The sequence below is a fragment of the Streptomyces sp. NPDC050161 genome (assembly GCF_044460025.1).
Lineage (GTDB): Bacteria > Actinomycetota > Actinomycetes > Streptomycetales > Streptomycetaceae > Streptomyces.
This window is the reverse complement of sequence record NZ_JBITJM010000014.1, coordinates 142,094-195,916: the sequence shown is the minus strand read 5'-3', so window position 1 is coordinate 195,916 and position 53,823 is coordinate 142,094. Positions and strand designations below refer to the sequence as shown.

Annotated in this window: 56 protein-coding genes and 1 pseudogene (1 of these 57 running past the window's edge); 25 read left to right on the top strand and 32 right to left on the bottom strand. The window is 72.7% G+C overall.

Translation table 11 applies throughout. From position 1 onward, the window contains the following. A protein-coding gene (locus ACIBK8_RS23395) for a branched-chain amino acid transporter permease (RefSeq protein WP_399043735.1) crosses the window boundary here: on the bottom strand, positions 1-260 show its 5' portion. The gene continues 67 nt to the left of window position 1, outside the view; 260 of the gene's 327 nt are visible here — the first part of the coding sequence; the start codon lies at positions 258-260; the stop codon falls past the left edge of the window. Then, the gene (locus ACIBK8_RS23390) at positions 253-1,002 is read right to left on the bottom strand and encodes an AzlC family ABC transporter permease (protein ID WP_399043734.1); all 750 of its coding nucleotides are present in this window, start codon (positions 1,000-1,002) and stop codon (positions 253-255) included. The genes ACIBK8_RS23395 and ACIBK8_RS23390 overlap by 8 nt, the downstream gene beginning before the upstream one ends. 74 nt (positions 1,003-1,076) lie before the next feature. On the opposite strand from ACIBK8_RS23390, the gene ACIBK8_RS23385 reads away from it, so the two are divergent. Beyond that, positions 1,077-1,523 carry an Lrp/AsnC family transcriptional regulator gene (locus tag ACIBK8_RS23385; RefSeq protein WP_393680400.1) on the top strand — a complete coding sequence of 149 codons (447 nt, stop codon included), beginning with the start codon at positions 1,077-1,079 and terminating at the stop codon, positions 1,521-1,523. A gap of 4 nt (positions 1,524-1,527) precedes the next feature. Here ACIBK8_RS23385 and ACIBK8_RS23380 read toward each other — a convergent pair whose 3' ends face one another. The 3 genes and pseudogenes from ACIBK8_RS23380 to ACIBK8_RS23370 form a co-directional block, all read right to left on the bottom strand. Continuing rightward, positions 1,528-2,379 carry an aldo/keto reductase gene (locus ACIBK8_RS23380; protein ID WP_399043733.1) on the bottom strand — a complete coding sequence of 284 codons (852 nt, stop codon included), beginning with the start codon at positions 2,377-2,379 and terminating at the stop codon, positions 1,528-1,530. A gap of 30 nt (positions 2,380-2,409) precedes the next feature. After that, the gene (locus ACIBK8_RS23375) at positions 2,410-3,444 is read right to left on the bottom strand and encodes a zinc-binding dehydrogenase (RefSeq protein ID WP_399043732.1); all 1,035 of its coding nucleotides are present in this window, start codon (positions 3,442-3,444) and stop codon (positions 2,410-2,412) included. Positions 3,445-3,493: 49 nt separating this feature from the next. After that, positions 3,494-3,907, bottom strand: a pseudogene (locus tag ACIBK8_RS23370) (aldo/keto reductase); the annotation flags it as partial. Positions 3,908-4,224: 317 nt separating this feature from the next. Between ACIBK8_RS23370 and ACIBK8_RS23365 the strand changes: the two are divergent. Next, positions 4,225-5,148: a helix-turn-helix transcriptional regulator gene (locus ACIBK8_RS23365; protein WP_399043731.1), complete on the top strand. Its 924-nt coding sequence runs from the start codon at positions 4,225-4,227 to the stop codon at positions 5,146-5,148. 25 nt (positions 5,149-5,173) lie between these two features. Here the strand turns inward: ACIBK8_RS23365 and ACIBK8_RS23360 are convergent, their stop codons facing one another. Further along, entirely contained in the window at positions 5,174-5,839 is a 666-nt protein-coding gene (locus ACIBK8_RS23360) for a DNA alkylation repair protein (protein WP_399043730.1), read from the bottom strand. Positions 5,840-5,904: 65 nt separating this feature from the next. Further along, entirely contained in the window at positions 5,905-6,633 is a 729-nt protein-coding gene (locus tag ACIBK8_RS23355) for an ArsR/SmtB family transcription factor (RefSeq protein ID WP_399043729.1), read from the bottom strand. A gap of 56 nt (positions 6,634-6,689) precedes the next feature. On the opposite strand from ACIBK8_RS23355, the gene ACIBK8_RS23350 reads away from it, so the two are divergent. Together ACIBK8_RS23350 and ACIBK8_RS23345 are read left to right on the top strand one after the other, a co-directional pair. Further along, a complete protein-coding gene (locus tag ACIBK8_RS23350; protein WP_399043728.1) occupies positions 6,690-7,385 on the top strand; it encodes a flavin reductase family protein in 696 nt (231 codons plus the stop codon). Between the two features lie 62 nt (positions 7,386-7,447). Then, complete coding sequence (locus ACIBK8_RS23345; RefSeq protein ID WP_399043727.1) at positions 7,448-7,813, top strand: VOC family protein; 366 nt, start codon at positions 7,448-7,450, stop codon at positions 7,811-7,813. Here the strand turns inward: ACIBK8_RS23345 and ACIBK8_RS23340 are convergent, their stop codons facing one another. Beyond that, positions 7,814-8,482 (bottom strand): class I SAM-dependent methyltransferase, encoded by a 669-nt coding sequence (locus ACIBK8_RS23340; protein ID WP_399043726.1) that lies wholly within the window; start codon positions 8,480-8,482, stop codon positions 7,814-7,816. A gap of 235 nt (positions 8,483-8,717) precedes the next feature. Here ACIBK8_RS23340 and ACIBK8_RS23335 point away from each other — a divergent pair, with 235 nt between their 5' ends. The 4 genes from ACIBK8_RS23335 to ACIBK8_RS23320 all read left to right on the top strand — a co-directional run bounded on the left by ACIBK8_RS23335 (position 8,718) and on the right by ACIBK8_RS23320 (position 14,590). Beyond that, positions 8,718-9,251: a hypothetical protein gene (locus ACIBK8_RS23335; RefSeq protein ID WP_399043725.1), complete on the top strand. Its 534-nt coding sequence runs from the start codon at positions 8,718-8,720 to the stop codon at positions 9,249-9,251. Positions 9,252-9,371: 120 nt separating this feature from the next. Continuing rightward, on the top strand, positions 9,372-10,241 hold the full coding sequence (locus ACIBK8_RS23330; RefSeq protein ID WP_399043724.1) for a serine/threonine protein kinase: 870 nt from the start codon (positions 9,372-9,374) through the stop codon (positions 10,239-10,241). A 4-nt stretch (positions 10,242-10,245) separates the two neighbouring features. Then, the gene (locus ACIBK8_RS23325) at positions 10,246-12,405 is read left to right on the top strand and encodes a protein kinase (protein WP_399043723.1); all 2,160 of its coding nucleotides are present in this window, start codon (positions 10,246-10,248) and stop codon (positions 12,403-12,405) included. Between the two features lie 64 nt (positions 12,406-12,469). Beyond that, positions 12,470-14,590 (top strand): serine/threonine-protein kinase, encoded by a 2,121-nt coding sequence (locus ACIBK8_RS23320; RefSeq protein ID WP_399043722.1) that lies wholly within the window; start codon positions 12,470-12,472, stop codon positions 14,588-14,590. A gap of 114 nt (positions 14,591-14,704) precedes the next feature. Here the strand turns inward: ACIBK8_RS23320 and ACIBK8_RS23315 are convergent, their stop codons facing one another. Next, positions 14,705-15,148 (bottom strand): MarR family winged helix-turn-helix transcriptional regulator, encoded by a 444-nt coding sequence (locus tag ACIBK8_RS23315; protein ID WP_399043721.1) that lies wholly within the window; start codon positions 15,146-15,148, stop codon positions 14,705-14,707. A 119-nt stretch (positions 15,149-15,267) separates the two neighbouring features. On the opposite strand from ACIBK8_RS23315, the gene ACIBK8_RS23310 reads away from it, so the two are divergent. Beyond that, the gene (locus ACIBK8_RS23310) at positions 15,268-15,825 is read left to right on the top strand and encodes a quercetin 2,3-dioxygenase (protein ID WP_399043720.1); all 558 of its coding nucleotides are present in this window, start codon (positions 15,268-15,270) and stop codon (positions 15,823-15,825) included. 30 nt (positions 15,826-15,855) lie between these two features. Here ACIBK8_RS23310 and ACIBK8_RS23305 read toward each other — a convergent pair whose 3' ends face one another. Further along, a complete protein-coding gene (locus ACIBK8_RS23305; RefSeq protein WP_399043719.1) occupies positions 15,856-16,506 on the bottom strand; it encodes a response regulator in 651 nt (216 codons plus the stop codon). Then, entirely contained in the window at positions 16,503-17,651 is a 1,149-nt protein-coding gene (locus tag ACIBK8_RS23300) for a sensor histidine kinase (RefSeq protein WP_399043765.1), read from the bottom strand. Before ACIBK8_RS23300 ends, ACIBK8_RS23305 begins: the two co-directional genes overlap by 4 nt. Positions 17,652-17,789: 138 nt before the next feature. Here ACIBK8_RS23300 and ACIBK8_RS23295 point away from each other — a divergent pair, with 138 nt between their 5' ends. Beyond that, entirely contained in the window at positions 17,790-18,524 is a 735-nt protein-coding gene (locus tag ACIBK8_RS23295) for a class I SAM-dependent methyltransferase (RefSeq protein ID WP_399043718.1), read from the top strand. 60 nt (positions 18,525-18,584) lie between these two features. Here the strand turns inward: ACIBK8_RS23295 and ACIBK8_RS23290 are convergent, their stop codons facing one another. Next, positions 18,585-19,421 carry an alpha/beta fold hydrolase gene (locus ACIBK8_RS23290; protein WP_399043717.1) on the bottom strand — a complete coding sequence of 279 codons (837 nt, stop codon included), beginning with the start codon at positions 19,419-19,421 and terminating at the stop codon, positions 18,585-18,587. 159 nt (positions 19,422-19,580) lie between these two features. Further along, positions 19,581-20,828: an MFS transporter gene (locus ACIBK8_RS23285; RefSeq protein WP_399043716.1), complete on the bottom strand. Its 1,248-nt coding sequence runs from the start codon at positions 20,826-20,828 to the stop codon at positions 19,581-19,583. 123 nt (positions 20,829-20,951) lie between these two features. Between ACIBK8_RS23285 and ACIBK8_RS23280 the strand changes: the two genes are divergently transcribed. Further along, a complete protein-coding gene (locus ACIBK8_RS23280; RefSeq protein ID WP_399043715.1) occupies positions 20,952-21,884 on the top strand; it encodes a LysR family transcriptional regulator in 933 nt (310 codons plus the stop codon). A 49-nt stretch (positions 21,885-21,933) separates the two neighbouring features. On the opposite strand, the gene ACIBK8_RS23275 is transcribed toward ACIBK8_RS23280, so the two are convergent. Next, positions 21,934-22,281 (bottom strand): ArsR/SmtB family transcription factor, encoded by a 348-nt coding sequence (locus ACIBK8_RS23275; RefSeq protein ID WP_399043714.1) that lies wholly within the window; start codon positions 22,279-22,281, stop codon positions 21,934-21,936. A gap of 127 nt (positions 22,282-22,408) precedes the next feature. Here ACIBK8_RS23275 and ACIBK8_RS23270 point away from each other — a divergent pair, with 127 nt between their 5' ends. The 3 genes from ACIBK8_RS23270 (at position 22,409) to ACIBK8_RS23260 (ending at position 23,591) form a co-directional block, all read left to right on the top strand. Then, the gene (locus tag ACIBK8_RS23270) at positions 22,409-22,795 is read left to right on the top strand and encodes a nuclear transport factor 2 family protein (RefSeq protein ID WP_399043713.1); all 387 of its coding nucleotides are present in this window, start codon (positions 22,409-22,411) and stop codon (positions 22,793-22,795) included. A 119-nt stretch (positions 22,796-22,914) separates the two neighbouring features. Continuing rightward, positions 22,915-23,106, top strand: a complete 192-nt coding sequence (locus tag ACIBK8_RS23265) for a hypothetical protein (RefSeq protein WP_399043712.1) — start codon at positions 22,915-22,917, stop codon at positions 23,104-23,106. Positions 23,107-23,222: 116 nt separating this feature from the next. Next, entirely contained in the window at positions 23,223-23,591 is a 369-nt protein-coding gene (locus tag ACIBK8_RS23260) for a type II toxin-antitoxin system HicB family antitoxin (protein WP_399043711.1), read from the top strand. Between the two features lie 174 nt (positions 23,592-23,765). Here ACIBK8_RS23260 and ACIBK8_RS23255 read toward each other — a convergent pair whose 3' ends face one another. Beyond that, positions 23,766-24,377, bottom strand: coding sequence for a TetR/AcrR family transcriptional regulator (locus ACIBK8_RS23255; protein ID WP_399043710.1), 612 nt, complete (start codon positions 24,375-24,377; stop codon positions 23,766-23,768). 81 nt (positions 24,378-24,458) lie between these two features. On the opposite strand from ACIBK8_RS23255, the gene ACIBK8_RS23250 reads away from it, so the two are divergent. Beyond that, complete coding sequence (locus ACIBK8_RS23250; RefSeq protein ID WP_399043709.1) at positions 24,459-24,857, top strand: DUF4345 domain-containing protein; 399 nt, start codon at positions 24,459-24,461, stop codon at positions 24,855-24,857. Positions 24,858-24,965: 108 nt separating this feature from the next. On the opposite strand, the gene ACIBK8_RS23245 is transcribed toward ACIBK8_RS23250, so the two are convergent. Then, a complete protein-coding gene (locus ACIBK8_RS23245; protein ID WP_399043708.1) occupies positions 24,966-25,955 on the bottom strand; it encodes a GlxA family transcriptional regulator in 990 nt (329 codons plus the stop codon). Between the two features lie 69 nt (positions 25,956-26,024). On the opposite strand from ACIBK8_RS23245, the gene ACIBK8_RS23240 reads away from it, so the two are divergent. The 3 genes from ACIBK8_RS23240 to ACIBK8_RS23230 all read left to right on the top strand — a co-directional run bounded on the left by ACIBK8_RS23240 (position 26,025) and on the right by ACIBK8_RS23230 (position 28,988). Further along, on the top strand, positions 26,025-26,966 hold the full coding sequence (locus ACIBK8_RS23240) for an NADP-dependent oxidoreductase (protein WP_399043707.1): 942 nt from the start codon (positions 26,025-26,027) through the stop codon (positions 26,964-26,966). A gap of 230 nt (positions 26,967-27,196) precedes the next feature. Then, positions 27,197-28,072: a helix-turn-helix domain-containing protein gene (locus ACIBK8_RS23235; protein ID WP_399043706.1), complete on the top strand. Its 876-nt coding sequence runs from the start codon at positions 27,197-27,199 to the stop codon at positions 28,070-28,072. A gap of 151 nt (positions 28,073-28,223) precedes the next feature. Then, positions 28,224-28,988 carry an SDR family oxidoreductase gene (locus ACIBK8_RS23230; protein ID WP_399043705.1) on the top strand — a complete coding sequence of 255 codons (765 nt, stop codon included), beginning with the start codon at positions 28,224-28,226 and terminating at the stop codon, positions 28,986-28,988. Positions 28,989-29,088: 100 nt separating this feature from the next. Here the strand turns inward: ACIBK8_RS23230 and ACIBK8_RS23225 are convergent, their stop codons facing one another. Both ACIBK8_RS23225 and ACIBK8_RS23220 read right to left on the bottom strand, forming a co-directional pair. Then, the gene (locus ACIBK8_RS23225; protein ID WP_399043704.1) at positions 29,089-29,862 is read right to left on the bottom strand and encodes a methyltransferase domain-containing protein; all 774 of its coding nucleotides are present in this window, start codon (positions 29,860-29,862) and stop codon (positions 29,089-29,091) included. Between the two features lie 38 nt (positions 29,863-29,900). After that, the gene (locus ACIBK8_RS23220) at positions 29,901-31,118 is read right to left on the bottom strand and encodes an MFS transporter (protein ID WP_399043703.1); all 1,218 of its coding nucleotides are present in this window, start codon (positions 31,116-31,118) and stop codon (positions 29,901-29,903) included. 54 nt (positions 31,119-31,172) lie between these two features. Between ACIBK8_RS23220 and ACIBK8_RS23215 the strand changes: the two genes are divergently transcribed. Beyond that, positions 31,173-31,919 carry an AraC family transcriptional regulator gene (locus tag ACIBK8_RS23215; protein WP_399043702.1) on the top strand — a complete coding sequence of 249 codons (747 nt, stop codon included), beginning with the start codon at positions 31,173-31,175 and terminating at the stop codon, positions 31,917-31,919. Positions 31,920-31,955: 36 nt separating this feature from the next. Here the strand turns inward: ACIBK8_RS23215 and ACIBK8_RS23210 are convergent, their stop codons facing one another. Both ACIBK8_RS23210 and ACIBK8_RS23205 read right to left on the bottom strand, forming a co-directional pair. After that, on the bottom strand, positions 31,956-32,576 hold the full coding sequence (locus ACIBK8_RS23210) for a TetR/AcrR family transcriptional regulator (RefSeq protein WP_399043701.1): 621 nt from the start codon (positions 32,574-32,576) through the stop codon (positions 31,956-31,958). A 53-nt stretch (positions 32,577-32,629) separates the two neighbouring features. Next, the gene (locus ACIBK8_RS23205) at positions 32,630-33,850 is read right to left on the bottom strand and encodes a cytochrome P450 (protein ID WP_399043700.1); all 1,221 of its coding nucleotides are present in this window, start codon (positions 33,848-33,850) and stop codon (positions 32,630-32,632) included. A 212-nt stretch (positions 33,851-34,062) separates the two neighbouring features. On the opposite strand from ACIBK8_RS23205, the gene ACIBK8_RS23200 reads away from it, so the two are divergent. Further along, positions 34,063-34,830 (top strand): SDR family oxidoreductase, encoded by a 768-nt coding sequence (locus ACIBK8_RS23200; RefSeq protein WP_399043699.1) that lies wholly within the window; start codon positions 34,063-34,065, stop codon positions 34,828-34,830. Between the two features lie 62 nt (positions 34,831-34,892). After that, complete coding sequence (locus ACIBK8_RS23195) at positions 34,893-35,858, top strand: aminoglycoside phosphotransferase family protein (RefSeq protein ID WP_399043698.1); 966 nt, start codon at positions 34,893-34,895, stop codon at positions 35,856-35,858. Here ACIBK8_RS23195 and ACIBK8_RS23190 read toward each other — a convergent pair. The 3 genes from ACIBK8_RS23190 to ACIBK8_RS23180 form a co-directional block, all read right to left on the bottom strand. Beyond that, the gene (locus tag ACIBK8_RS23190; protein ID WP_399043697.1) at positions 35,839-36,768 is read right to left on the bottom strand and encodes a S66 peptidase family protein; all 930 of its coding nucleotides are present in this window, start codon (positions 36,766-36,768) and stop codon (positions 35,839-35,841) included. The genes ACIBK8_RS23195 and ACIBK8_RS23190 overlap by 20 nt on opposite strands. Positions 36,769-36,999: 231 nt before the next feature. Next, positions 37,000-37,428, bottom strand: coding sequence for a hypothetical protein (locus ACIBK8_RS23185; RefSeq protein ID WP_399043696.1), 429 nt, complete (start codon positions 37,426-37,428; stop codon positions 37,000-37,002). Positions 37,429-37,566: 138 nt separating this feature from the next. Further along, positions 37,567-38,970 carry a DUF3616 domain-containing protein gene (locus ACIBK8_RS23180; protein ID WP_399043695.1) on the bottom strand — a complete coding sequence of 468 codons (1,404 nt, stop codon included), beginning with the start codon at positions 38,968-38,970 and terminating at the stop codon, positions 37,567-37,569. Positions 38,971-39,585: 615 nt separating this feature from the next. Here ACIBK8_RS23180 and ACIBK8_RS23175 point away from each other — a divergent pair. Further along, a complete protein-coding gene (locus tag ACIBK8_RS23175; protein WP_399043694.1) occupies positions 39,586-41,247 on the top strand; it encodes an ABC-F family ATP-binding cassette domain-containing protein in 1,662 nt (553 codons plus the stop codon). Between the two features lie 12 nt (positions 41,248-41,259). On the opposite strand, the gene ACIBK8_RS23170 is transcribed toward ACIBK8_RS23175, so the two are convergent. Both ACIBK8_RS23170 and ACIBK8_RS23165 read right to left on the bottom strand, forming a co-directional pair. Further along, positions 41,260-42,381 (bottom strand): NADH:flavin oxidoreductase, encoded by a 1,122-nt coding sequence (locus ACIBK8_RS23170; protein ID WP_399043693.1) that lies wholly within the window; start codon positions 42,379-42,381, stop codon positions 41,260-41,262. Between the two features lie 175 nt (positions 42,382-42,556). Continuing rightward, positions 42,557-43,273 carry a GNAT family N-acetyltransferase gene (locus ACIBK8_RS23165; RefSeq protein WP_399043692.1) on the bottom strand — a complete coding sequence of 239 codons (717 nt, stop codon included), beginning with the start codon at positions 43,271-43,273 and terminating at the stop codon, positions 42,557-42,559. Between the two features lie 236 nt (positions 43,274-43,509). Here ACIBK8_RS23165 and ACIBK8_RS23160 point away from each other — a divergent pair, with 236 nt between their 5' ends. Beyond that, positions 43,510-44,436: an ornithine cyclodeaminase family protein gene (locus ACIBK8_RS23160; RefSeq protein WP_399043691.1), complete on the top strand. Its 927-nt coding sequence runs from the start codon at positions 43,510-43,512 to the stop codon at positions 44,434-44,436. 51 nt (positions 44,437-44,487) lie between these two features. Here ACIBK8_RS23160 and ACIBK8_RS23155 read toward each other — a convergent pair whose 3' ends face one another. Beyond that, positions 44,488-45,978 carry a UbiD family decarboxylase gene (locus ACIBK8_RS23155; RefSeq protein WP_399043690.1) on the bottom strand — a complete coding sequence of 497 codons (1,491 nt, stop codon included), beginning with the start codon at positions 45,976-45,978 and terminating at the stop codon, positions 44,488-44,490. A gap of 226 nt (positions 45,979-46,204) precedes the next feature. On the opposite strand from ACIBK8_RS23155, the gene ACIBK8_RS23150 reads away from it, so the two are divergent. Next, the gene (locus ACIBK8_RS23150) at positions 46,205-47,134 is read left to right on the top strand and encodes a helix-turn-helix domain-containing protein (protein WP_399043689.1); all 930 of its coding nucleotides are present in this window, start codon (positions 46,205-46,207) and stop codon (positions 47,132-47,134) included. Here ACIBK8_RS23150 and ACIBK8_RS23145 read toward each other — a convergent pair. From ACIBK8_RS23145 to ACIBK8_RS23120, 6 genes are all read right to left on the bottom strand, one after another. Continuing rightward, complete coding sequence (locus ACIBK8_RS23145; protein ID WP_399043688.1) at positions 47,131-48,132, bottom strand: proline racemase family protein; 1,002 nt, start codon at positions 48,130-48,132, stop codon at positions 47,131-47,133. The genes ACIBK8_RS23150 and ACIBK8_RS23145 overlap by 4 nt on opposite strands. Next, positions 48,132-49,064: a dihydrodipicolinate synthase family protein gene (locus ACIBK8_RS23140; RefSeq protein ID WP_399043687.1), complete on the bottom strand. Its 933-nt coding sequence runs from the start codon at positions 49,062-49,064 to the stop codon at positions 48,132-48,134. Before ACIBK8_RS23140 ends, ACIBK8_RS23145 begins: the two co-directional genes overlap by 1 nt. After that, a complete protein-coding gene (locus ACIBK8_RS23135; RefSeq protein WP_399043686.1) occupies positions 49,061-50,569 on the bottom strand; it encodes an FAD-dependent oxidoreductase in 1,509 nt (502 codons plus the stop codon). The genes ACIBK8_RS23140 and ACIBK8_RS23135 overlap by 4 nt, the downstream gene beginning before the upstream one ends. Next, entirely contained in the window at positions 50,566-50,919 is a 354-nt protein-coding gene (locus tag ACIBK8_RS23130; protein ID WP_399043685.1) for a (2Fe-2S)-binding protein, read from the bottom strand. The genes ACIBK8_RS23135 and ACIBK8_RS23130 overlap by 4 nt, the downstream gene beginning before the upstream one ends. Positions 50,920-50,928: 9 nt before the next feature. Further along, the gene (locus tag ACIBK8_RS23125; RefSeq protein ID WP_399043684.1) at positions 50,929-52,125 is read right to left on the bottom strand and encodes an NAD(P)/FAD-dependent oxidoreductase; all 1,197 of its coding nucleotides are present in this window, start codon (positions 52,123-52,125) and stop codon (positions 50,929-50,931) included. Positions 52,126-52,228: 103 nt separating this feature from the next. Further along, positions 52,229-52,837, bottom strand: coding sequence for a helix-turn-helix domain-containing protein (locus tag ACIBK8_RS23120; protein ID WP_399043683.1), 609 nt, complete (start codon positions 52,835-52,837; stop codon positions 52,229-52,231). Between the two features lie 190 nt (positions 52,838-53,027). Here ACIBK8_RS23120 and ACIBK8_RS23115 point away from each other — a divergent pair, with 190 nt between their 5' ends. Beyond that, complete coding sequence (locus ACIBK8_RS23115) at positions 53,028-53,654, top strand: GntR family transcriptional regulator (RefSeq protein ID WP_399043682.1); 627 nt, start codon at positions 53,028-53,030, stop codon at positions 53,652-53,654. Positions 53,655-53,823: the final 169 nt, after the last annotated feature.

Genomic DNA, 53,823 nt, shown 5'->3' with positions numbered 1-53,823 from the left:
ACGGCGTTGCGTCGCCACAGGTGCAGGGCGAGGGTGGCGGCCAGGGCGAGGGCCGCGGGCAGGGCGGCGGACGGGGCGACGTCGCGGAGGGTGTAGACGGTGAGGATGACCATCGCACCGATCGGCATGCGCTCGCTGAGATAGTGAACGGCGGCGCTGGCCCGCAGCGGAGCCAGGGCGGCGAAGGGCAGCACCCGCAGCGCCCAGGTGATGGCCGTGCTCAGGGCCACGGCGGCTATGAGGTAGGGGACGTCAGGCACGGACCGGCTCCTTCTTCGTCAGGGCGTGGCGGATCAGGAGGCAGGCGGTGAACAGGCCCAGGGCGCCCAGCAGCATCTGCCCGGGGACCACGAACCGGGCGGCCAGCGCACACACCAGGGCCAGCACCGGGGTGGGGATGTCACGGCGGGCCCGGTACGCGTCGACGGCCAGGACGGCGAACAGAGCGGTCAGCGCGAAGTCCAGGCCCGCAAGGCGTGCGGGCACCAGCGCTCCGAACAGGGCCCCGGCGGTACCGCCTGCGACCCAGTAGACCTGGCACAGAGCTTGAAGCCACACGATCCGCCGGCCGCTCCAGGACCGCGCGGCCTCCCCCGTGGTGAGCGCGTACGCCTCATCCGTCAGCGCGAATGTGCTGTAGCCCTTCCCCCAGCCGCTCTTGACCCGGTGCAGCGGGAAGGACAGCGCGTAGAAGACGTGCCGGAAGTTGACCAGGAACGCGGTCAGCGCCACCTGTGCCAGCGGCGTGGCGGCGGCGACCAGGCCGACGAGCAGGAACTCCAGCGACCCGGCGTAGACGAAGGCGGTGAACACGGGCGCCCACCACCAGGCGAGGCCCGCATGCACCACCAGCACGCCCAGCGCGATCCCCAGCGGGAACAGGGCGAGGCCCACCGAGCTGGAGTCCTTCAGCGCCGCCCGGAAATCCGACGCGGGTCGGACGGGCGGCGGTGAAGCCGGTGCGAGGGCGGGGCCTTGGGTGTCGGCCGGTGAAGCAACCATGCAGCAATCGTAGGACTCTTTGCGCGTAATATGGTTTCCAATTATTCCGCTTGACTCGCAGAGTGAGCAATAAAATGAAACTCGATGACGTGGATCGCGAAATTTTGTTCCGCCTGCGTCAGGACGGGCGCCTGACGAACGTCGAACTGGCCAGGCAGGTCGGCCTGACCCCGCCGCCCTGCCTGCGCCGCGTCAAACGCCTTGAGGAGGCCGGAATCATCAACGGCTACCGAGCACGCATCGACCCCGCCGCCGCCGGCCGCGGCTTCGAGGTCATGGTCGCCGTGGAGATCAGCGTCAACGACCTGCAGACCGTCGAGGAACTGGAGAGCGCGATCGCCTCCTACGACGAGGTGCTGGAGTTCCACCGGCTCTTCGGCCGGCCCGACTACCTCATCCGCGTCGCCGTCGAGGACCAGGCCGTCTTCGAGACCTTCCTGACCGCCAAGCTCATGGGGCTGCGGGCGGTGGCCCGGGTCGACTCCCATCTGATCATGAAGAAGATCAAGACCGACGACTGAGGGCTCAGGCGTCCAGGCGTCGCCGGGCGAGCCAGGTGACGATCTCCGGGTCGTGGTGGTCGAAGAACAGCGACGACCCGGTGTCGAGTGCGGCGATCTGCGCCATCTGCTCGTCGGTGAGCGCAAAGTCGAAGATGTCGATGTTCTCCGCCATGCGCTCGGGCCGGACCGACTTGGGGATCGCGACGACATCGCGCTGGGTCAGCCAGCGCAGCACCACCTGCGCGACGGACTTGCCGTGCTGCCGTCCGATCGCGCCCAGCAGGGGGTGGGTGAACAGGTCGTTCCTGCCTTCGGCGAAGCCGCCCCAGGACTGGATCTGCACCCCGTGCTCGCGCATCAGGTCCTGGTGGTCGGCGCGCTGGAAGAACGGGTGCGTCTCGATCTGGTTGACCGCGGGCACCACCTCGTTGTTGACGATCAGGTCGATCAGCCGGTCGGGGGAGAAGTTGGCGACGCCGATCGCCCTCGCACGGCCCTCGCGGTGGAGGGTCTCCATGGCGCGCCACTGGCCGTAGACGTCGCCGTAGGGCTGATGCATCAGGTACAGGTCGAGGTGGTCGAGGCCGAGCTTGTGCAGCGACGTCTCGAAGGCGCGCGTGGTGTTCGCCTCGGCGGGGGCGTCCTGGACCCACAGTTTGGTGGTGACGAACAGGTCATCGCGCGGGATGCCGCTGCTCTTGACGGCTCGCCCGACGGCCTCTTCGTTGCCGTAGGCGGCGGCGGTGTCCAGGAGGCGGTAGCCGGCGGCGAGTGCATCGGATACGGCCCGTTCGGTGTCGTCGGCGGGGATCTGGTAGACGCCGAAGCCGAGGATCGGCATCTCGACACCGTTGTTCAATGTCACGTGCTGCATGGGGTGGTTCCTTTGCCAGTTGGGGCGGGTTCAGAAGGTGATCAGGGCCTTGAGGACGTGGCGGTCGGCCATGGCCCGGTAGGCGTCGGGGGTCTCGTCGAGCGTGAAGTGCCGGTCGAAGACGCGGCCGGGGGTGATGGTGCCGTCCAGGACGTCCGGCAGCAGCTCGTCGATGTAGGCGCGGGACGGGCCGGCGCCGCCGGTGAGGGTGATGTTCCGCATGAACAGCGAGGGGCCGAGGGGGCCGTCCTCGTACTGCGGGACGCCCAGGCGGCTGACGGTTCCGCCGTCGACGACCGTGGCGAGGGAGGTCTCGAACGCTTCGCGGGTGCCGACGGCCTCGATGACCTTGTCGACGCCGTCGCCGCCGGTCAGCTCGCGCACCCGCGCGACGCCCTCCTCGCCGCGTTCGGCGACGACGTCGGTGGCACCGAAGTCGCGGCCGATGCCGGTGCGGGCGGGGTGGCGGCCCATGAGGACGACGCGTTCGGCGCCCAGGCGCCTGGCGGCGATCACCGCGCACAGGCCGACCGCGCCGTCCCCGACGACCAGCACCGCGTCACCGCGGCCGACGCCGGCCGTGACGGCGCCGTGGTGGCCCGTGGTCATCACGTCCGACAGGGTCAGCAAGGAGGGCAGCAGCGTGGGGTCGACGGCTTCGGGCAGCTTGACCAGGGTGCCGCCGGCGTGCGGGACGCGCACCGCCTCGCCCTGGCCGCCGTCGACCCCGTCGAATCCGTACCGGCCGCCGTGCCGACAGGAGAAGTGCAGGCCCTTGGCGCAGTAGTCGCAGGTGTTGTCGCAGTACGTGAACGGGGCGACGACCAGATCACCGGCCCGCAGGCCGGTCACGTCGGTGCCGGTCTCCTCGATGACGCCGAGGAATTCGTGCCCCATCGGCCGCCCGGTGCCGGCGGCGGGCAGCGACTTGTAGGGCCACAGGTCGCTGCCGCACACGCACGCGTGGACGGTGCGTACGACGGCGTCGGTGGGCTGCTGGATCTTCGGGTCGGGACGGTCCTCGATGCGGACGTCTCCGGCTCCGTACATCACTGCTGCGCGCATGGAACAGGTACTCCTGACGGGTGGGGAGGGAAAGGGGGCGGGGGCCGGGTCAGCGTTCGAGCAGCTGCCGGCCGGCCTCGGTGTGGGTCTCGCCGGCGGCCGGCGGAAGGGCGTTGAGCTGCGCGAGCTGCTCCGCGGTCAGCTCGACGGCATCGGCGGCGGTGTTCTCCTCGACCCGGTGCACGCGTTGGGTGCCGGGGATCGGGGCGATGTCGTCGCCCTGCGCGAGCAACCAGGCCAGCGCGACCTGCGCCGGTGTGGCACCTGCCTGGGCGGCGACGGTTTGGACCTCGTCGGCGAGGAGCAGGTTGTGCTGGAAGTTTTCCCCGGTGAAGCGCGGGTTGCCGTGCCGGAAGTCGCCTTCCTTGAAGCCGTCGGTGGAGCGGATGCGGCCGGTGAGGAAGCCGTGCCCGAGCGGGGCGAACGGCACCAGGCCGATGTTCAGCTCCCGCAGGACGGACATGCCCATCGCACCGAGGCCGATCCGGGAAATCTCCAGGTCACGCAGGTTGATGTAACGCATCTGCTCTCTCCGGTTCCTTTCCTGGCGGCGATTCCGCCGGGGTCCGCCGCCCTGGCAGCGCCTGTTCGGGCAGGTGACGGACCGCGGCGTCGGCCGATGCACGGCCGGTTCACCTCCGTGTCCGTGGAAGCGTTCAGCGCCTCGTTCCGCCACCCTCGCGCGGTTCCGGCCGGTGTGGCAGGGCGGGCTCTTCGGGGGTAATGACAGGGCCCCCCACCGCCCTGCGCTCCAGGTCAGTGCGGTGTGACACTGAAGCCATGGCATCTGAGGGCACTCCCACCGGCAGCGGCACGCGCAGCGAAGGCGTGGAGCTGGGCCGCTTCCTGCGGGCACGCCGTACGCAGACCGGTCCGGAACAGGTCGGTCTCACGGTCGGCCCCGGACTGCGCCGCACCCCCGGGCTGCGCCGCGAGGAGCTGGCGACCCTGGCCGGGATCAGCATCGACTACTACGTACGCCTGGAACGCGGCAAGGAGACCCGCCCCAGCCCCTCCGTCCTCGACGCGCTCGCCCGTGCGCTGCACCTGGACGACCAGGAACACCAGCATCTGCGCGAACTGGCCGCCCGCGCCGCCCGGTACGCTCCCGAGCCGCCGCCCGCGCCGAGCCGCACGGTGCGCCCGCACCTGAAGCTGCTGCTGGAGTCGATGCGTCCGAACCCCGCCTACGTCATCAGCCGCAGCATGGACATGCTGGCCTGGAACCCCGGCGGTCTCGCCCTGTACGCGGGCCTGGACGACTGGCCGGCCAAGCAGCGCAACCTCGCCCGCTACCTTTTCCTCCACCCGGCCGCCCGGGACCTGTTCCCCGACTGGGACCGCCAGATCACCGGCTGCGTCGCCCGGCTGCGCGCCGTCGCCGGCACGGCGCCCGACGCCCCCGACCTGACCCACCTCGTGGGCGAACTCCTCCTGAAAAGCCCCGACTTCGCCGGTCTGTGGGAACGCTACGACGTCACCGGCCGCAAGCCCGCGCAGAAGACCTTCCGCCACCCCCAGGTCGGCACGATCACCCTCACCTCCCAGGCCATGCATCTGGAAGGCACCCCCGGCCGGCGCATCGGCGTCTACACCGCCGAGCCGGGCACACCCGACCACGACGCCCTGCTCCTGCTCGACATGACCGCCCCTCAGACCACCCGGCGCACGTCGCACACGGGAACCCCTCCCCCGGGGCCCTGACGCACAGCGGAGCCGACGCGGTCGCTCACCGCTGCCGACGCACCATCTCGGTGATCCAGGTGGGCGCGAACGGAGATGTGCAGCCCGGGGACGTCGGGTAGTCCTTGAGCACCTCCAGGCGCTCACCGATGGCGAGGGCACGCGTACGGTGCTCGGCGTGCTCGATCCCGATCTGGGCCAGGCAGTGGTTCATCGCCCATTGCAGGCGGGCCGGGGCGTCCTTCAGCTGCGCCTCGATGACGTCGAGCAGTCCCGCGAGGTCGAGGCCGTCGGGCTGCTTCGCCACGCGTTCGGTGGTCAGCGCCCAGCCGGCGCTCGCGACCACCGGGTCCTGGTCGGCGGACCAGGCCAGGCGCAGCTCTTCGGCGTGCGGGTTCTTCTTCACCACGTAGTTCACGAGCCAGTCGTGCACCTTGGGTGTGCGGGCCTGGCGCACCATGGTGTCCAGCTCGTCACGCGCGAACGCCTTCGGGCGGCAGATCAGGAGCGCCAGCAGTCTCGCCGCGGTGTCGTCCGTCTCCCAGAGCCGGCACGCGAGTTCCTGCTGCGTCTTCAGCCGCTTCGCGAGCGCGCGCAGCTTGCCGAGGTTCACACCGTGATCGTCACCGTGCTTCTCGTTCACCTTGCGTGCCTTCGGGTCCTCCAGCGCGGCCAGCTCGGCCATCACCTCGGCCACCGTCGTCCCGGCCATCCCAGCCTCCTGTCCTTCACGTGCGGATTCAGCCTACGACGGACGTCGGCACCGCTCAGCACCGCTCATCTCTGCGCGAGGAGGTCATCGGGCAGGCCGAGATGGCGGCGGAGCGCCTGTCGGCCGACGGCTGTGACGGTCACGGCGCGCGTGGTGCCGATGGGCGTGATCCAGCCCGCGTCGGACGCGTGACGGCACAGGGCGGCGCCGACGGCACCGGCCAGGTGCGGGCGGCGTTCGGTCCAGTCCAGGCAGGACCGTACCGACGGGCGGCGGGTGCCCGCCGGGACGGTGATGCCGAGTTCCGCGAGCCAGGTCTTCCCTGCGCCAGTGAGCCCGAGTCCGTGCTCCAGGTCGAGGAGTCCTCGCCGGGTCATCGCGTCGGTGATGGCGACCCCGACGGTGCCGGCGAGGTGGTCGTAGCAGGTGCGGGCGTGGGCGAGGGCCTGCCGGCGGCCGGACGCGGACAGGGAACGGGGCGGCGCGGGGCGGCCGGGTGCCAGCGCGGCGAGCTTCTCGACCAGCTCGGCCACGTGCGGACCGGCCAGCCGTACGTAGCGGTGGCGGCCCTGGCGTTCCTCGGCGAGCAGGCCACCGCGCACGAGTGCGTGCAGGTGCTCGGTCGCGGTCGAGGGCGCCACCCCCATATGACGCGCCAATTCGGTCGCCGTCCATGCCCGGCCGTCGAGCAGGGCCAGGCAGAAGCCCGCCCGTGTGCCGTCGGCCAGCAGCCTCGCCACGGAGGCCAGATCGGGGGCGTCCCCGGGTGCGCGCCGCGTGTCCATGCGGTCCATTGTCCCCCGTGACACTTCGGCCCCTGCCGAAACGACCGGATCCTAGGCTCCCCGCCATGCACACAGCACCTCCTCACACCTCGCCATCGGCGGCAGCCGCCACCCATCTGGAGATCGAGCCGAGCATCCTGTACTTCGGGACGCCGGTGGCCCTCCTGTCGACGGAGAATCAGGACGGCTCGTTCAACCTCGCCCCGATCTCCTCCGCCTGGGCACTCGGGCGGACGGTGGTGATCGGACTGGGCCGCGACGGGCAGACCGCGCACAACCTCGGCAGCCGGCCCGACCTGGTGATCAGCCTGCCGGCGCCCGCGCAGTGGCCAGCGGTGGAGCGGCTGGCGCCGCTGACCGGCCGGAATCCGGTGCCGGCGGCCAAGGCAGCGGGCTTCCGCTTCGAGCCGGACAAGTTCGCCGCGGCCGGCCTGACCTGCGCACCGTCCCAGCTGGTCCGGCCGCCTCGGGTCGCCGAGTGCCCGCTCCAGCTGGAGGCCCGCGCGGAGCGGGTGCGGCCGGACGTCTCCGGGGACTTCGTCATCGTCGAGGCAGCCGTACACAAGGTCCACGCCGACTCACGCATCGTCGTGCCGGGCACCGACCACATCGACCCCGCCGCCTGGAGCCCCCTCGTCTACAACTTCCGTCACTACTTCGGACTCGGCCCGGAACTCGGCCATTCCTACCGCACCCAGACCCCCCGCAACCCCGAGGAGCCCGCCACGGAGGGCGCACTCGTCGGCACGGCGCCCAGCTGAATTCGGGCGGTCGTGCTGCGACCCGGAAGCCATGGCTCGCCGTTGTCCGGCAGACTCGGGGCATGTTGAGCGTCGGATCCGTTGTGCTGGGTGTGTCGGATGTGCCGAGAGCGGCCTCGTTCTGGAGGCGAGCCCTGGGCTATGTCCCGCGCGAGGAGTCGGAGGACGACTGGGTGGTGCTGATGCCGGCCCAGGGAGCCGGGGTGCAGCTGTCCCTGGGCCTGAGCGATACGCCACCGCAGGAATTCCCCAGGGTCCACCTGGACCTGTACGCCGGGGATGCGGCCGATCAGGCCGCCGAGGTCGAACGGCTCGTGTCCCTGGGCGCCCAGCGGGTCGACTGGACCTATCCGGACGACGCCGACTTCGTCGTTCTCGCCGACACCGAGGGCAACCGCTTCTGCGTCATCAACACCGGCGATCAGTGATCACGAGTCGCCGCCCCTGCCCTGGGCCTTGCGGGCGAGCAGGTGGATCTCCTGGAACTGCCGTCGGTCGGTGGGCTGCGGCTCACGCACCATCCGGGCCACCTCGGCCAGCCCGGACTCGCGCAGCATCGCGGCGAGGTGATCGGGCCACCACCGATAGGCCGGGGCGACGGCGTGATCGAAGACCTGCGCCGGGTGCGACGGATCATCGCCGGCCGAAAAGCCGATCAGAAGGTGGCCGCCAGGTGCCAGCACGCGGTGGAACTCCGCCAGGATGGCGGGGAGTTCCTGCGGCGGAGTGTGGATGATGGACCAACGGGAGAGTATGCCGCCCAGCGCGCCGTCAGCGATGTTCAACGCGGTCATCGAGCCCACGTCGAACCGCAGGCCCGGATAAGCCTGCCGAGCCAACTTGATCATCGCGGGCGCAGCGTCCACGCCACACGCCGCCAGCCCCAACTCGTCCAGGTATGCGGTGATATGGCCAGGCCCGCACCCGAGGTCCGCGACCTGTCCGTCCCCGTTCGCGCGGACGGCTTCGGCGAAGGCGCCCAGAATCGCGCGGTCCAGGGGGCTGTCGCGCAGCGAGTCGCGGAACAGCTGTGCATAGGTGGAGGCAGCGGCGTCGTACGCCTCGCGGGTGGCGCTGAGGGCATCGTGTTCGATCATGCCCGCGACATTAACCCCTGGCTCTGAGGCGAGCCGCGAGAAGCCTGACCGTCCCTCCCGTCCGTTCGCCCTGGTCATCGCCGGTTCGGAGGAGCCGGAACCCATGGTGATAGAACGGATTTTTCAGCAAAGCTGTTCTTGTTTCAGGAGACGATCCGTGTCAGCACACCAGCCACTCCCCCATGCCCGCCGAGGCGCCCCGACGGCAGGGCGCCGGACCACCGCGGTGTGTGCCGTGGCCCTGCCGGCGGCACTGCTGGCTCTCCAGCTCGGGCTCGGCCCCGCGGCGCAGGCGCACGAGCCCGCCGGTGCAGGGCCGCGCACGGCGAGCAGCCCGGCGGCGCCCCGCGCGGCGACGGTAACGGAGGGGCAGGTCAAGGAAGTTGCGCCGGGCGGCGTGATCACCTACCCGAGTGTCACCAGTTGCCTGACCGTGACCGTGCGCTTGCGGGACGGCGGGCTCGTCGGTGCGCACGCCAGCCTGTTCCAGGTGCCGGGTGAGCTGCGGTCCGATGCGATTCTCGCCGCGCTCGGCAAGCTCGTCGGCGACCGTCCGGTGACGTCGGTCCAGGTCAAGGGAGCCGTCGGCGCCTGGCATCCGAGCTACTTCACGAAGGCGATCGAGAGCTACGGCGAGGGCGAGCAGGTGCCGGTTCCCGAAGGGCGCGATCTCGACGGGATCGCGCAGGCGGTGTCCCAGGGGCTCGGCCTGCCCCGCGGCGTCGTCACCGTCGAGGACACACCGGACGGTGACCAGACCGCCCACTGATCACGCCGTCGGCCACCGCACGGGCCGGCCGCCCGGCCCGTGCCATGGCACCACCTCCCCGCCGCCGTCCGAAGACCCGCAGGTAGGCTCATGCGCCGGTATCGGCTGAGGGGGACGGCCATGGAGGAACTGCGGCAGGAAGATCCGGCGCGGATCGGGGAGTTCGTCACGCTCGCCCGGCTGGATGCGGGGGCCGGGGCGCAGGCGGCGCCCGAGCGGCGTTACGTGGCGCGCAGTGCGGACGGGGCGCGCACGGTGCTGGTGAGTCTGCCCGCGGCGGGGGCCGATCCCGGGCGCTGGGCGGCCGAGGCACAGGCGGCCGGCCAGCTGGTGCAGCCGGGGCTGTGGCAGGTGGCGCAGCTCGGTGGCACGGCGGCCTTTCCTTGGCATGCCTCGCCGTACCGTCCGGTGCTGCCGCTGCCGGCGGCGCTGGCCGCGCACGGCGGTCCGCTGCCCGAGGAAACGGTGCGCGCGATGGGCGCGGCGCTGGCCGAGGCGCTGGCGTCGGCGCACGTCCTGAGTGTCGTGCACGGCGGCATCTGCCCCGCGTCGGTCTGGCTGACCGCGTACGGGCCGCTGCTGGCCTGCTTCGGGGCGGTGCGTGCCGCGGCACCCCAGGGTGCGCCGCGGGCCGGTCTGCCCGGACTCGACGCGGGGTGCCTGGCACCCGAGGAGGCGGCGGGCGGGCCCGTCGGCGCGGCGGGCGACGTGCATGCGCTGGGCGCGGTGCTGGCCTACGCGGCGACGGGGCACACCGTTCCGGAGCGGGAGGAGATCCCCGCCGGGCTGCGGGCGACGGTTTCGGCGTGCCTGTCCCGCGATCCGGCCGCGCGGCCCGAACCGGCGCGGGTGCGGGCGGAGTTGGCACCCGGCGCCCCGTACGGCACGGCGGGGGCGGAGCCGGTCACGCTGCCGTCCCGGGTGGTCGGGGTGCTGTCCGAGCAGGCGGCGGCCGTGCTCGCCATGGAACTTCCCGCAGAGGTGCGTTGAGGCGATGCTGTCCGCTCTTTTTCACGACGATCCGCAGACCGTGGGCCCTTACCGGTTGCTGGCCCGGCTGGGCGGCGGCGGCATGGGCACCGTCTACCTGGCGCGCACCGCGGGCGGGCGCACGGTGGCGGTCAAGGTGCTGCACGCACATCTGGCGTCGGATACGGCGCTGCGGTCCCGGTTCCAGCTGGAGACGGATGCGGCACGGGTCATCGGCGGACGGTTCGGTGCCGCCGTCCACGACGCCGACGCGCAGGCCGTCCGGCCCTGGCTGGCGACGGAGTACGTGATCGGTCCGCCGCTGGATGACGCGGTACGGGCCGGGGGCCCGCTGGGCGGGGCTGCCGTCCGTGCGCTGGGGGCGGCTCTGGCCGACGGGCTCGGTCAGCTGCACCGTTCGGAGGTGGTGCACCGCGACCTCAAGCCGTCCAACGTGATGGTGACGGCGACGGGCCCGAAGATCATCGATTTCGGGATCGCGTGGGCGGTCGGCGAGGAGCGGCTCACGCACGTCGGCAGCGCGGTGGGCACCCCCGCCTTCATGTCGCCCGAGCAGGCGGCGGGCGCCGAACACGCGGCGGCGGGCGATGTGTTCGCGCTCGGCGGGCTGCTCGTCTTCGCCGCGTCGGGACACGGGCCGTTCGGCGGCGGGCAGGCGGCCGATCTGCTCTACCGCGTCCGCTACACCGAACCTGACCTCGGCGGGGTGCCGCCGGAGCTGGCCGGTGTGCTGGGCCGCTGCCTGGCGAAGCGTCCGGCGGACCGGCCGACGACGGACGAGCTGGCGGCCACGCTCGCCGCGGGCGGCGGGCGGCAGCCGTTCGCCGATGTGCTGCCGGACGCGGTGCTGCGGGAGGTCGCGCGGCGCGGCGATGACGTGTGGCGGCAGCCGCCGCCCCGGCAGACGCCGCCACCGCCCGAAGTGCCGCCGGACACCGTGGTGGTGGGGCCCGGGGTGTCGCGGCGCCGGATGCTGGCGCTGGTCGGCGGCGGGGTGGCCGCAGGGGCGGTCCTGGGCGGCGGCGGGGTGTGGGCCTGGCTCGGCGGGGACGACCGCGCGGGCGGCGGGGGCGGTGCGGAGGCGAAGCCGGTGAAGGCGCCGTCCCGGTTGTGGACGTTCCCCTCGCGCCGCCCGGACGACGGCGGGGACGTGCTGCTGACGTCGCACGGGCTGGCCATGCCCGCGGGCATCGTGCTGGCCGGCGTCAACCCCGAGAGCGGCGAGGGGACCTGGCAGGCGAACCTCAGCGACGCCTGGCGGTGGGCCACCGACGGCACGAAGGTCTACGCGCTGCGCGAGCACGACGAGGGCGCGGCGCTCGCGGTGTGCGCGATCGACCCCACCGACGGCCGGTTCGGCAAGCCGCTGGCCGAACTGAAGGACTTCGCGGGCGACGAGGCCCGCAATCAGCTGCTGTGTGTGGTCGAGGACAGCGCCTATCTGGTGGCCCGTACGTCGTCGGGCAGCCGCTGGTACCTGCTCGCCGTCGACCTGCGCCGGGGCCGGGAGCGGTGGCGCAGCCCGGTGGATGCGGCCCGCGACACCTACCGGCCGCCGATGCTGTGCGGCGCGGTCAGCGGTCAGCGGCTGGTGGTGTGCCGGGCCGATTCGGGCATCCACTTCCTCGAACTGGCGGTGCACGCCGTCGCCGACGGGAAGAAGCGGTGGGCGCAGTCCGAGCCGTTCACCGGGGCCCCGCCGGGCCGGCTCGTCATCGACGGGCGCCATCTCTATCTCGGTGACGAGGCGCTGACCGCCTGCAGGCTGTCGGACGGCGGCATCGGATGGCTCTTCGGCACCGACCGCAACGCGGGTGACAGCGCGGGCAAGAGCCGGCTGTACGGGGCTCCGGCGCTGCGGGACGGGGTGGTCTACTGCACCGAGGGCGACCGCGGGGTGGTCGCCGTCGACGCCGTCACCGGCAGCATCAACTGGCTGGAGAAGGGCCTCACGGGGCGGCGCCTGAACCGTGAGGTGCCGCCGGTGATCGGCAAGAAGTACCTCTACAGCCTCGACGACAAGGGGCTGCGGGCGGTGGACCTGCGCACCCGCCGCGCGGTGTGGACGTTCCCGACCGACGCGACCGTGCTCAGCGCCGACCCCGGGCGGGGGCGGGTGTACGTCCGCGAGCAGCGGGCGACGTTCGCCCTCCCGCTCGTCTGACACCCCCCGCACCGCACTCCCCCACCGCACCGCCCGACGCCGCCCGTTGAGGAAAGGACACCGTGTGAAACCGCTCGGCCCGCAGGATCCGCTCCGCCTCGGCCCGTACCGCGTGGCCGGGGTGCTCGGCGAAGGCGGCATGGGCAAGGTGTACTTCGGGCGGGACGCGGCGGGGCAGGCGGCGGCGGTCAAGGTGCTGCTGCCCGAACTGGCGCACGACGGGCACCTGGTGGACCGTTTCGTCCGGGAGGCGCAGACCGCGCGGGCGGTGACCAGCCCCGGTGTGGCCCGGGTGCTCGGCGCGCAACTGGAGCCGGGGCGGCCGTGGATCGCGTCGGAGTTCCTGGCCGGGCCGACGCTGGACGACGCGGTGCAGCGGCACGGCCCGCTGGGCGAGGCGCTGCTGCGGGAGACGGCCAGGTCCTTGGCGGTGACGCTCGGCGACATCCACGCCGCCGGGCTGATCCACCGTGACCTCAAACCGTCCAACGTCGTACTGACCCGGGGCGGCCCCCACATCATCGACTTCGGCATCGCCAGGCCCGAACACGGTCTGACGCTCACCCGGACCGGCCAGATCCCGGTCACGCCCGGCTACGGGGCACCGGAGCAGGTGCTGGGGCAGCGCGTGGGCCCGGCGGCTGACGTCTTCTCGCTCGGCGCGGTCCTGGCCTTCGCCGCGGGCGGCCGGCCGGTGTACTCGGGTGCGGAGGTCGCGGCGGTGCTCTACGAGGTGGTGCACGGCGCTCCCGATCTGACGCTGGTACCGGGGCCGTTGCGGTATCTGGTCGAGCCGTGCTTCGCGAAGGAGCCGGGTGCGCGCCCGCTGCCCGGCCAGGTCGCCGAGGCCGCCCGCGCACCGCACCGTGCCGAACGGCTGTGGAAGTCGGGGCCGTTGGCCGACGAGATCCGTGAGCGGGAGGCCGCCGCCCGCCGCCTGGCCGGGGAGGCCGGACGGGCCGCTCCCCCGCCGCGCCGCGCGCCGGACGCGACGCCTGACACCGCCCGTCCCGCCGCCCGTCCCTCGCGGCGGCGCCTGCTGCGGGCCATGGCGGGCGGCGGCGCCCTGGTGGCCGCCGGTGCGGGCGGCGCGGCGTGGTGGCTGTCGGAAGGCGGCGGGGCGTCCGTGCCGACCGACCCGTTCGACGTGCCGCCGGCCGCCCGCGTACGGCCGGCGGAACCCGGCAGCGACACCGGGACGCCGGACCCGCTGTGGGGCCCGCTCGACGGCGTGGCCGACGCCGGGTCGCCGCCGCCGCTGCCCGTACGGGACGTGGTGGTCTTCGCCGCGGCCGGCGGGGGTGTCGCCGCGCGCGGGGCCGGCGACGGCAAGGAGCGCTGGCGGGCCGACGACGCGCACGCCGACGCCGGCTATCTCTCGATCGCCGGCCGGCTGGTGGCCACCGCGGACGCGGACGGGGTGCTGCGCACCTACGTCGCCTCGACGGGCGCGGCGCGGTGGACCGCCGACGTCGGGGCGAGCGCGCTGCTGGCCGCCGACGCCGACCACGTTTACGTGCTGACGTCCGACGGCGCGCTGCGCTGTGTGGCGACGGCCGACGCCCGGGTGCGGTGGACGCACCGGCCGCCGTCGGCGCTGAGCGGCAGGCGTCCGGCGGCGGCGCTCGGTTCCGGTGTGCTGGTGGTGTGCGCCGACAGCGGCGATGTGGCCGCGGTGCGTACCCGCGACGGAGCCGAGGCGTGGGTACGCAAGGGCCAGGCCGCCGCCGCGCTGCCGCCCGCGATCGACGGCGGGACCGTCTTCCTCGGCGGTCACACCCTGGCGGCCCTGCGCGCGGGCGACGGCGAAGAGCTGTGGTCCCAGGAGCCGATGCGGCCGGTGCGGCAGGGGGCGTACGGCTTCGGGCCGCCCTCCGTCGCGGGCGGGACGGTGTTCGTCCTGGACGGCGACGCGCTGCGCTCGCTGCGCCCCAACGGCGACCAGGCGGGCGATCCGGCGATGGTCGCCGGGGTGACCCCGCCCTGGCAGCCGCCGGTCGTGCAGGCGGGCAGTGTATGGGTGGTGGAGAGCCGCGACACCGGTGTGAGCGGTCTGCCGCGCACGGGGCGGGGCACGACGCAGACGTACCCGCTCACGGGCGGTCAGGGCCGCTCGGCCGCGGGTGAAGGCAACCGGCTGTTCGTCCTGAACGCGGGGACGCTGCTGGCGCTGCCGGTGTTCTGACGCGCGGGCGGCGGGCGCCCACGGCCAGGCGCGGGCGCCCGGATCCCTAACCGCGCCGCGAGACGGTACCGCGCACCGCACCGCCACTCGGCGAGGCGTGCGGGGGACGGCAGATCAGCCCACGTCCGGGGAGGGCGGTTGGCCCCACGGAGCCTCCAGCGCGGTCCGCAGCGCATCGGCCTTCTCCTGGCCGATCCGCCCGGCCAACTGCCCCTCCAGATCCGCCAGTACGGCGACCGCCCGATCGTGCGCGCGCTCGCCCTCCCGGGTACGGCGGATCAGCCGCTGCCGGGCGGAGGCGGGATCGGCTGCCTGCTCCAGCAGCCCGGCAGCGACCAGACCGTGCACCGCCTGATGCACGGTCTGCCGGGTGACGCCCATCCGCCGGGCCAGCTCCGACACCGTCGTCCCCCCTTCGTCCAGCACGGCGAACAGCTGGACCTGCGTCGGGGAGACCGGGACGGCGCCGGCCGCCTCCAGCGCCGCCAGCAACCCCTCGTCGAACCAGCGCCTGGCCTCGGCAAGCAGCTGGGGAAGACTACGGCGGACACCCTGCATCTGATCACTCCTCACCACGGCACCGGCGGGACCTGCCCCGCACCCGGCGGCTTGCCACCGGCCGACGTTAATGTCAGGCTACCTGACGTTCCTGCTGGAGGCCGATCCGAGGAGACCTCGTGACCATCGAATACGCCACCCGCTACCGCCGCGCCTCACACATCCCCGCGGACCCGGGCACGCCCTACTTCATCGAGAAGGGCGAAGGGGACCGCGCCCACCTGTTCGGCGACCTCATCACCATCTACGCAGGCGGCGAACAGACCGAGAACACCTTCAACTTCTTCACCGTCGAAGGCCCCAAGGGCGACCTCATCCCCGCCCACCTGCACACCGACACCCACGAGGTCTTCTACATCACCCAGGGCGCCGTCCGCCTGTTCGTCGAGGACACCACCGGCCACCAGCAGGAGAAACTGCTCACCCCCGGCGACTTCGGCTTCGTCCCCAAGAACTGCCGCCACGCGTACCGCATGGAACGCCACCACAGCCAGGTCGTCGGCGTCGCCGCCGGCCCCGCGGGCACCTTCGAGCGGTTCTTCGAAAACCTCGGCGCCCCCACGGAACGCCACGGCCTGCCCGCCGAGCCCGTCGTCCCGGAACCCCGCGCCTTCGCGACCGTCCCCGAGCGGTACGACGTCCGCTTCCACCCCGACCACCAGTGGCACACCCCGTAAGAGCCCGCGTTCCGCACCCCGCCGGGCTCCTCACCCCACGAAGCCCGCGTCCCTGGCCAGCAGAGCGGCCTGCACCCGGTTGGTGACGTTCAAGGCGTTCAGGATGCGGCTGACATGGGCTTTGACGGTGCTCTCACGCATACCGAGCCGGTCCGCGATACCGGCGTTGGTGACCCCCTCGGCCAGCAGGGCCAGGACGTCCCTCTCACGTGGCGTGAGTGCGCCGATGAGACCGTGCGCGGCGGTGGCCTGCGGGCGGGCGGCGTGGTGGTAGCGGTCGATGAGACGGCGGGCGGCGGCCGGGTGGAGCATCGCGGAGCCCGCGGCCACCAGGTGGACGGCGCGCAGGATTTCGGCGGGGTCGGTGTCCTTGAGCAGGAAGCCGTCGGCACCAGCGGCGAGCGCGCTGTAGACGTACTCGTCCAGGTCGAAGGTGGTCAGCGTGATCACCTTCGGCGGGTCGGGCAGGGCACGCAGACGGGCGGTGGCGGTGATGCCGTCCATGCCCGGCATCCGGACGTCCACCAGCGCCACGTCGACGCGGTGGGCCGTGGCCCGTTCGACGGCCGCCAGACCGTCGCCCGCCTGGGCGACGACCTCGATGGCCTCGTCCCCCTCAAGGAGGTCGGCCAGTCCGAGACGGACCAGGGCGTCATCGTCGACGATCATCGTGCGGATCACGGGCGGGCACCGTCCTGTCCGGTGAAGGAGCCGTACGCGACGGCCGGTTGCGGAATGCGGGCGGCCACCCGCCACGAACCGGATCCGGACGGACCGGCCTCCAGCCGCCCGCCCAGCGCCTCGACCCGCTCGGTCAGACCCACAAGACCGAAGCCGGACGCCACCGCCGCCGCGGGCCGCACGGCGGCAGCGTTGGTGACGTCCACCGAGGTCACCGGCGGACCGTAGCGGACACGGACCTCCACCGCCGAACCCGGAGCGTGCTTACGGGCGTTGGTCAACGCCTCCTGGACCAGCCGGAACACGGCCAGCCGGTGCGCCGCGGGCGCCCTGCCCGCAGGGCCGCCGAGATCCGCCTCGACCGTCTGCCCGGCGGCACGCGCCTGCTCGACCAGCTCCCCCACCTCCCGGACCGCAGGCACGGGAGCCGCGTCCGCCGCCGAGCCGCCCGGATCGCGCAAAGCCCCCAGGACGTCCCGCAGATCGGCCAGCGCCTCGGTGGAAGCGGAGCGCAGCAGACCGACACGGTCGGCGACCGGGGCGGGCAGGGATTCCTTCCGGGTGGTCAGCACCCCGGTGTGCAGGGCGATCAGGCTCAGCCGGTGGGCCAGCACGTCGTGCATCTCGGCGGCGATCGACGCCCGCTCGCCCAACCGGACGGCCTGCTCGTGCAGTTCCCTCTCGGTGCGCAGGTGCGTCACCTGGGCGGCCAGCGCCTCGACCAGGCGGCGCCGGCTGCCCGCCCACAGGCCGAGCACGATGGCCAGCACCAGCAGCAGGCCGGGACCGTAGGAACGGGTGGCCCACAGACTCAGCTCCGGCTGGACGAGCACGTTGACCAACAGCGCGCCCAGCACGGCGCCGGCGGCTTCCCCGGCCCGGTTGCGCGAAGCGAGGTGGAAGAGCACCACCAGCAACGGCAGCAGCAACACCCACGCCCCGGCGGCAGCCACCGCCACCACGGCGACCGGCAGCGGCCAACGGCGGCGCAGCGACAGCGACAGGCCCGACACCAGCGCCGCCGCAGCGGCCGGACGCAGGAAACTGCCGCCCGATGCCGCGGCGGCGTCCTGGACGGACAGCGCCGTCACCACCGCCACCAGCGCGACTTCCGCCCACCACCGCCGGGCAGGACCATGGGTCATCCTCACCCAAGAGAGCCTAGAAGCACGCCTGTTGGGCGACCCCCGACGAACGGACACCCGCACCCCCTCCTTTCGTAGCGGTCGGCCGCCGCAGGACGAAGGATCCCGCGGCGTTCGCCGGTCCATAGCGTCGGCGCCATGGACAACCGGAACGCTCCACCCAGCCGTACCCTCGCCCAACGCAGCGCCGAGAGCAGGCTGTTCCTCGCCGAAGCCCTGCGGGACGCGCGCACCACCGGCGCGATCGCGCCCAGCAGCCGCCGCCTGGCACACCTGCTGACCACCCCCGTACGCCGACAGGCCGACCGGCCCCTGAACATCCTGGAGGCCGGCGCGGGCACCGGCTCGGTCACCCGCGCCCTCATCCCGCTGCTCGGCCCCGGCAGCCGCCTGGACATCGTCGAGGCCAACCCCCGCTTCGCCCACCGCCTGCACCACCTCGTCCGCACCCACCCGCACCCGGAAGCCGCCGGCCGGATCCACGTCCACCAGGCGCTCGTCGAGCATCTCCACACCGGGCACCGCTACGACGTGATCGTCTCCGGCCTGCCGTTCACCAACTTCGCCCCCCAGCAGGTGACCGCCATCATGGAGCGCTACCTGGCACTGCTGCACCCCGGCGGCGCCCTCACCTACTTCGCCTACCTCGCCACCCGCCCCGCCCGCCGCCTGCTGGCCCCGCCCGCCGACGCCGCCCGCCACCGCACCGTCGAACACATCCTGGCCGGCTACCAGCACCGCTACGCCACCGGCCGCTGGACGGCATGGGGCAACCTGCCCCCCGCCAGAGTGTGGCAACTACAAGCCCCGCAGCCGGGCCGACCCCACGCCACCGTCCCCGACGACGCGACCCGCCCGGCAGCGGACGCCTAGGCTCTCCCGTTCGGACCGCCGGGTGTGATGTGGCGTCACACGGGTGCGGGTGGCTCCGTCTCAGATGGCCGGAGCACCGGCGGTGTCCGCCTGGTGCCGGTCCACGAACTCCGTCAGGGTTCGGGCGAACACTTCGGGCAGCTCGAAGGGCAGCGCATGCCCGCCGTCCAGCAGGATGTAGCGGGCACCGGTGATGGCGTTCGCCAACTCCTTTTGGTGGTGCGGCGGGACGATCAGGTCCTGGGATCCGGACACGACCAGAGTGGGCGCGGTGATCCGGGCCAGCGCCGCGCTGATGTCCACCCGGGTGTTCAGCTCGGACTGGCGGGCCATGCCTTCCTCGTCGAACAGCTCGTTGAACCCGGCTACGCCCTGCTCGAAGTCCTCGATTCGGCGCCCGGCGAGCGTCCCGGCGCCGATCGCGGTGACCTGCAGCACCCGTGAGAGCAGGTCCTTGTCCACGCGCAGCAGCCGCTGCCACAGGCCGAATTGGAACTCCTGCCACGGGTCGGTCACCGCCCAGCCCGCGTGCAGGAAGAGGGAGCGCACCCGTTCGGGCTGCGCTCCGGCGACAGCGGCTGCGACCGTCGCCCCCAGGGAGTGCCCGGCCAGGTGGAAAGCGTCCAGACCCGCCGCGTCCACGGCGCCGAGCACCTGGGCGACCAGGTCGTCGACGGTCAGCGGTGCGCCGGTGTCGGTGGTGGCGCCCGAGCCGGACAGGGTCGGGGCGACGATGGTGTAGCGGTCCTTGAGTGCGTCGATCACCGGTCCCCAGTTGCCCTCGGGGGTGGCGCCGGTCCCGTGCACCAGCACCAGGGCCGGACCTGAGCCGGTGACCAGGCAGTTGACGGCGCTGTCACCGCCGGAGATCGGGACATGAACGGTCGTGTAGGTCATGGCGGTTGCGCCGCCTTTCAGAATTAATTGCACACGCACTTTACGGACCTGACGAATAATTGCAGACGCCCCCTATTGGTGCAAGGGAGGCCCGTTGGCTCGGTTGGCCGTTGGTCCGGGTGTGCCGACGCCGACGCCGTCACCGTCGCCGTCGCCGAGTCATACAACCCGGAAGCCTCCGGCCGGCGCGGCGGGCTCAGGGGCGGACAGATGCATCCGTTTGGGCAGCAAGAGCGGCGTGGCGAGCAGGAGAACGCCGGACATGGTGATCGCGGCGAGCGGGCTGGTGAGTGTGGCGAGGACGCCCCAGATCACCATCAGGGCAGCCTGCAGGAGCTTGCTGACGGCACTCCAGGTACTGAGGATTTGGGCGGTGTGATCGACGGGAGTCCGTTGCAGGCGTTCCGTCGCGTAGATCGGGTTGAAGATGCCCATGCAGGTGATCAGCAGGCCCTCGACGACGATCACGGTGAGGAGTCCGGGGATGCCGGGCCTAACGCACGCGAGACCGAGCGGGAAGAGCGAGCGCAGCCAGCCGAAGACCGCCATGATCCGGTGCCGGCCGTAGCGGGTCACGAGGCGCGCGGAGAGGCGGGCGCCCACGAAGCCGCCGAGCGCCGGGACGCCGAAGGCGAGACCGTATTGCCAGGCCGGGAAGTGGTACTGGCCCAGCAGGAGGACGGACAGAAGCGGGACGGTGGCCATGATCAGGCCGCTGACCAGGATCGAGTTGAGGAACAGGCCCCGCAGCACGCGGTCACGGATGATGAACCGCCAGCCGCCGAGAAGGCCGGCCCCGCGCAACCTGGTGGCCCGGTCGCGGGGTGCCGCGACGTCGCCGCCGCGGATGCGGAGGACTCCGAGCGCGGACAGCAGGTAGCTGAGGGCGTCGGCCAGGACGGTGACGACCGGGCCGAGCAGCCCTATGAGTGCACCGCCGAGGGGCGGGCCCGCCGCGGTCGCCACCCAGCTCGTGCCCTCGAACCTCCCGTTCGCCACGAGGAGGTGGTCTCGCGGGACGAGATGCTTCAGATACGCGCCGGACGCGGCGGTGAAGGCGATGCTCGCGGTCCCGGAGATGACCGAGACGACCAGCAGTTGGCCGTAGGAAAGCACACCGATGACGTACGCGACCGGGACGCTCGCCATCGCGACGAACCGGATCAGGTCCATCGCGATCATCACCGGACGCTTGGCCCGGTGCTCGACCCACGGCCCGAGCGAGAACGCGACGAGCGCCGCGACGGCAAGCCCGGCCGCCTCCAGGAGCGACACGGCGAAGGCCGGCGCGTGCAGCGCCCGTACCGCGATCAGCGGGAACGCGCCGAAGGCGATCCACGTGCCGTACGTACTGACGGCGTAGGCCGACCACAGCCAGCCGAAACTGCGTCCCAACTGCACGCGCATGCGACTCCCTCGTGACAACGGATGTTTGGGTCTCTGCATCACACCGACCGCACCGTCACGCGATCAAACAACCGGCTCCCGGGCGAGCCACAACGATCGGTTGGGCACATTTATGCTGGCTCCATGGATACCGAGGCGGTGCGGTCGTTCGTCCGCGCGGCCGAGCTCGGGCAGCTGCAACACGCGGCCGACGAACTCGGCGTCACGCAGCAGGCCGTGTCGAAGCGGATCGCCACCCTTGAACGCGAACTCGGCGTCCGGCTGTTCACCCGCACCGCCCGCGGGGTCGAGCCGACACTCGACGGCCAAGCCTTCCTCCCGCACGCCCGGAACATCATCACGGGCGTCGATCGCGCCGTCGCCGCGATCAGGCCGGGCTCGCGGGCCCTTCGGATCGACGTGCTCGGCCTGCGATCCGCACAGGCCGTCGTCCTGCACGACTATTGGCGGTCGCATCCCGAAACCCAGCTCGACGTGGTGACCCTCAGGGTCAACGACCCGCGCGTGGCGGTCACCGCCGTCCAGGCAGGCGACATCGACGCCTCGTTCCGCTCGGTCACCGACCCGGCCGCACTGCCGCGCGACGTGCAGATAATCCACGCGTTCCACTCCCCACTGGAACTCCTCGTCGGCCCGAGGCACCCGCTCGCCGCCGCACGCACACTGACGCCATCCCAGCTGCGCCGGCACCGGATCTGGGTGCCGAGTATCGCGCCGCGCAGTGAATGGGCGGAGTTCTACGATCAGCTCGCCACCGACTTCGACCTCCGCATCGACGCCGCGGGCCCGAACTTCGGCAACGAGGTGCTCCTCGACATCCTCGCGGACTCCGCGGACGTGGCAACCTTCGCGGGCTCGCGCGACCGGTACATCTGGCCGACCCACCACGACCTGCGCCGCATCCCGATCGTGAATCCGACGCTCGCCTACCCGCTGTCGCTCATCCTCCCCCGGGCGAATCCGCACCCAGGACTCCGGGCGATCATCAACCACTGCGGAAGCCTGGCACCGCTCCCCGAGACCGTCTGGCTCCCGTCCTGGGCGACACACCCGTAGCCGAGGTGACCCGACCGGCCTGACCCGTACACCACCCGTACAACAGGCCCTAGTTACCGACGACTTGGGCGACGGCCGGGTCGTCGGCCGCCGCGGCGAGGACACCGTCGAGCACTCCGGGGAAGCGGGCGTCGAGGTCCGCCCGGCGCAGGTACAGCAGCAGGCGGCGGCCGTCGCGGTGCTGATGGACGACGCCGCTTTCGCGCAGCACACGCCAGTGGTGGCTGGCGGTGGATTTCGAGATCTCGGGCAGCACCTCGCCGCACGAGGTCTCCCGCCCTTCCCGCTCGTGGGCCGCCAGCCGCTGCACCACCAGGAGGCGCAGCGGGTGGGACAGCGCTTCGAGCACGTCGGTGATGCGGATGTCCTGTGCTGGGGGGTTCCTCAAGGCGGCCACCGTTCGATGGTACGCGTACGTACGCGCGGCCCTTTCGTTGATCAGCCCCTTCTCGTCGACCCGCTCCTTCCCTCATCTAGAGTAATGTTCGCGTACATACGAACAATCGAACCGAAGGACTGACCCCATGAGTGATCACGCTGAGCGGTACGGCATCGGCAAGGCGTTCCACGCCGCGCTCGCCACGGCGGACTGGGACGGCATCCGCTCCCTGTTGCACGACGACGCGGTGTGGGTCCTACCGGGAGACAACACCATCTCCGGTGCGGCCGAGGGGGCGGACGCCGTCGTGGAGCGAGCCCGGAAGATCGCGGGCTACGGGCTCCGCTTCGAGCTGCTGAACATCCTCGTCAGCAGGGAGAACATGGCGCTGTCCCTGCACAACACCGCCCGCCGCGACGACGCCGTCCTCGACGAGTATCTGTCCACGGTGTGCACGCTGCGCGACGGCAAGATCGCTTCGATCGAGACCTACCTCTCCGACGTCGACGGCATGAACGCCTTCTTCGTCTGACCCGGTCCGCCCACCCTGGAGCCCACTCCCCCAGGAACGAGAGGCGGCGGGCGGCATGACGACCGGAAGGCGTGTCGCATGCAGTAGACAGTCTTCGCCGCCCTGAGTAGACTAGCTGTGTGCAGAAACGGGTACTGCTCCGGAAACTGCGGCACATCGCCGCCGGCAAGGGGGCGGATCTCGTACTCGCGAGGCAGGGTGCACGGCACGAGGTGTACACCCTGGAGGGGATAAGCCTCCCCGTCCCGCGACACCGAGAGATCGCCGAAGGAACCGCCGAGGCCCTGATCAAGGCGGCAGAGGGAGCGTGATCGACCGGGGGGCCGAATCCGATTCGGCCCCCCAACGATCAGGAATCCACCATCACTTCGGCGAGAGGCATACAGGAAGGGAAGGAGAAATGGGCGATACAACGAGATACCACGCGATGGCGAAGCTTGACGGCTCCCACTGGGCCGTGACGATCACCGACCTACCGCCAGGATGCGTCGGGGTCACACAGGGCCGCACGTGGAGCGAAGCACAGAGGATGGCCACCGATGTGGTGGCGATGTTGCTGGACATTCCCGAGGAGGCGTTTGAGGTTGTACTGCGACCGGCCGATCCCGATATGGCCAACGCTGTCGTCACGGCCGAGAAAGCCAGAGAGAAAGCCGAGGAAGCCGCCAAGGCGGCAACTGAGGCCCTCACGGCCGCCGCGCGCACCCTGACCGCCAAAACCACGGTCAGGGACGCGGGGGCCATGCTCGGCGTCTCACACCAGTACATCGCCAAGCTCGCACCCAAGAAGGGATGACCCTTCTTCCGTCGCGTCTCACGGCGCCCCCAAGGTCTGCAGGCCCACGGGGGCGCCACAGCGCACTCCACGGGCAACGGACCCGACACGGGCGGCCGGGGCAGTCAGCGAGCCACCGCCACTCGGCCGGGGGCCACCTGCGCGCCGCGCTGGGCGCCGTCGGCAAGTCCGGTGTCACCGGGGCCAGTCCGGGGCGGGATCCTCGTCGAGGAGGGGCCGGATGGCGCCCAGTACGGCGCCGATGCACACGTCGCGCAGTTCGGCGCGGGTGCAGGTCTCCTCGGTGAGCCAGTCCACGCACAGCACCTGGACGAACACCAGCCAGCTCTTCAGGACGCCCGACACCGCCTGCCGGGTGCCGTCGTCGGCGAGCGGGAGCACGCCGAGCAACCGCTCGCGCAGGGCGTCGAGTTCGTCCGTGATGATCGTCTGGACCAGGCGGTCGCCCGCCAGCACCCGGTTCGCCGCCAGGACGGTGTTGCGGTGCTCAGCGAAGTACTCGATGTGGGCGTCCAAGCCCTCGGTGAGCTGCTCGACCAGGGTGCCGGCGGGGTCGAGCCGGGTCGCGGCGAGCAACTGCTCGGCCACCTGCCGGTAGAGGGCGGCGAAGAGGTCCCGCTTGCCCGGGAAGTGGCGGTAGAGCAGGGCGCGGGAGACCCCGGCGTGCTCGGCGACGTCCTCCATCAGCACCTCGTCGTACGGGTGCGCGGCGAAGAGCCGGGCGGCGACGGCGAGGAGCTGCGCACGGCGTTCGGCGGGGCTGAGTCGCTGGCGGGGAGGAGGCATGAGCGCATGTTACTTGACACGCGTCTACTAGCTGGCCATAGCCTGGTGGACACTTGTCCACCAGCAGGGGGTTGCCGAACCATGGTCAGGATCAAGGCACTTCGGGGGCTCGTGCTGGCGATGGGGTACGCCTGCGTGGCGATCGGGCTCTACCACGTACTGCTCGGCAACGCCGCGATCCCCGGCGCGGGCGCGGCCGGGACGACGGTCGACAGCCTCGGGCGGTTCTTCGGCGCGATCTTCGCCGGGTACGGCATCGGCTGGCTCTGGGTGGCCCGGCAGTCACCGGTCCCCGCGACGGTGGTGCGATGGCTGGCCGGAGTGTTCCTGCTGGGCGCGTCCGGACGGCTGCTGTCGCTCGCGGTGCACGGGTGGCCGCACTGGTTCCAAGTGGTGCTGACCGTCATCGAACTGGTGCTGCCGCCCGTGTTCTTCTGGCTGGCGGACGCCGAGGAGAAGGCGTCCAGGGCGGAGGGCTGAGCAGGCGTCACGGTCCGTGGGCGGGCCGTCCGGTGTGGCGCGCCGCCCCTCGTTCGCGCGTCGGTCAACTGCCGTGCGGACGGCTCCGGATGACGGCCGGGGCCGGCGTCAGAGGGCGGCCCCCGCTCCGGCACGGACGCCCGCCGTGGCACCCGCCGCCGTCCCGCCCGCCTGGAAGGTGCGCCGGTACGCGAGCGGGGAGACGCCGACCGCCGCCTGGAGGTGCTGCCGCAGGGACGCGGCCGTGGCGAAGCCGACCTCGCCCGCGATCCGGTCGACGGACAGGTCGCTGCACTCCAGCAGGTGGCGTGCCCGGTCCACCCGCTGCTGGGTCAGCCAGCGGCCCGGACTCATGCCGACCTCGCGCTGGAACCTGCGGGCGAACGTACGGCCGCTCATCTGCGCCTTGCCTGCCAACTCGGCGAGTGTGAGCGGCAGATGGAGGTGGCCGAGCGCCCAGGTACGCGCCAGTGCGGTGCTTTCGGACGACGGGGAGGGGACCGGCCGCTCGATGTACTGGGCCTGGCCGCCGTCGCGCCAGGCGGGGACGACGCAGGCACGGGCCACCTGGTTGGCGACCTTGCTGCCGTGGTCCTTGCGCACGAGGTGCAGGCACAGGTCCACGCCGGACGCGGCGCCCGCCGAGGTCAGCACGTCGCCGTCGTCCACGAACAGCACGCCCGGGTCGATCCGTACGCGCGGGAAGCGGCGGCCGAACTCCTCCGCCATGTGCCAGTGCGTGGTCGCCGGGCGGCCGTCGAGCAGCCCGGCGGAGGCCAGCACGTAGGAGCCGGTGCAGATGGAGACGAGACGGGTGCCGGGACGGATCAGGGCGAGGGCTTCGGGGACCTCGTCGGTGACCTCGGACGGCGGGATCACCACCGTGTCGGCCGTGGCGAGCACCTCGGGACCGTGTTCGGTGGTGACCGTGAAGTCGGCGAAGGTCCGCACAGGTCTGCCGTCCGCGCTGCACGTCAGCACCTCGTAGAGCCGGCCGGCCGAGCCGAATATCCGGGCGGGGATGCCGAGTTCGAAGGGGTAGACGCCGTCGAGGGCGAGGACGACGACGCGATGCGGGGCGGGCGCGGCATGGGACATGGCACGATCCTAGCGAAGGATGGCAATCTTGCCATTTTCCCGGGCCGTACCAGGCGGCACTGTGGAGGCATGAGCGAAACGATGCGAGTGATCAGCCAGGACACCTTCGGCGGCCCCGAGGTCCTGAAGGAGACCGAGCGGGAGCGGCCCGTACCGGGGATCGGACAGGTCCTGGTGCGGGTGCACGCCGCCGGTCTCAACCCGACCGACTGGAAGAACAGGAGCCGGCAACTGACCGTCGCCGGCCCGCTGCCCCTGGTGCTGGGCTGGGACGTCTCCGGTGTGGTCGAGCAGGTGGGATTCGGCGTGACGCTGCACCGGGCCGGCGACGCGGTGTTCGGGATGCTGCCGTACCCGGAGGGGGTCGGCGCCTTCGCCGAGTACGTGGTCGTGCCCGCGCGCGCCCTGGTCCGCAAGCCGGAGAACCTGGACCACGTGCAGGCGGGCGCCCTGCCGCTGGCCGCCCTCACCGCGTGGCAGGCGCTGGTGGACGTCGCCCGGGTACGCGAGGGACAGCGGGTGCTGATCCACGCGGCGGCCGGCGGTGTCGGGCACCTGGCGGTGCAGATCGCCAAGGCGCGTGGCGCGTACGTGATCGGCACCGCGAGCGAGAGCAAGCACGCGTTCGTGCGCGGGCTCGGCGCGGACGAGATGGTCGACTACCGCGCGGTGGACTTCGCGGAGACCGTGCGCGACGTGGACGTCGTCCTGGACACCATCGGGGGCGACTACGGGCCGCGTTCGCTGCGCACGCTGCGTCCCGGCGGCACGTACGTGACCCTCCTGATGGGCGGCGAGGAGCTGTCCACCGAAGCGCAGCGGCTCGGCGTGACGGCGGCGGCGATGGTCGTCGAGTACGACCAGGAGGGGATGCGGGCCATCGCGGAACTCGCCGCGACGGGGCGCCTGCGCGCGGAGATCGCCGGGACGTTCCCGCTGGCCGACGCGGCCAAGGCCCATGAGCAGGGCGAGACGGGACGCACGGCGGGGAAGATCGTCCTCACGGTGTGAACCGCCCGCCACCCGGGCGGCACCGGACGCACGGGCCCGTGAACACGGCCCGGGGGACGGGGTGTTCGTGAGCGACGTGGCGCGGCGGTCCGGGATCCGGGCCGCCGCGCCGGGCTCGTGGCGGGCGGCGGACGGGGGCGGCGCGGCCGGCCCGTGATCGTCGTGCGGCGCTTCGGGGGCGGTCCTGTCGCCGACAGGACGGCGGTCTGCCGAGGTCCGATACTGGTGGGGTGAGTGTTTCGCACATCAAGCCCCACCTGCGGTGTCTGCACGGGAGCGGGACCGCTCTCGGCCACGCGGTGGCGGAGCGGGCGGTGGAGCGGGCGGCGGGAACGGCGGATGTCGCGCCGCCGCCGGTGGGCCCGCCGGTCCACGTACTGGTCGTGCATACCGGCCGGTCGTCGAATCTGCGCTGGTCGGCGGATGGCAGCCCGCGCCGCGAGCGTTTCCACGCCGGTGAGGCGCTGGTCAATCCGGCGGGGTGGGCGGCGCGGCCCCGTTGGCAGGACGACGTGGAGCTGCTGCTGCTCGGCATCGACCCGGTATGGCTGGAGAAGCTGGCGGCCGAGGGCGGGGCCACGCGCCCGGTGGGGCTCGCCCCGCGGTTCCACTTCACCGATCCGCTGCTGGGGATGCTGCTGGAGCGGCTGGTGGCCGAGTACGCCGGTCCAGGCCCTGCCGACGCGCTGTACGCGCAGTCACTGGTGCAGGCGGCTGCCGCGGTGATACTGCGGGTGGCCGGCGAGGGCGGCACCGTACCGGTCCGGGAGGGCGGGCTGCCGCCCCGGCGCCTGGCCGAGGTCGTGGACTTCATCCACGCGCACCTCTCCCAGCGCGTCACACTGGCGGATCTCGCCGCCGTGGCCGGGGTCAGCGAGTCCCACTTCACGCGGGTGTTCAAGGCGTCGACCGGGCAGTCCCCGCACCGGTACGTGACGCAGCGGCGTGTGGCGCACGCACGGCGCGAGCTGGTGCGGACCAGCAGGCCGATCGCGGAGATCGCGGCGGAGGCGGGGTTCGCCGACCAGAGTCATCTGACGAGGACGCTGCGGCGTTACGAGGGGGCCACGCCGCAGGCCCTGCGCGACGGCGCCGGCGGGCTCTGACGGTCCGCGGCACGTCGTGAGCGGTGTGTTCCACCGGTGATCGGATCGTTCAAGATCGCCACTTGGTACTCGGGGAAGCTGCTGGCAGGGCACGGCATTCGGGTCTGCCGGAGTCGTGCCGTCCCAGCCCGGTACAACGCAGGAGGCAGCGATGGGCACCACCCCGGACAAGACGCTCAACGGCAAGGTCGCCTTCGTCGGCGGCGCGTCCCGCAACCTCGGCGGGCTCATCAGCACCACCCTGGGCGCGGAAGGCGCGTTGGTCGCGGTGCACTACAACAGCGATTCCTCACGGGCCAAGGCCGAGGACGTCGCCGCGCAGATCAACGCGGGGCCCGGCGAGGCGTTCGCGCTCCAGGGCGACCTGACGCAGGTGTCCGAGGTGGAGCGGGTCTTCAACGAGACCGTCAACCGGTTCGGCAAGCTCGACTACTGCATCAACACCGCGGGCATGGTGCTGAAGAAGCCGCTCACCGAGATCACCGAGGAGGAGTACGACCGCATGTTCGCGGTCAACTCCAAGGCCGCGTTCTTCGTCATGCGCGAGGCCGCCCGCAGGATCCAGGACGGCGGGAAGATCATCACCGTCGTCACCTCGCTGCTCGCCGCCTACACCGGTCTGTACTCCACCTACGCGGGCAGCAAGGCGCCGGTCGAGCACTTCACCCGGGCCCTGTCCAAGGAGTTGTACGGCCGCAACATCTCGGTGAACGCCATCGCTCCCGGCCCGATGGACACCTCGTTCTTCTACCCCGCCGAGGACGACGGCGCCGTCGCCTTCCACAAGTCGTCGGCGATGAACGGCGAACTCACCAAGATCGAGGACATCGTGCCGTGGGTCCGCCATCTCCTCACCGACGGCTGGTGGGCCAACGGCCAGACGCTGCTCCTCAACGGCGGCTACACCACCCGCTGATCCGCCCGTTCCGCGGGCCGCCCAGCCGAAGCCGGCGGCGGCCCGCGGAACGCCGCTCCCGGCACGGGCTGTTCACGGGCTCGTGCCCCGCTCCCCCGCTTCAGCGGGAGCAGAGCACGGTGAAGAGGCTGAAGGAGGCCAGGAAGGGGCCTTCGGCGAGGGAGGCGAACCAGCGGCGGCCGTGCTCCTCGTCGATGTGGCCGGCGGCGATGGCCTTTTCGGTGTTGCGGCCGAGCCCCAGGGTGTGGTCGGCGGCCGGGAAGTCCCGGAAGACCGGGGTGGTCGCCAGCACGGTCAGGACGGTGAAGCCGGCCCGTTCGGCGTGGCGGGCGAGGCGGCGGCCGATGGTGGCGTTGCGGACGGCGACGGATGCGGTGTAGCGGGTGAAAGCCCGGCTGGTTTCCAGGTCGTCCGCGTCGACGACCAGCGTGTCCCAGTCGGGTTCGGCCAGGGCGAGCAGGGCTCCGGGGCGGGTGACCCGGTGCAGTTGGGCGAGGACGGCGGCGGGGTCGGCGACGTGCATCAGGACCCGGTCGATCCGGGCCCGGTCCACGCTGCCAGGCTCGACGGGGAGCGCGTGTGCGTCGCCCTCGCGGACCTCGACGGCGGGCAGGCCCGTGGTGCGGCGGCGGGCCTCCGCGAGCATCGCCCGGTCGCGGTCCACACCGATCACCGTGCCGTCGCGGCCGACGCGTTCGGCGAGGGCGCCGAGGTCGGTGCCGGGCCCGCAGCCCACGTCGAGCGCGGTCTGTCCTGCGCCGACGTCCAGCAGGTCGAGGAGTTGCTGCTTGTACGCGCGGCCCGCGTCGGTGGCGGCGGCCCGCAGCATGTAGGCGGCCTGGTCGGGCCGGGGTGCTCCGAGGTGCGTTGGCATGCGGGACAGCACAGCAGACCGGCGGGCGCGGGGGCGGTTCACGGCCGGGACGCGGTGTCGTCGGCGGGCAACTCCGGCTGGGCGGCGGCGGTTTCGGGGTGCTCGGGTTCGTGCAGGCGGCGCAGGAGGAGCCAGCCGACGGCGGGCATGACGATCAGCGGGGTGAGGGCGGTGTGCAGGGAGGTGGCGTCGGCGAGGGCGCCGATGAGAGGGCTGGCGAGGCCGCCGATGCTGACGGTCAGGCCGAGGGTGACGCCGCTGGCGGTGCCCATGCGGCGGGGCAGGTAGTCCTGGCCGAGGGTGACGTGCAGCGAGAAGGGGACGTACAGGCCGGCCGAGGTGAGGGCGACGAGGGGGTAGAGCAGCGGGCCGGGTACGAGGACGAGGCCGGCCACGGCGGGGACGGTCAGCGCGTAGGACCACCGGACGACGGGGAGGCGGCCGAAGCGGGTGGCGAGCCGGCCGCCTGCCACGGTGCCGACCGCGCCGCCGAGGTAGAGGACGAACAGCGCGACGGCGCCCGCGGCGTCCCCTCCCCCGGTGCGCTGGCGTACGTAGAGGGAGATGAACGCGCTCAGGCCGACGAAGACGACCGAGCGGCACATGATGGCGCCGGAGAGTTTCGCGAAGGAGGCCCAGTCGTCCCTGGCGGTGCGGCGGTCCGGGCCGGTGGCCGCCGCCGCGGCCGGGCGTGCCGTTCGGCCGGGCAGCGCGGCCAGGCACAGTGCCGTGCCGGCGAGGGCGGGGACGATCAGCAGCGGGGAGGCGTGCAGGCCGCCGGTGGCGATGACGGCGGAGACCAGCAGCGGGGCGGCGGCGAAGCCGAGGTTGCCGCCGAGGGAGAACCAGCCCATCGCGGTGTGGCTGCCGCGGCTGGCGCCCCGTGCCACGCGGGCGGCTTCCGGGTGGTAGGCGGCGACGCCGATCCCGGATATCGCGACGACCGCCAGGGTCAGGGCGTAGGAGCCGCTGACGCCGGCGAGTGCGACGCCGGTTCCTGACACCAGGGTGGCGGCAGGCAGCAGCCAGGGCATGGCCCACTTGTCGGTGAGCGCCCCGAACAGGGGCTGCACCACGGAGGACAGCAGGGACGCGGCCAGGACGATGCCGGATGCGGCGGCGTAGGTGTAGGCCCGTTCGGAGACGAAGAACGGCACCAGCGCGGCCACCGCGCCCTGGTAGACGTCCACGCAGGAGTGTCCCAGGGACAGCAGCGTGATCGGGCGGCCGGTGCGGGAGGTCTGGTAAGTGGACACCTGGCCATCGTCACCGCGGGACGGCGTGGCGCGCTTCCGATAAAGTGCCAAAGTATGCCGGACATCCGCCACATGCGTGCGGCGCCCACCTGCGCCCAGGTACTCGCTCCGGGCGAGAGCATCGACGCGCACCGCCACGACGAGCACCAGATCGTCTACGCGGGCTCCGGAGTCCTGGCCGTCACCACCGACGCCGGCACCTGGTTCGCCCCCGGTACCCGCGCCATCTGGGTACCGGCCGGCTGCGTCCACGCCCACCGCGCCTACGGCCACCTCGCCCTGCATCTGCTGGGGCTGCCCGCCCGCACCAACCCGCTGGGACTGCACGCCCCCACCGTCCTGGCCGTCAGTCCCCTGCTGCGCGAACTCATCCTCAGCTACACCCGCGGCCCGCTCGGCGACACCCCCGAGCGGCGGCGGCTGCGCGCCGTACTCCTCGACCAGCTGCGTGCCTCGCCGCAGCAGCCCTTCCGGCTGCCCGCGCCTGCCGATCCCCGGCTGGCGGCGGTCTGTGATCTCCTGCGCCGCGACCCCGCCGACCCGCGGACGCTGGCCTCGCTCGGCGCCGCCACCGGGGCCGGGGAACGGACCCTCAGCCGCCTCTTCCGGCGGGAGTTGGGCATGAGCTTCCCGCAGTGGCGCACACAGCTGCGTCTTTACCACGCGCTGCGCCTGCTGGCCGACGGCGTGCCGGTGACCGGCGTCGCGCATCGCTGCGGCTGGTCGTCCGCCAGCGCGTTCATCGACGTCTTCCACCGCGCGTTCGGCTACACGCCCGGCACGCACAACCACCGCACCTGAACGGCCGGTTGGGCGGTGTGCGGACCGCCGCGCTCCTCAGGGGCCGTCCGGCTCCGGGGTGTGGCGGGTGACGGTGACGGGTGCGGTGAGCAGGCCGACGATCGCGTCGGTCAGGGTGTCGGCGGTGTGCTCCCAGGAGGAGTGCAGCGGGGCGGTGCCGTCCGCCAGGGCGCGTTCCCGCTCCGCGCAGGTGTGGGTGATCAAGTGGCGTGCCATGTCGCCGCGTTCGGCCCGTACCCGGTCGGGCAGTGCGGCGAGGCAGCGGCCGAGGCCGTCGAGGGTCTGCCGCAGGTGCTTCCTGGTCAGGGCCTCGTCCGTGACCAGGGCACGCATCACGGGGTCGGTCATGACCTGGGCGGCGAAGCGGGCGTGCCAGGAGGGGCTGCCGAGCGCGCCCAGATGCTGGGGCACGGGGCGTACCAGGCAGCCGACCCAGTCCCGGATGTCGTGGCTGTCGCCGATGTCCGCCAGGTGCTGCCCCCTGATCTGTTCGATCGCCTCGCCGTGCCTGGTCATGAGGGCGCGTACCAGGCCGGTCCGGTCGCCGAAGTGGTAGCTGACGGCCGTGACGTTGCCCTGGCCTGCCGCTTCGCCGATCTGCCGGTGCGACACCGCCGACAGGCCGTGCTCGGCGAAGAGCCGTTCCGCGGAGGTCATGATCACCTCACGGGTTCCGGCGGCCCGGCCGGCGCGCACGGCTCCGCCGCCGCTCACCACGTCACCGGCAGTGCGCGCAGCGGAGAGGTCAGCAGCCCCTCATGGCGTCGCAGGTCCTGGACGGCGACGCCGAGACCGAGGGTGGGCAGCCTGCGCAGCAGCACGGTGAGGGCCGCCTGCAGCTCCATGCGGGCCAGCAGCTGTCCCAGGCAGGAGTGCGGGCCCACGCCGAAGGCGAGGTGCGGATTGGGGCTGCGGCTCACGTCCATGTCGTCCGCGGCGTCCCAGGCGTGCTCGTCACGGTTGGCCGCGGCCATGCTGCACACCACGGTGGTGCCGCGGGGCAGCGTGCCGCCGGAGAGTTCGGTGTCCTCGTGCACGTAGCGGAGCATGCCGAATCCGCTGCCGTTCGGGTCGAACCGGAGCGTCTCTTCGACGGCCGGGCGGATCAGCGACGGGTCGGCCAGCAGCCGTTCCCAGCGACGGCGGTCGGACAGCAGGTGGGCCACCATCATGGCGAGGAATCCGGCGGTGGTCTCGTGTCCGGCGAGCAGCAGTGCCTGCCCGGTGGCCACCAGCCCGGCTTCGGACATCGGCTCGCCGTCGGCGTCCGTGCCGGCCAGGAGGAGGCTGAGGAGGTCGTCCCCGGGCCGTGCGCGCTTGCCCGCGATCAGGCCGGACATGTAGTCCGCGAACTCCTGGTGCGCCGCCGTCGTCTCGTCCCGCGTGTACCGGGTGGTGTTCAAGAAGGTGTCCGACCAGCTCTTGAACCTGTCCCGGTCGCTCTCGGGCACGCCGAGCATGTGGCAGATCACGAACACCGGGAGCGGGAACGCCAGATGCGTCACCAGATCCGCCGGCTGCCCGTGCTCCAGCATCCCGTCGACGAGCTGATCGGCCATGGCCTCCATACCGGGCCGCAGCGCCGACATCCGCTTCGCCGTGAACCACTTGCCGACCATGCGCCGCCAGCGCCCGTGCCCCTCGGCGTTGAGTGCCTTCGCCATCGGGCTGCTGAAGATGCCTTCCGATGCGCCTGCCGCCACCCGGGCGGCGTCGGGCAGGGCCAGCCCCTCACGGCTCAGACGCGGGTCGGAGAGCGCCGTCTTCACGTCCTCGTAGCGGGTGAGCAGCACGGCCCGGTCGCCGCTCGGCAGCGTCACCGGCGCGACCGGGCAGCTGCGCCGCAGGTCCGCCCACTGCCGCGGCGGCTCCAGCACGGCCGGTGCGGGGATCGGGTAGTTCAAGGACTCGGCGTCCTGGACATCGCTCACCAGCGGCCTCCCGGCTCAGGGGTTCGTGCCAGCAGTAAAAACCCGGCACACGATTAAGTCAACCGACTTAACGGGGAGTTGGGCGGGCGTCTGGGGGGGGTGACCGGTGCGGCCCGACCGCGTACGGAGGCGGGAATACCGTGCTCGGCCGGCGCGCTGGGACGGGTGATCAACTGTCCACGCACCCCGCACACCTCACGGAGTCATCCGCCATGAACGAGCCGTCATCCGCCGTCCGCAAACCCGCCGGTCTCCCCGGGTCCGGGGCGCTCGACGGACGTACCGTGGTCCTGATCGGCGGTGGCTCGGGCATCGGCCTGCGCGTCGCCCACCAGGCGGTCGCGGCCGGCGCCCGCGTCGTCATCGGCGGCCGCACCCCCGAGCGTCTCGCCGCGGCGGCACAGGAGTTGGGCGACCGCGCCGGCTGGCGGACCGTGGACACCACGGACCGCTCCTCGCTCGCCGCGTTCTTCGCGGAACTCGACCGCGTCGACCACCTGTTCACCTCCGCGGCCTCCTACCGCGTCGGCCCGATGCGGGAGTTGAGCGACGAGGACGCCGAGAGCCCGTTCGTCTCCAAGTTCTGGGGCCAGTACCACGCGGTGAAGTACGCCGCGCCCAAGCTGGCACAGGACGGATCCGTCGTCCTGATGTCCGGCGCCGCGGGGGCACGCCCACCGGCCGCCGCGCCCGCCTACGCGGCCTGCAACGCCGCGGTCGAGGGGCTCGGCCGTGGTCTGGCGGTGGAACTGGCGCCGGTCCGGGTCAACGTCGTCTCGCCCGGCACCATCGACGGAAACCTGTGGGCGCACCGGCCGGAGCAGGACCGGGAGGCGGCGTTCGCGCAGTACCGCAGGGACACCGTACTCGGCAGGCTCGGCACGGAGGACGAGGTCGCCCAGACCGTGCTGTTCCTCTTCACCAACGGATTCACCACCGGCGCGACCCTGTACCCGGACGGCGGCTACACACTGCACTGAGCGCCCGCGCCCGAACCCGCACCGGATGGCAACGGCGCCGGGCGCGCGCGTAGGGTGCCCGGATGGCCTGGACGATCGGTATCCCGGAGGCGTTCTCGCGCAGCACCGTCGAGCGCGAGGGGCGCCCCGGAGCGGCGTGGCTCGCCGAACTACCCGCAATCGTGGACGCGTTGCTGGAGCGCTGGGGGTGCGTGCCGGACGGCGAGGTCCTGCACGGCGGGGTCGGTGTCATCGTGCCGGTGGTGCGGCGGGCCGAGGGGGCCGCGGTGCTGAAGGTGTCCTTTCCGCACCCGGGCAACGTCCACGAGCCGGACGCGTTCGCGGTGTGGGGCGGGCACGGTGCCGTGCTGCTGCGCGAACGGGACGACGCGCGGTTCGCGATGCTGCTGGAGCGGGTCGGGACGTCGACCCTGGCGGAGGTCGAGGACGGCGACGAGGTGGTGACGGTCGCGGGGCGGCTCAATCGCCGGCTGGCCGTCCCCGCGCCGCCCGGCCTGCCCCGGCTGCGGGAGCGGGCGGCTGCCTGGGAGGAACAGCTGCGCAAGGATGCCGACGAGCTGACGCACGCGCTGCCGCCTCACGTGGTGGACGCCGCCGTGGCGACCGCCCGCGAGCTGGCCCCCGACCGCCCCGACACCCTCATCCACGGCGACCTGCACCCCAGGAACATCCTGCCGGCCGACCGCGAGCCGTGGCTGGCCGTCGACCCCAAGGGGTACGCGGGAGACCCCGCCTACGACGGCGGCACGCTGCTCAAGTCACGCGCCCTGGCCCTCATCGAAGCGGACGACCTGCGCCGGGCCGTCCACCGCACCCTGGACGTCTTCGCCGAAGCCGCGGAACTGGACCGCGAACGCGTCCGGCGCTGGGCTCAGTTCCACGCCGCCCAGGCCGCGTTCTGGGGCCGCCGCCACGGATTCCGTATCGCCCGCGGCGGTGCGCGGCTCGACCGGCTCACCGTATTCGTGGACGGCCTGGCGCAGTTGCTCACGGAGCGCGGCCGGAGGGTCAGCGCAGGGTCTGGGTGAGTTCGCTGCGGTTCGCCGTGTGGACGAGCCGGGCGCGCGCCCCGTTGACGAGAGGCAGATACGGCGGGACGTGACCGCACTCGACGTCGGCGATGACCGGCAGGTTCAGCGGGCCGAGCGCGTCGAGGACGGCCTGGTGCTGGGTGAGCGAGTCCGCGCCGGGGGCCCAAGTGCGGCCGACGAGTACCGCGTTGGCCCGGTCGAAGAAGCCGGCCAGCCGCATCCCGTGCAGGTTCCGGCAGATGGTGAAGGCGTCGTCGTCCGCCGCTTCGACGTACACCAGCAGCCCGTCCGCCGACTCGTTCCGCGCGAAGGACGAGACGTCGAGGTACGGCGTGCCCGCGATGTTGCAGAGCGTCTCGATACAGCCGCCGATCAGGCGCCCTTCGGCCTCCACGTCGGCGTCGGCGTCCAGCCTGGTCCAGCTGCCGGGGGTGTCGAGGGTGTAGCTGGACACCTCGGGGTGGGCGCGGTAGTCGTCCCAGCCCGATGACCGGTGGCGGCCCGGTGGCGTCTGCGTGAAGCGGTGTCCCTGGGGCGCTGCGGCGATGTCGAGCCAGGACACCAGCCCTTCGAGCACCCGGTACGGGGTGTCCATGAGGTTGTTTCCGTGCACGGTCGCCATGCCGGTGAGGAGGGTCAGCGGCGTGAGGACGGTCGACATGTCGGAGAAGCCGACGAGCCAGGTCGGCTCCGCCGCGCGCAGGCGCTCCCAGTCCAGCAGCGGCAGCAGGTCGATCGCGGTCTCCCCGCCCCACGGCGGCACCACGGCCCTGATGTGAGGATCCGTCAGCATCGCCATCAGCTCGGCCGCCCGGTCGGACGCCGGGGCGCTGACGTGTCCGGCGCCGTCCATGCAGCGGCCGACGACCACCTCGTACCCCCGCGCCTCCACGGCGCGGATCGCCACGTCGAGGCGCGCGCCCAGCTCCTTCGGGACTCCGCTGGAGGGGGAGGTGATGCCGATCCGGTCACCGGGGGCGCAGGGGGCGCGGGAAGCGGACTGTCATGCGCGGGATTCTGGCACGCGCATCGGTGACGCGGTATCGGATTGTCCCCGCACGGGCGGAGTGCGCAGGCGCGGGCCGTCGTCGGCAGCCGGGGCGGCCGGGTCCGGCGACACCGGCCGCCGCGTGGGAATTCAGCGCATGCAGGTCAGGTAGTCGTCCTGGCAGCCGGGCCAGAGGTATTCGTGGAGGGACGAGACGGCGTCGTAGGCGCCGAGGCGCTGGGCGCGGCCGTCCGGGGTGTCGGCCGCCGCTTCGCACTCCGCCTCGTAGCGCTCGGCCCAGTAGGCGTTGACCGGCCGGATGACCCACGCGGGGACGTCGTGCCGCCGGACGTCGCGCAGGGCCGCGTGGAAGCGTGCCTGCTCGTCCGGCCGGGAGGCCCGCCTGCGCAGCGCGTCGAGCGCTTCGATCACGGCCCGGTGGCCGCGGTCGAGCATCCTCCAGTAGGGGTCGCCGCCTTTGCGGAGGCGTGCCGCTGCCTGCTCGTAGGTGAGCGGCGTACCGCTGCGGGCGGCGACACCGGCGGTGAGAGGGTCCTGCGCTTTGGCTGGTGTGGTCATGGCGCGGATTCTTCCGCGAGCGGCGGCCGGGACGGCGGCGGACGAAGCCGACTTCACCGGACCGGGGCGGGCACGCGGGATCGTTTGATGCAGTTGGCGCTACGGCCCGCGGCCCGCCCCGTGCTTCCGCGCCGAGGGTCAGCGCCGGGCCTCGGGGCTGACGGTGAACCAGGTGGCGCGGGACTTCTTCCACTCGTCGTGCGGGAGGTCCTTGGCCTCGGTGCCGTCGTCGTAGAGGTCGGCTGAGCCGTCGTCGGTGATGAGCTGGGCGCGGGCTCCGGGTGCGGTGAGGTCGGGCACGTCCACCACCGCCTCCCAGCCGCCCGCGTCGTCCGTCGGCAGGGACTGCACCTTGGCGGGGGCGTGCCCGGCGACGCCGTCCCACGAGTACAGGGTGTAGGGGTCGCTGTTGTCGTCGGCGGCCCAGGAGCCGGCCACGATCAGATACTGGTCGGCGGCGTTCTTGCGGATGTCGCGGATGCTGAGACCGCCGAGGTCCAGCTCGATGGCCTTGCCGAAGGTGGCGTGCGCGCCGCCGATGACCTTGTCGATGTTGGTAACGGGCACCAGCAGCGCCTTGCCGCCCTTCTTCGGCGGTACCAGCGGGGCGCGGAAGCCGACGTAGGCGGTGGTGGTGGAGCCCGGCGCGAACTCCAGTCCCTCCACGTTGAATCCGTCGATCTGCTTGGGCACCTGGCCGTCGGCCGTGCCGTCCGCGAAGCCGTACTTGTCGTCGTGGTCCTGGTCCCAGGCGACGAGGTCGTCGCGCAGCTTCTGGTAGGAGCCGCCGAGCGAGAGCTTGGTGCCGGCGCCGGATCCGCTGACCTCGGTGGTGAACAGCGTGCCGCGGTCGGGCTGGTATTTGCCCTTCTTGCTGTTGCCCATCGAGCCGGTCCAGTAGATGGTGTCGCCGACCCTGGCCGCGGCCTCGATGTCGATCTCCTTGGAGACGCCGAGCTTCGAGCTGAAGTCCCAGGTCCTGACCGGGCCGCCCGAGGTGCGGCGGTCGTAGAGGCGCAGCACGTTGGACTCGTCGTCGGCGATGATGACGTAGCCGTCTCCGGCGTCGACGGCGGCTGACGCGTCGCTCGATCCCGTGAAGTAGCGGGTGTCCGCGGGGTGTTGGACGTCGGCGGACGCGGCGTAGTGCAGCGTCTTGGTGGCGGACGCGCCGTCACGTCCGGTGACCTTGAGCTTGATGTCGGTGTAGCCGACACCCTGCGCGGCGACCTTCAGGGTGCGCTTGGCGCCGCTCCCGCTGACGGTGACGTCACCGGTACCGGCAACCGAGGGCTTGGAGCTGGAGGCCGCCGCGACGGTGAGATCCGACGCGTCGCCGCCGCTCTGGGACACCGTGACGGTGATGGACGGGTCGCCCGTGGCGCCCACGGCGCCGGAGAGGTAGCCGGCCGACAGCGAGATGTCCGGCGGGTCGGCGGTGGCGGCGAGCGCGGTGCCGCCGACGCCGAGGGCGCCGATGGCGAGGGCCGCGCCTGCGGCGAGCGGTATCCGGCGGGTGGACGGGGAAAGACGCTTGCGCACGAGGTGTGCCCTTCGACGGCTCCGGTGTCGCGCAACAACTTCCAGGGCCGCCACCAACGGCGCCTGCACACCCGGGCGTACGGCGGGTGAACAGCGGTGGACGCCCCGGCACACCATACGGAGCGGCGACCCGGTACCGCCACGGGCGGGCGGCGTGGATTTTCCGCCCCAGGGAAGAGGGCGGGGGCGGCGGCGCCACGTGGCGGTGTCCGGAAAAGTACGCCGCCGGGGCCGGGCGGTCTCCGGTACCGGACGGTATCCGGGGCCGGGCGGTCTCCGGTGCCGGGCGGTCTTGGGGCCGGCGGACCGCCCGCTAATTCCTTTGCCCTCCGCCGTCGGGGGCATTAGCGTGGTGCGCGGTCCTGTTGTCTCCGATTGAGGTGGACGTTGCGCATCTGAGGTTCGCGATCACCGCGCCGTACGGCCTTCGCCGTACGCCCGTCACGCTTGCTGCGGCTCTTCATGCCGCCCGTGACCTGCGTGGATGCGACCTCGGTGCCCGAGCCGTCCGTCTTCCTTCCGGACCTTGGTGCCCCCTTTCTCCTGGCCTGGTCGCCGCGTGGTGTTCGCCTGCGAAGCCCCCCGTCCACCGCGCTCACGACTGCGAGAAACTCCATGGCGACACCCGTCACCCCCAGCACCTCCCTCACCTGCTCCGCCCTGACGTTCCGGTGGCCGGACGGCACCACCGTCTTCGACGGTCTCTCCCTCGGCATCGGCCGGGGGCGCACCGGGCTCATCGGCACCAACGGCACCGGAAAGTCCACCCTGCTGCGGCTCCTGGCCGGTCGCCTGCGCCCCGCCCAGGGGTCGGTGACCGTCAACGGCAGCCTCGCCTACCTGCCGCAGGACCTCACCCTCGACACGGTGCTCCGCGTCGATGCGGCCCTGGGCATCGCCGAGCGGCGCGCCGCGTTGCGCGCCATCGAAGCCGGAGACGTGCACGAGCGGCACTTCGAGACGATCGGCGACGACTGGGACGTGGAGGAACGCGCCCTGGCGACGCTGGGCTCACTCGGTCTCGGCGGCATCGAACTGGACCGCACCGTCGGCCAGTTGTCCGGCGGCGAGACCGTGCTGCTGCGGCTGGCCGCGCTGCTCCTCACGCGCCCCGACATCCTCCTGCTGGACGAACCGACCAACAACCTCGACCTGTTCGCGCGCCACCGCCTCTACGAAGCCGTCGACTCCTGGCGCTCCGGCGTCCTGGTCGTGGTCAGCCACGACCGGGAACTCCTGGAGCGGGTGGACCGGATCGCCGACCTGCGCGCCGGGTCCGTGCGGTGGTACGGAGGCGGCTGGTCGGCCTACGAAGAGGCCCTGGCCACCGAGCAGGAGGCGGCAGGGCGGACGCTGCGGGCGGCCGACGCGGACGTGCGCAGGCAGCAGCGCGAGCTGGCGGAGACCCAGGTGAAGCTGGCCCGCCGCCAGCGGCACAGCAAGAAGATGGACGCCCAGCGGCGGGCCCCGCGGATCGTCGCGGGCGAGAAGAAGCGCTCCGCGCAGGAGTCCGCCGACAAGCTCCGCGGCCTCCAGCAGGACCGGCTCAGCGAGGCACGCGAGCGGCGTGACGAGGCCGCCGACGCGATCCGGCAGGACGCCGAGATCCGGGTGAGCCTGCCGCACACCGCCGTGCCCGCGGGCCGCACCGTGCTGCGGCTGGAGGCGCTGCGCCCCGCGTTCGGCTCGCTGGTCCAGGGCGACCTGCACGTGCACGGGCCCGAGCGGATCGCACTCGTCGGCCGCAACGGCGCGGGCAAGACCACCCTGCTGCGCACCCTCACCGGGGAGCTGGCCCCGCGTTCGGGCCGCGCCGAGACGTTCGTACCGCTGCGGTTCCTGCCGCAGCGACTCGACGTCCTGGACGAGGAGTTGAGCGTCGCGGCGAACGCGGCGCGGCTTGCTCCCGGCGTCACCGACAACCACATCAGGTCCCAGCTCGCGCGGTTCCTGTTCAAGGGGGCGCGGGCGGAGCAGCCGGTGGGCACCCTGTCGGGCGGCGAGCGCCTCCGCGCCACGCTCGCGGCCGTGATGCTGGCCGCGCCCGCCCCGCAGCTGCTGATCCTGGACGAGCCGACCAACAGCCTCGACACCGCCGGCGTGCGGCAGCTGGCGGGCGCCCTCGACGCCTACGAGGGCGCCCTGCTGGTCGCCGGCCACGACCTGCCGTTCCTCGCGTCCATCGGCATCACCCGCTGGCTGCTGCTGGGCGAGGACCTGCGGGAGACGACGGAGGATGAGGTCCGTGACCTGTCGGCGGCGCCGGAAGCGGGCTGACCTGCGGCCGGGTCAGCTCAGCGTGCGCAGCGCCGAGGGGTCGTACGGCAGGAGTTCGGCGGTGCGGCCTTCGAAGATCTTCGCGGCCCACTGCGGGTCGCTGAGCAGGGCCCTTCCGACGGCGACCAGGTCGAACTCGTCGCGCTCCATCCGGTCGAGCAGCCGGTCGATGCCCGCGACGCCGCCGCCCTCCTCGTGGAACATGGAGGTGAACTCCTTGTCGAGGCCGACCGATCCGACGGTGACCGTCGGCCTGCCGGACAGCTTCTTGGCCCAGCCTGCGAGGTTGAGGTCCGTGCCGTCGAACTCCGGCAGCCAGTAGCGGCGGGTGGAGCAGTGGAAGGCGCTGACACCCGCCTCGGTCAGCGGCGCCAGGAGGGCGTCCAGCTCTTCGGGGGTGTCGGCGAGGCGGACGTCGTAGTTGTTCGTCTTCCACTGGGACATCCGGAACAGGATCGGGAAGTCCGGCGCGACCGCTGCTCGGCAGGCCGCCACGATCTCGGCGGCGAAGCGGGTACGGGCGGTGAGGCTGCCGCCGTAGCTGTCGGTGCGCCGGTTGGTGCGCGACCAGAGGAACTGGTCGATCAGGTAGCCGTGCGCTCCGTGCAGCTCGACGCCGTCGAAGCCGAGGCGTTCGGCGTCGGCCGCCGCACGGGCGAACGCCGCTATGACGTCGTCGAGGTCGCCGCGCGTCATGGCGTGCCCGGAGGGGGTGCCGTCGATGGTGAGCCCGGACGGGCCGGAGGGCGGGGCGTCGGGGAAGGGCGGCGCGCCTGCCGTGCGGGCCATGCCGACGTGCCACAGCTGCGGCATGATCGTCCCGCCCGCCGCGTGCACGTCCGAGACGACGCGTGCCCAGCCGGCGAGCGCGTCCTCGCCGTGGAAGCGGGGGACGGCGGCGCTGCTTCCGGCCGCCGGGTGGTCGACGTAGGTGCCCTCGGTGATGATCAGGCCGACGCCGCCGGCGGCGCGGCGCGCGTAGTAGTCCGCGACGTCGGCGCCCGGGACGCCGCCGGGCGAGAACTCGCGGGTCATCGGCGCCATGGCGATCCGGTTGGGCACGGTGAGCCCGTCCAGGCCGAAGGGGCGGGAGAGCAGCCGGGCCGCCCGCGCGGCGGGGTCGCTGGTGTTCACGTGTGGGTCTCCTCAACTGGGAACGTGGGCACAAAACGCCGCCCGCACGTGGGCGTTCGGCGTGTCACTGCGCACAACACGAGGCAAGCGGAGCCATCATCCGCTTTGCGGTGTCGCGTGCGCCACACTCGCGGCCCGGGGCGCAGCGATCCGCGGCGAGTGGCGGCCCGACCGTTCAGCGCACCCGCCAGATCCAGCCCAACGGGGCGAGCCCCAGGGTGCGGGCCACCGACTGCGAGGCGTGGTTGGCGGCCGTGGTGCTGTAGAAGAGGACCTGCTTGTTGCGGCGTTCGCGGTGCCACCAGGCGGCGGCGACCGCGGGGGCGAGTCCACGGCCGCGGAAGTCCGCGCGGGTCCAGGTGCCTGCCTCCGCCGCGAGCGTGTTCGCGGCCGGCGAGAAGCAGATCGACACGGGGGTGTTGTCGTGTACGGCCATCGCCCACTCCCCCACCGCCCCGGAGATCAGCTCCGCCCACTCCCCCGGCTGCCAGTTGTCCGGCCGGACGAGGTCGGCCGCCGCGAGCCGCCCGGCCCCGTCGGAGGTGATGACGGGCAGCGGAGCCGGTGCCCGTGGCGCGAGCCGCTCGGGGAAGAGGTAGCTGGGGCCGCCTTCGACAGAGACGGCCCCTTCCCCCAAGTCCTCGATATTTCCCGCCAGTTGGGTCAGCACGCGCGGCGGCTCGCCCGGCACGTACGGCTGCGCCTCGTCACCGACGTGCCCCGGGTTCTCGGTGTGCGCGCCCAGGGCGAGCAGCCGGGCGTGGGGCGACCAGGCGTACACGACACGGACGGACGGGTCCTTGACCGTCGCCGGTGTGCCGGCCGCCCCCTCTTCGAGGCCGTGAATCGCGTCCACTTCAAGCGCGAGGAGTTCCCTTTCGGTCCTGTTCATTCTCCCGAGACTAGAAGATCACTCCGGGCTCGCGCGGCGCGGACCGCGCGATCGCCGCGGGACCGGCGGGCCGGCCAACTCCCTTACAGCGTCGCCGATCTGGCTGGAAATAAGCGGTGGAACGGGCTGGTCCCGGCCGGATGAAGGGCCGGGACCAGCCCGCCCCGGGGTGGCGGCGCATGCCGCGCGTATACGGTGATCATGGCCAAGACCGCTCCCCCACCAGGAGGTTTCGCATGACGACAGCTCCCCGGATCCTCAGCGGGGCCGAGGTCCTGCGCGCCCTGCCGATGGCCGTGGCCGTCGACGCGTTGCGTACGGCCCTGCGCGAGGGGACGGATCCCGCGGCGGATCCGCCCCGCACCATCGTGCCCGTCGAGCACGGTCAGCTGCTCCTGATGCCGGCTCAGCAGCACCGGTACGCGGGGGTCAAGGTCGCCACCGTCGCGCCGGGCAATCCGGCCGCCGGACTCGCCCGCGTCCAGGGCCAGTACCTGCTGTTCGACGCGGCCACGCTCGCGCCGCTCGCCCTGCTCGACGGCATCGCGCTGACCACCGTGCGGACCTCCGCCCTCTCCGCGCTGGCCGCCGACCATCTCGCCACCCCCGACGCCGCCCACCTGGTGGTCTTCGGCACCGGGCCGCAGGCGCGCGGGCACCTGGACGCGCTGCGCGCGGTCCGCCCGCTCACCCATGTCACCGTCGTGGGGCGCACCCCCGAGCGGGTCGAGCGGTTCGCCGCAACCGCCCGCCGTGACACCGGCATCACCGTCGAGCCGGGCGACCCGTCCGCCGTCGCCACCGCCGACCTCGTCGCCTGCTGCACCACCGCCCGCACGCCCCTGTTCGACGGCACCCTGCTGGCGCCGCACGCGACGGTGATGGCGGTCGGCTCCCACGAACCCGACGCACGCGAGGTCGACGACGCCACCGTCCGCGGCTCCACCGTCGTCGTCGAGTCCCCGTCCACCGCCGCCCGGGAGGCGGGCGACCTCATCCCGGACCTGGAGAGCGGCCGTCTCGACCTGGACGCGCTGGTCCCGCTCGCCGACCTGGTCACCGGACGCGCCTCCGCCGATCCGGCACGCCCCCGGTTCTTCAAGAGCGTCGGCATGGCCTGGGAAGACCTCGCCGTGGCCGGCGCCGCGTACGAGGCCGAGTAACCGGCGGGCTGAGGGGGCGGGCGGCGGGCACGCACCCCGCCCGTGCCGCCGTCACCGGTACCCGTAGCGGGCCCAGTTGTCGATGACGTGCTGCTGGAGGCTGCGGGGGTAGGAGGTGCGGAACGAGGCGGTCGATCCGTGGGTGGTTCCGTGGAACTGGGCGGGTTGCAGGCAGCTGATCACCGCCTTGCCGCCGCGTCCTGCGGCGGCCTCTTCGGGGGTGAGGTAGGGGACCATCGGGATGCCGGGGGCGTCGGGGAAGTCGTACCGGCCCGTGCCGGGGTGGTGGCGGGTGGCCATCGCCCAGACGACCTGGCCGATGTCGGTGATGTCGATGTCGTCGGCGACGAGGATCACCTTGGGCACCAGCCATCCCGGGTGCGAGGCGAACAGCACGTCGGCCACGCGGTCCGCCAACTCCCTTTCGGTGAGGTGGAGTCGGGCCAGTCGTTCGATGTCGATGGCGAGGACGATCCAGCAGGTGGCCGCCTCGTAGGAGCACCAGGCGAAGTCGACGGGCAGGCCGGACGAGCGGAGCAGGTCCAGGCTCGCCGCGGAGATCATCGTCCCCCAGATGGTGTGGTTCTCCTCCGGCGGCAGGCCGGCCACGCAGACCGGCAGGACCGGGTCGTCGCGGTGGGTGAGCGCCTCGACGTGGAAGACGGGCTGCCGCTTGCGCTCCGTGAAGGCGTAGCCGTGGTACTCCCCCATCGGGCCCTCCCACCCGGTTTCGTCGGGGCTGATGTGGCCCTCCAGGACGATCTCCGCGTTGGCCGGCACGTACAGGTCGTGGATTTCCGTCCTGACCACCTCGACCGGGCTGCCGGTGAGCGCGCCGACGTAGCCGTCCTCGCTGACGTGGGCGGGGAGCGGCATGCCCGCGGCGGCGAGCGCGGCGGGCGGGGCGCCGAAGACCATGGCCCACGGGGTCGGCAGGCCCCGTTCCCGCCACATCTCGTGGATCATGCCGATGTGCTGCTGGGGCATGGCGGGTCCGACCAGGGTGGTGCGGCCGTGCAGCATGGCGCGGGCGACCGACCAGCTCGTCCAGGTGCCGTCGGGGCTGCGTACGACGTGGAATCCGTACGTGCCGAGGTAGCGACCGCCGTCCTCCTGGTGCAGCAGCGGGACGGGCAGGGACTCCAGGTCGACGGCATCGCCGGTGCGGACGTTCTCCTTGCAGGGTGCCCGGGTGGTGACGACCGGCGGGAGTGGTGCGGCGTGCATGGCGTCGATCAGTTTTTCCACGATGTCGCGCGGGGTGCTGTGCCGTGGCAGTCCGACGTGGGCGGCGAGCCTGCCGTACTGCCCCTTGTCCGGGGTGCTCAGTCCGGCGGGCGCGCCCAGGATGCGGAATCCGGGTGCGGAGCCGGCGAGGTGGGTGAAGAGCGGCGCGGGTGCCTTGGTCTCGTAGACCCGGCGGGTGAGGGCGCCCACCTCCAGTTCGGGGTCGACGGGTACCTCGATCGCCACCGCGTCGCCTGCGGTGAGGAGTGCGTCGAGGAAGTCGCGGAAGTTCAGTGCGGGGCCGTGCTGGGTCACGGGCGGGGTCCTTTCGGGTGTCCGGCGCGGGCCCGGCGGCCGGATGCGGCGGGGGTGCCGGGCCGGGTGGCGCATTTTCGGTCAGGGTTCGGGGGCGGCCGGCCGGGCGGCGTTTCCTGCGGGCAGTTGCACCGGGGCTCGTCCGGTTCGTACGGTGCTGCCGCCTGGTTCGTGAACCACGCTACGGACGGATCCGGGGCGTCCGGGCGTAATCCGAGGACGAGATATGTGCAAAAACAGACAGGCCGGGATCGCGGACGTCCCCTTCCCCGCCTCTCCGGGTGGCCCGCCGGGAGTCGAGATCACCGGTCTCGCGGGGCTTTCGTCGCTCGCGCGCGGGCAGGGCGCCGACGCGTACGCGCCGTTCCGTCCCGCCTTCCATCTGCTGATCACCGTGCGGTCCGGTTTCGTGCTCTGCTCCGTGGATCTCGTCGCGTGTGTGGTGGGGAAGGACAGTTGGCTGTGGGTGCGGCCGGGCCAGGTCCTGCGGTTCAGTTCCGACCTCGGGGCGGCCGATGGCACCGCGGTGTTCTTCCAGCCGAGCTTCCTCGGGGCGGCCACGGTCGCCGCGGCGCGGCTGGACCGGCGGGCGTGGCGGCTGCCGCTGACGCCGGAAGGCGCCGCCGGTGGCCCGGTGCGGCGCGCCCTGAGCATGCTGGACGACGAGTACCGGCACCTCGCCGATCTGCCCTTGGAGGTCCACGTCGAGGTCGTCAGGCACCTGCTGTCCGTGCTCGTCCTGCGGCTGGCCCACCTGCCGGGCGGGCAGCGGCACGAGGCCGCCGGCAGCGAGGCGTTCCGCCGTTTCCAGCGGGCGGTGGAACGCGACTTCACCCGCACCCACCGCGTCGATGACTACGCCGCCGCGCTGGGCTACAGCGTGCGCACCCTCACCCGCGCGACCGACGCGGCCATCGGCTGCGGCGCCAAACGGTTCGTCGACGACCGGGTCCTGCTGGAGGCCAAGCGGCAGTTGGTGCACACCGACCTGACCGCCGGTGCGATCGGGGAGCGCATCGGCTTCCCCTCGGCCGCGGTCTTCACCCGGTTCTTCCGGCTGCGGACGGGCGAGACGCCGGCCGCCTTCCGCGCCCGCACCCGCGGCGCGGGCCACGGGGGCGGCCCCACGGGATCCGTCCCTGACGACGTGTCCTAGAGGACGAATCCGTGCGGGAACGGGTCGGCGGGGTCGAGCAGGTAGGTGGCCGTGGCGGTGATCCAGGCGCGTCCGGTGAATTCGGGGACGACGGCGGGCAGGCCGCCCGCTCGGGTGGTGGCGACCAGGCGGCCGGTGAAACGGGTGCCGATGAAGGACTCGTTGACGAAGTCGGTGTGCAGCGGCAGTTCGCCGCGGGCGTGCAGCTGGGCCATGCGGGCGGAGGTCCCGGTGCCGCACGGTGAGCGGTCGAACCAGCCGGGGTGGATGGCCATGGCGTTGCGCGAGTGCTGCGCGGTGGAGCCCGGTGCGAGGAACTGCACGTGCTTGCAGCCGTTGATCAGCGGGTCGACCGGATGGGCCGGGCGGTGCTGCGCGTTGACGGCCCGCATGATCTTCAGTCCGGCGGCCAGGATCTCGTCCTTGCGGGTCCGATCGAAGGGCAGCCCGATCCGGTCCAGTTCGACGATGGCGTAGAAGTTGCCGCCGTAGGCCATGTCGTAGCGGACGGTCCCGAGGTCCGGGACGTCCACCGTCGCGTCCTGGGCGACGGCGAAGGAATCCACGTTGCGCAGGGTGACCTGCTCGGCGACGCCGTCGCGCACCGCCACCCGCGCCTCGACCAGACCGGCCGGGGTGTCGAGGCGCACGGTGGTCTCCGGTTCGGTCACCGTGACCATGCCGGTCTCCACCAGGACGGTGGCCACGCCGATGGTGCCGTGGCCGCACATCGGCAGGAAGCCGCTGGCCTCGATGTAGAGGACGCCCCAGTCGGCGTCGGTGCGGGTGGGGGGTTGCAGGATCGCGCCGCTCATGGCGGCGTGGCCGCGCGGCTCGTCGACCAGGAAGCGGCGCAGCGGGTCGAGGTGTTCCACGGCGTGCCGGCGGCGTTCGGCCATGGTGGCGCCGGGGATCGGGCCCACGCCGCCGGTGATCACGCGGGTGGGCATGCCCTCGGTGTGGGAGTCGACGGCGCTGACCGTCCGGGTCGCGCGCATCAGAAGGATCCGCTGTCGAGGGCGGCGACGGCGCGGGCCACGTCGTCGGTGACCTGGGCGTGCCGGTCGGGTGTCAGCGGTCCGCGCGGCGGCCGGCAGGGGCCGCCGAAGCGGCCGACCTGTTCCATGCCGAGCTTGATGGCCTGCACGAACTCGACGCGGGAGTCCCAGCGGAAGGCCGCGACGAGCGGTTCGTACAGGGCGCGGGCCTGCGCCACCTTGCCGGATGTGGCCAGTTCGAAGAGGCGGACCGACACCGCGGGGAAGACGTTCGGGAAGCCGGCGAACCAGCCGGTGGCCCCCATCAGCAGGCTTTCCAGGACGACGTCGTCGGCGCCGCCGATGACGTCGAGTCCTGGCGCCTTTTCCTTGATCTCCAGCACCCGCCGCACGTCGCCCGAGAACTCCTTGACGGCGACGACGTTGTCGATCTGCGCGATCTCGGCGAGCAGGCCGGGGGTCAGGTCGACCTTGGTGTCGATGGGGTTGTTGTAGACCATCACCGGCAGGCCGACGGCTGCCACCGTCTCGTAGTGGGCGAGGATTTCGCCGCGGTTGGCCCGGTACAGGGTCGGCGGCAGGCACAGCACGCCGTCGGCGCCGTCTTCGGCCGCAGCCTCGGCCCACTGCCTGGCCTGGTGCGAGCCGACGCCGTGTACGCCGACGACGACGGTGCCGCGTCCTTCGACGGCGGCGATGGCGGTACGGGCCACGGCGCGGCGTTCCTCGTCGGTCAGCGAGGAGTACTCGCCCAGCGAGCCGTTCGGGCCGACGCCGTGGCAGCCGTTGTCGATCAGCCAGCGGCAGTGTTCGGCGTAGCGGTCGAGGTCAACGGCCAGGCCGGCGGGGGCGGACGCCTTCTCGTAGTAGGGCAGCGCGGTGGCCACGACGACTCCGCCGAGGCCGCTGGTCTGCTGCGTGGTGGCGCTCATGAACTGCTCTCCTTCTTCCGGGGAGTTGGCGGTGCATGGTGCGGAAGTGGTGTGGGCGGGGCAGCGAGTTCGCCGAGGCGGACCGGCTGGGCGACGGGGCGGTGGTGCGGTCCTGCCACCGGCAGTCCTGCGACCGGCCGCTCGGCCGGATCTCCGCTCAGCCGGGTGCGGAGTTCGGCGACCGTGGGGCCGCAGATCCGGGCCTGGCAGGGGCCGAGCCCGGCCCGGGTCGCCAGCTTGGCGACGCGGGGCGCCGCGCCGGCCGGATCGTCGGCGGCCCGGCGGAGCGCGGCGTAATCGGTCTCCTCGCAGCGGCAGATGACGGTGTCCTGGCGCAGCCATCCGGGCCAGGCGGCGCCGATGGGGTGGGCGCGCGCGAGGCGTGCGGCGAAGGCCAGGCCCTGGTCCCGGCGGCGGCGCAGCCGTCGTACGGCGGGTGCCGTGGGGTCGCCGCCGCCCGCGATCCAGCCGGCGACGGCGCCTTCGGCCCGCGCCGCGGGGGCGCCCGCGATGCCGGTGATCTCGCCGGCCGCGTACACGTCGGGGCGGCTGGTGCGCTGGTCGTCGTCGGTGTCCACGAAGGTGCCGGCGGCGGTGGTGCGGAGCGCGCAGCCGGCGGCGAGCGGGAGTTCGAGCTGCGGGCTGAAGCCGTGGGTGACGCACAGGGCGTCCGCCGCGGTGGTGTGGGCGCTGCCCGGGACCACCGACCAGTCGGGGCGCAGCCGTGCGCTGACGACCTCCTCCACGCGGCCGTCGCCGCGCGCCTCGATGACGGTGCGGCCGGTGCGATACGGCACCCGGTGGCGGAGCAACGCGGCGGTGCAGGCGGCGAGTTCGCCGGTCTTGCCGGCCTGCGCGGCCAGTTCCCACGGGCGCCGGGTCCAGCCGCGCGCCATGGTGGACGGCCGGTTGGCCTCCAGGACCGCCGAGACCCGGGCGCCGGCCTCCAGCAGGGATGCCGCCACCGGGAGCAGGAAAGGGCCGGTGCCGGCGACCGTGACGTGGTCGCCGACGACCACCCGCTCCCCCTTGGCCAGTGCCTGGGCCGCGCCCGCGGTGAACACGCCGGGCAGTTCCCAGCCGGGGAACGGCAGTACGCGGTCGTGCGCGCCGACGGCGAGCAGCAGCGCGTCGGGGTCCAGGGTGTGGCGGGTGCGCCCGGCGCCGTCGGCGGGGCCGCGCAGCAGGTGGATCCGCGGCGGCCCGGTCCCTTCGGGGTCCTGGCGCTCCAAAGCCCACACCGTCGTCTCCGGCAGCCAGGTGCAGCGCGGGTGGGCCGGCACCCGGCGGCGGCGCCGGTCGAAGGCGCGCCAGCCGTGCTGGAGGCGCTCGGGGTGTGCGGCGGCGTAGGCGTCGGGCAGCATCCGGTGGTACTGGCCGCCGGGCTGTTCCGCCGAGTCGATCAGCGTCACGCGGGCCCCGGCGCCCAGCGCGGCTTCGGCCGCGGCGAGGCCCGCGGGCCCTGCGCCGACGACGGCGACATGACGGGGTGTCCGCGTGGTCATCGCTCCTCCGTTCCTGGCGTACGGGAGTCCGCAGGTGGCGTGGCGGGTTCGGCGGACCGGGACTGGGTGGTGATCTCGTCGCCGTCCCGTGCGCGGCGGCGGCAGGCGCGTACGTCGCGCTCGGCGTTGACGGTGACCAGGCAGTCGAAGCAGACGCCGATGCCGCAGAACACCCCGCGGGGGGCACCGGACGGGCCGCGGCGCCAGGCCAGGCGGCCGGCGGCGAGCAGCAGTCCGGCGATGGTCTGGCCTGCGATGCCGTCGGCCGGTTCGCCGTCGACGGTGATCCGCAGCGGCCGGTCCCGCCGTCCGGTGGCGTCGGACCCGGCGGGTACGCGTCGGGGGCTCATGCCCTCTCCTCAACTGCCGTGATGTGCGGTGGCGTTCAGTACGGCTGGGCGGTCCACCCGGAAGGGGGCGGGGTCGATCTCCGTGGGCCGGCCGAGCATCAGGTGGCACACCAGTCGCGCGGTGCCCACCGAGAGGCCGATGCCGGCGCCTTCGTGGCCGCTGACGTGCCAGAGTCCCGGCAGGCGCGGGTCGGCGCCGATGACGGGCAGGTGGTCGGGGACGTAGGGGCGGAAGCCGCCGTAGGCGCGCATCACCGGGACGCCGGCCAGGCGGGGGAACAGCCGCAGCGCCTTGGCGGCGATGGCCGACAGCACTTCGGGCCGCAGCCGGTCGTCGAAGCCGACGCGGCGGCGTGAGGAGCCCAGCAGGACGCTGCCCGCCCGGGTGGCTTCCACCACCGCGGAGGTCTGGAGGTCTTCGGCGCTGCTGCCGACGGCACCCACATAGTCGGCGTCGTAGACCTTGTGGAAGACCGTCGGGGGCAGCGGGGTGGTGACCAGGACGTCGCCGCGCCGGGGTCTGACGTCCACCGGTGCGCCGAGGCGGGCGGCCAGTTCGCCCGCCCACGGTCCCGCGGCGTTGACGCACAGGTCCGTGCCGAGGTGTCCCGCCGAGGTGCGTACCCCGGTGAGACGGCCGCCCCGGGTGAGCGCCCCGAGCACGTCGCAGCCGGTCCGCAGCACCGCGCCGGCCGCGAGCGCGTCGGTGAGCAGGGCGGTGGCCGCGGCGGCGGGCTGTACCTGGGCGTCGTCGGGGTAGTGCAGGGCCGCGGTGTGGTCGCGGGTGACGTAGGGCTCGGCGTCGGCGAGCGCGTCGGCGTCCAGGACGTCGGCCCGTACACCCGCGTCGCGCTGGGCGGCGGCGAAGGCGGACAGTTCCCTGGCGCCCGCTGCGGTGGTCGCGACGACGATGCCGCCCTTGGGTTCCCACTCGGCCGCTGCGGCGGCTTCGGCGCCGCGGGCGGACCCTTCGGCGACGGCGGCCAGCATGCCGGGCCACAACTGCCGGGAGAGCTGGGCGAGTTGGAGTTCGGGTCCAGGGCCCTTGTCGGAGACGAGGACGTTGCCCTCGCCGTGGGAGGTGGTCGCGGCGGCGGGGCCGCCGCGGTCGACGACGGTGACGTCGAAGCCGGCGTGCGCCAGTTCGCGGGCGCAGGCGGCGCCGACGATGCCGGCACCCAGCACGGTCACACGCGTTCCGTACATCGCCATCCCCTTCGTTCGCTTTAACGAACGCGATGAGGCTATGGCGGGGTCCTGGGCGTGTCAATGGTCCGCACAGGGATGCCGCGGGGCTCCGGGAGGGGCGCTATTGCGGGGTGCCGGGCACCGCGTGCGGCTCCTTCGGATGCAGTTGCTGGTCCGCCCGGTATTCCAGCAGGAGGACCGAGCGGACGGCGCCTTCGGGTGCCGCGTAGGTGTGCGGCAGGGCGGCGTCGAAGCCGACGTAGTCGCCGGGGCCCAGTTCCACCTCGTGCCCGTCCACCGTCACGCCGAGCCTGCCGGCCTGCACGATGGTGTGCTCGGTGCCGACGTGGCCGAGCGAGTCCCGCCGGGTGCCGTCCCGCACCTGCTGGTCGTAGACCTCGATGATGGCGTCGCCCGACTCGATCCGGTGCAGCGGGCGCAGTTCGACACCCTCGCCGCTGAGCACCTCGACCTGGCCTGCGCGCACCACGGTCAGGCCCCTGGGCGGGCGGGTGTCCAGGAGGTCGGAGACCGGCACTTCGAGGGCGCGGGACAGGTTGAAGACCGTCTCGATGGTGGGGTTCCCGGTGCCCGACTCCAGTTGGGAGAGCGTCGCCTTGCCGATCTTGGAGCGCCGGGACAGCTCGGAGATCGACAGCCCGCGCTGGGTTCTGGCCCGTTTGAGGTTGGCCGCCACCATGTCCCTGACCGAGCCCTCGGGAACGCTCACATCGCTCTCCTTCATGTCACCGTCGTTCGGTTTACCGAACACTCTTCGTGGAGAGAGTGTTCGCTTTAACGATCAGTGTTGGGCCCTGCATCCCCCGGTGCAACCGGCGCTCCGGCGCATCCTCGCCCGCTCCGCGCGTGCTAAATTTGTATACAAAGTGTATGCACACGGGATCGGGAAATGGGGAACGGTGCAGTCGGGGCGAGAGAAGGCATACGCGTATCTCAAGGATGTCGTGCTGACCGATCCGGAGATGCAGGACCGGTTCCTTTCCGAGCAGGACATCGCGGACCGGATCGGCGTCTCGCGCACCCCGATCCGGGAGGCGCTGCTGCTGCTCGCCGCCGAGGACCTCGTGCGTCTCGTCCCCAAGCGCGGGGCGCACATCGCGCCGCTGACGGCACGTGAGATCAGTGAACTCATGGAGATGCGCGGCCTCATCGAGAAGTTCGCGGCCGAGCACACCACCGCGCGCGGCTGCGCGCCGCTCGAAGAGATGGCCCAAGTGCTCGCGTTCCAGGAGACGTTGCGGGGCGAGGAGAGCGCGAAGGAGTTCATCTCCGCCGATCACCGTTTCCACGCCACCCTCGTGGCCGCCGTCGGCAACACACTGATGAGCCGTCAGTACGACGCCCTGCGCAGCCGCCAGATCCGGGCGGGTGTCATCGCGCTGTACCAGTCCGGCGACCGGCGCGGCGAGGTGCTCACCGAACACCGCCGGATCCTGGAGCGGTTGACGGCCGGCGACGCCGCGGGCGCCTGCACCGCGATCGAGAGCCACATCGAGGCCACCCAGCGCATCCTGCTGTCCTCCTAGGAGGCAGCCAGGCGGACAGCCAGGACGCAGCCGCAGCGTCGGCCGTCCGGCGCGCAGGGGCGCGGGGGGGGGGGGGGGGGGCCCGGGCGGGCGCCCCCGGGCGGCGGGGGGGCAGCGCGGGGGGGGGGGGGCCCCCCCCCCCCCCCCGGCCGCGGGGGGGGGGGGGCGG

Coding starts and splice junctions, on each gene's coding strand:
- ACIBK8_RS23390 (WP_399043734.1), bottom strand. CDS start 1,002: ATGGTTGCTTCACCGGCCGACACCCAAGGCCCCGCCCTCGCACCGGCT.
- ACIBK8_RS23385 (WP_393680400.1), top strand. CDS start 1,077: ATGAAACTCGATGACGTGGATCGCGAAATTTTGTTCCGCCTGCGTCAG.
- ACIBK8_RS23380 (WP_399043733.1), bottom strand. CDS start 2,379: ATGCAGCACGTGACATTGAACAACGGTGTCGAGATGCCGATCCTCGGC.
- ACIBK8_RS23375 (WP_399043732.1), bottom strand. CDS start 3,444: ATGCGCGCAGCAGTGATGTACGGAGCCGGAGACGTCCGCATCGAGGAC.
- ACIBK8_RS23365 (WP_399043731.1), top strand. CDS start 4,225: ATGGCATCTGAGGGCACTCCCACCGGCAGCGGCACGCGCAGCGAAGGC.
- ACIBK8_RS23360 (WP_399043730.1), bottom strand. CDS start 5,839: ATGGCCGGGACGACGGTGGCCGAGGTGATGGCCGAGCTGGCCGCGCTG.
- ACIBK8_RS23355 (WP_399043729.1), bottom strand. CDS start 6,633: ATGGACCGCATGGACACGCGGCGCGCACCCGGGGACGCCCCCGATCTG.
- ACIBK8_RS23350 (WP_399043728.1), top strand. CDS start 6,690: ATGCACACAGCACCTCCTCACACCTCGCCATCGGCGGCAGCCGCCACC.
- ACIBK8_RS23345 (WP_399043727.1), top strand. CDS start 7,448: ATGTTGAGCGTCGGATCCGTTGTGCTGGGTGTGTCGGATGTGCCGAGA.
- ACIBK8_RS23340 (WP_399043726.1), bottom strand. CDS start 8,482: ATGATCGAACACGATGCCCTCAGCGCCACCCGCGAGGCGTACGACGCC.
- ACIBK8_RS23330 (WP_399043724.1), top strand. CDS start 9,372: ATGGAGGAACTGCGGCAGGAAGATCCGGCGCGGATCGGGGAGTTCGTC.
- ACIBK8_RS23325 (WP_399043723.1), top strand. CDS start 10,246: ATGCTGTCCGCTCTTTTTCACGACGATCCGCAGACCGTGGGCCCTTAC.
- ACIBK8_RS23315 (WP_399043721.1), bottom strand. CDS start 15,148: ATGCAGGGTGTCCGCCGTAGTCTTCCCCAGCTGCTTGCCGAGGCCAGG.
- ACIBK8_RS23300 (WP_399043765.1), bottom strand. CDS start 17,651: ATGACCCATGGTCCTGCCCGGCGGTGGTGGGCGGAAGTCGCGCTGGTG.
- ACIBK8_RS23295 (WP_399043718.1), top strand. CDS start 17,790: ATGGACAACCGGAACGCTCCACCCAGCCGTACCCTCGCCCAACGCAGC.
- ACIBK8_RS23290 (WP_399043717.1), bottom strand. CDS start 19,421: ATGACCTACACGACCGTTCATGTCCCGATCTCCGGCGGTGACAGCGCC.
- ACIBK8_RS23285 (WP_399043716.1), bottom strand. CDS start 20,828: ATGCGCGTGCAGTTGGGACGCAGTTTCGGCTGGCTGTGGTCGGCCTAC.
- ACIBK8_RS23280 (WP_399043715.1), top strand. CDS start 20,952: ATGGATACCGAGGCGGTGCGGTCGTTCGTCCGCGCGGCCGAGCTCGGG.
- ACIBK8_RS23270 (WP_399043713.1), top strand. CDS start 22,409: ATGAGTGATCACGCTGAGCGGTACGGCATCGGCAAGGCGTTCCACGCC.
- ACIBK8_RS23260 (WP_399043711.1), top strand. CDS start 23,223: ATGGCGAAGCTTGACGGCTCCCACTGGGCCGTGACGATCACCGACCTA.
- ACIBK8_RS23255 (WP_399043710.1), bottom strand. CDS start 24,377: ATGCCTCCTCCCCGCCAGCGACTCAGCCCCGCCGAACGCCGTGCGCAG.
- ACIBK8_RS23250 (WP_399043709.1), top strand. CDS start 24,459: ATGGTCAGGATCAAGGCACTTCGGGGGCTCGTGCTGGCGATGGGGTAC.
- ACIBK8_RS23245 (WP_399043708.1), bottom strand. CDS start 25,955: ATGTCCCATGCCGCGCCCGCCCCGCATCGCGTCGTCGTCCTCGCCCTC.
- ACIBK8_RS23240 (WP_399043707.1), top strand. CDS start 26,025: ATGAGCGAAACGATGCGAGTGATCAGCCAGGACACCTTCGGCGGCCCC.
- ACIBK8_RS23230 (WP_399043705.1), top strand. CDS start 28,224: ATGGGCACCACCCCGGACAAGACGCTCAACGGCAAGGTCGCCTTCGTC.
- ACIBK8_RS23225 (WP_399043704.1), bottom strand. CDS start 29,862: ATGCCAACGCACCTCGGAGCACCCCGGCCCGACCAGGCCGCCTACATG.
- ACIBK8_RS23215 (WP_399043702.1), top strand. CDS start 31,173: ATGCCGGACATCCGCCACATGCGTGCGGCGCCCACCTGCGCCCAGGTA.
- ACIBK8_RS23210 (WP_399043701.1), bottom strand. CDS start 32,576: ATGACCTCCGCGGAACGGCTCTTCGCCGAGCACGGCCTGTCGGCGGTG.
- ACIBK8_RS23200 (WP_399043699.1), top strand. CDS start 34,063: ATGAACGAGCCGTCATCCGCCGTCCGCAAACCCGCCGGTCTCCCCGGG.
- ACIBK8_RS23195 (WP_399043698.1), top strand. CDS start 34,893: ATGGCCTGGACGATCGGTATCCCGGAGGCGTTCTCGCGCAGCACCGTC.
- ACIBK8_RS23185 (WP_399043696.1), bottom strand. CDS start 37,428: ATGACCACACCAGCCAAAGCGCAGGACCCTCTCACCGCCGGTGTCGCC.
- ACIBK8_RS23175 (WP_399043694.1), top strand. CDS start 39,586: ATGGCGACACCCGTCACCCCCAGCACCTCCCTCACCTGCTCCGCCCTG.
- ACIBK8_RS23165 (WP_399043692.1), bottom strand. CDS start 43,273: ATGAACAGGACCGAAAGGGAACTCCTCGCGCTTGAAGTGGACGCGATT.
- ACIBK8_RS23160 (WP_399043691.1), top strand. CDS start 43,510: ATGACGACAGCTCCCCGGATCCTCAGCGGGGCCGAGGTCCTGCGCGCC.
- ACIBK8_RS23150 (WP_399043689.1), top strand. CDS start 46,205: ATGTGCAAAAACAGACAGGCCGGGATCGCGGACGTCCCCTTCCCCGCC.
- ACIBK8_RS23145 (WP_399043688.1), bottom strand. CDS start 48,132: ATGCGCGCGACCCGGACGGTCAGCGCCGTCGACTCCCACACCGAGGGC.
- ACIBK8_RS23140 (WP_399043687.1), bottom strand. CDS start 49,064: ATGAGCGCCACCACGCAGCAGACCAGCGGCCTCGGCGGAGTCGTCGTG.
- ACIBK8_RS23135 (WP_399043686.1), bottom strand. CDS start 50,569: ATGACCACGCGGACACCCCGTCATGTCGCCGTCGTCGGCGCAGGGCCC.
- ACIBK8_RS23130 (WP_399043685.1), bottom strand. CDS start 50,919: ATGAGCCCCCGACGCGTACCCGCCGGGTCCGACGCCACCGGACGGCGG.
- ACIBK8_RS23125 (WP_399043684.1), bottom strand. CDS start 52,125: ATGTACGGAACGCGTGTGACCGTGCTGGGTGCCGGCATCGTCGGCGCC.